The organism is Wenzhouxiangella sp. 15190, from assembly GCF_003417465.1.
Taxonomy (GTDB): domain Bacteria; phylum Pseudomonadota; class Gammaproteobacteria; order Xanthomonadales; family Wenzhouxiangellaceae; genus Wenzhouxiangella.
Genome location: NZ_QVMV01000006.1, coordinates 1 through 57,001 on the forward strand (window position 1 = coordinate 1; position 57,001 = coordinate 57,001).

The window sequence follows — 57,001 nt, forward strand, 5'->3', positions numbered from 1 at the left end:
CAGGCTCACTTCTCGTTGGAAACGCGGTCCCCGTTCAGGCTCATGTGTCATTGGACAAGGCTCGGGCTTGCAAAGAATGGGAGTCGACCATATAATTGTGAATTCGATTGCGGGGTGGAGCAGTCTGGCAGCTCGTCGGGCTCATAACCCGAAGGTCGCAGGTTCGAATCCTGCCCCCGCTACCAGGTTTTTGGAGATGAAAAAAGCCCCTGGTTTAAGGGGCTTTTTTCGTTACGGGCCGGAGAGAACATCGTGGCTGTTAGCGACAAGCTGGAAACGTTGCTGGCGCCGCTGGTCGAGGATCTCGGTTACGAGTTCGTCGGCATCGAGTACCAGTCCAACCCCAAGAATCGGCTGATCCGGCTCTATATCGACCGGCCGGAAGTCGGCATCGGGGTCGACGATTGCGAACGAGTCAGCCACGAAGTGTCGGCCCTGCTGGATGTCGAAGACCCGGTCAGCGGTCAGTACACGCTGGAAGTCTCTTCCCCGGGTATCGAGCGGCCGCTGTTCACCGGCGCGCATTTCGCCCGCTTTGTCGGCGAAGTTGCGAAGGTGATGTTGGCCGTGCCGATGGACGGGCGCCGCAAGTTCAAGGGCCTGATCATCGGTGCCGACGACGAACAAGTGATTATGGATGTGGACGGTGAGCAGTACACGCTGACCATTGCCGACATTCAGCGCGCCAACCTGGCGCCGGACGTGGATGCGCTGTTGGCGCAGAAGCGACATTGAAACGGATTCTTATTTGCGGAACTTGGCAATCATGAGTAAGGGCAAGGAAATTCTGCAGGTAGTCGAGGCCGTCTCCAACGAGAAGGGCCTGCAGCGCGAGACGATCTTCGAGGCCATCGAGGCCGCGTTGGCATCGGCTGCGCGCCGACGCCACCCCGAAGACATCGAGGTGCGCGTTGCGATCGATCGCAGCACCGGCGATTACGAGGCTTTTCGCCGGTGGGAGGTGATCTCCGACGACGAGGAGGAGGCCGAGCTGGAGTCCGAAGACCGTCAGATTCGCCTGGCCGACGCGCACAAGCACGACCCCGACCTGGAAGTTGGCGACTACATCGAAGAGCCGATGGAGCCGCCGGAGTTCGGGCGCATTGCCGCACAGGCCGCCAAGCAGGTCATCGTTCAGCGCGTGCGCCAGGCCGAGCGGGCCCAGGTGGTCGAAGCCTTCGAAGAGCGTGTCGGCGAACTGGTCAGTGGCCAGATCAAGCGCATGGAAAAAGGCGGCATTATGCTCGATCTGGGCGAGAATGCCGAGGCCTTCATTCCTTCACGCCACACGATTCCCGGGGAAACGGCGCGCATCAACGATCGCGTACGCGGCTATCTCTACGAGGTGCGTCCGGAAGTGCGCGGACCGCAGCTGTTCGTCAGCCGCACCATGAACGAATTTCTCATCGAGTTGTTCAAGCTCGAGGTGCCCGAAATCGGCCAGGATCTGATCGAGCTCAAGGGTGCGGCCCGCGATCCGGGGCGCCGAGCCAAGATCTCCGTCAACGCGCTCGATGAGCGTACCGACCCGATCGGTGCCTGCGTGGGCATGCGGGGTTCGCGCGTGCAGGCCGTCTCGAACGAGCTGGCCGGTGAACGCATCGACATCATCCTGTGGGACGAGAACCCGGCCCAGTTCGTGATCAACGCCATGGCACCGGCTGAAGTCCACTCGATCGTGGTCGATGAAGACACCAACAGCATGGATATCGCCGTCGAGGAAGAGAATCTCTCGCAGGCGATCGGCCGCGGTGGGCAGAACGTGCGGCTCGCTTCCGAGTTGACCGGCTGGAACCTCAATGTCATGACCATCGAGGAAGCCGAGCAGAAAAGCGAATCGGAAGCCACCACGCTCCTCGAGATGTTCAAGATCAAGCTTGATGTCGACGAGGAGGTTGCCACCATCCTGGTGCAGGAAGGTTTTACCAATATCGAGGAAGTCGCCTACGTACCGGAAAGCGAACTGCTCGAGGTCGAAGAGTTCGACGAGAACATTGTGGCCGAACTGCGCCAGCGTGCCCGCGATGCCCTGTTGACGCAAATGATCGCTTCCGAGGAACAACTCGAGGAGCACAAGCCGGAGCAGGATCTGCTTGATCTGGAAGGCATGACCGATACCATCGCCTACCGCCTGGCCGAGAAGGGCATTCGCACGCGCGACGATCTGGCCGAGTGCGCGGTCGACGAACTCGAGGAAATCGAGGAGCTCGATCCCGAGCTGGCCGCCGAGCTGATCATGGCCGCGCGTGCGCACTGGTTTGCCGAGGAATAAACGAGGTTCGAGGAATAGACATGTCTCAGGTCACTGTTTCACAACTTGCTGATGTATTGGGCGTCGAAGTCGATCGCCTGATTACCCAGCTCAAGGAAGCCGGAATCGAGGTCAGTGAACCCGATGCCGCGGTGACCAATGAGGACAAGATCAAGTTGCTCACCTATCTGCGTTCGAGCCATGGTAAGGCCGAATCGGAAGATACGACGCAGCCGCGCAAGGTCACACTGACGCGCAAGAGCGTGAGTGAGTTGAAGGTGCCCACCGGCGGCGCCGGTCGCACCCGTTCGCGTGGTGCCGTGCCGTCGCGCACGGTCAATGTGGAAGTGCGCAAGCGTCGCACCTACGTCAAGCGTGGCGAGATTTCCGAAAAGGAACAGAGCGACCCGGAACGCGAAGCCGCGGCCCAGGCGCTGGAAGAAGCCAAGCGCCAGCGCGAGGAAGCCGAACGGGCCGAACGCGAAGAGGCCGAACGTCGCCAGCAAGAAGCCGAGGAACAGGCACGCCTCGACGAAGAGGAGCGCAAGAAGCGCGAGGCCGAGCAAGAAGAGCAGCGCAAGGAAGCGGATCGCCAGCGCGCCGAAGCCGAAGCGCTGAAGAAGGTCGAAGAAAAGGTTGCCCGCCAGGCCGCTCAGAAGGAAGCCGAACGCAAGGCTTCCAAGACCAAGGGCGAAAAGGCCGACGCCAATACGCGCTATGGTCGTGAAGAACTGCACATCGCGCCGAAATCCAAGCGCCGCAAGCCCAAGCGCAAGGGCGGCGCCAAGGCGGCCCGCGTGGCCAGCAGCGTCGGCGGTGAGCACGGTTTCCAGCGGCCGACCGCGCCGGTCAAGCGCGAGATCGAAGTGCCCGAGACCATCACCGTCGGTGAGCTGGCCAAGCTGATGGCCGTCAAGGCCGGTGAACTGATCAAGGTGCTGATGAACATGGGCACCATGGTCACCATCAACCAGCCGCTGGACCAGGACACCGCCATCCTCGTGGTCGAGGAAATGGGTCACGAGGCCAAGCGGGCCGAAGAGAAGGACATCGAACAGCAGCTGGCAGCCGCAGAAGAGGATGCCGCCGCCGAAGGTGAAGAAGTCCCCCGTCCGCCGGTGGTTACCGTGATGGGCCACGTCGACCACGGCAAGACGTCGCTACTCGACTACATCCGTCGTGCCAAGGTGGCCTCCGGTGAACAGGGTGGTATCACCCAGCACATCGGCGCCTATCACGTGAAGACCGACAACGGTGTGGTGACCTTCCTGGATACCCCGGGCCACGCGGCATTCACTTCCATGCGTGCCCGCGGTGCCGATGCGACCGACATCGTCATCCTGGTGGTGGCCGCCGACGACGGCGTGATGCCGCAGACAAAGGAAGCCATCCAGCATGCGCGTGCCGCCGGCGTGCCGCTGATCGTGGCCGTCAACAAGATGGACAAGCCCGAAGCCGATCCCGATCGCGTCAAGTCGGAGTTGGCCGCCGAGGAAGTCGTGCCCGAGGACTGGGGCGGTGAGGAAATATTCGTGCCGGTTTCGGCCATTACGGGCGACGGCATCGACAACCTGCTCGAGTCCATCCTCCTGCAGTCCGAAGTGCTCGAGCTCAAGGCCAACCCCGAGCGCCGCTGCCGCGGCGTGGTGGTGGAATCCTCGCTCGACAAGGGCCGCGGCCCGCTTGCCACCATCCTGGTCCAGGACGGCACATTGCATCGCGGCGACATGATTCTTGCCGGCGAGGAATTCGGTCGCGTGCGTGCGATGTTCGATGAAACCGGCCAGGCCATCGAAGAAGCGGGTCCGTCCATTCCGGCCGAGGTGCTGGGTCTGTCGGGCGTACCCAACGCCGGCGACGACGTATTGGCCGTGGCCGACGAAAAGAAGGCCCGCGAGGCCGCAGAACAGCGCAAGCAGTCTGCCCGGGAAGGCCGCCTGGCCGAGAAGCAGGCCGCCAAGCTGCAGAATCTGTTCGAGCAGATGGGCGAAGACAGCGAAGAGCAGCAAACTGTCAACCTGGTCATCAAGGCCGATGTACAGGGTTCGGTCGAGGCGCTACGCGATGCTTTGACCCGCTTGTCCAACGAAGAAGTCAAGGTCAACGTCATCGCCTCGGGCGTAGGCGGGATCACCGAGTCCGACGCGAGCCTGGCGCAGGCCTCGGATGCGATCATCATCGGTTTCAACGTGCGCGCTGATGCTGCCGCGCGCAGGATCATCCAGGAAGCCGATCTCGACCTGAATTACTACAGTGTCATCTACAACGCGATCGACGACGTCAAGAAAGCCATCTCCGGCCTGCTCGGTACCGACACCAGGGAAGAGATCATCGGTCTGGCCGAGGTCAAGGATGTGTTCCGGTCCTCAAAGCTGGGCGCGATCGCCGGTTGCCTGGTGGTCGAGGGCGTGGTCAAACGCGCCAACCCGATTCGCGTGCTGCGTGACAACGTGGTGGTCTTCGAAGGCGAGCTCGAGTCGCTGCGTCGCTTCAAGGACGACGTCTCTGAAGTGCAGGCCGGCACCGAATGCGGTATCGGCGTCAAGCAGTACAACGACGTCAAGCCGGGCGACCAGATCGAGTGCTTCGAGCGAATCGAAGTGCAGCGAACCCTGGACGACTGATGGGAACGGGCCGAGCCGAACGCGTCGCCGGGCTTCTGCGGCGCGAACTGGCCGACATCCTCCACAGCCAGTTCGAATACGAGATTCCGCGCGGCCTCATCAGCGTCACCGACGTCGAGGTCGCGCGCGACATCGCGCATGCCAAGGTCTACGTCGCGGTACTCGAGATCGAGCAGGCACCCGAAATCATCCGGTTCCTGAACGAGCACGCCGGCCAGGTTCGCCACGAATTGAGCCAGCGAGTCCGCCTGCGCCATACGCCCGAACTGAAGTTCCTGCACGATACCTCCTCGGAAACCGGCGACCGCATCGAGAAGTTGCTTGCGGCTGCGAAAAAGAAGTAAATCGTGAATAGAAAATAGTAAATAGAAAATAGTAGGAAGGTCGGGGCATAGCCCCCAGCGCGCACCAGTTCTATTTTCTATTTTCTTTTCTCTATTTTCTTCCCTTACCCCAATGACCGACGGCATCCTCCTCCTCGACAAACCTCCCGGCATTACCTCAAACGCTGCACTCGGCCGGGCCAAGCGCACTATCGGGATCAAGAAGGCCGGGCATGCTGGCACACTCGATCCGATGGCTTCCGGCCTGCTGGTACTTTGTTTCGGCCAGGCCACCAAGGTCGCCGCCTTTCTGCTTGATGCCGACAAGACCTACGAAGCCGAAGTCCGGCTGGGTGTGACCACCGACAGCGAGGATGCCGAGGGCAAAGTGCTCGATCGCAAGTCCGTGCCCGTGTTCGAAGAGGCGCAGATCGAAGCCGCGCTCAAGCGTTTCCGGGGCCCGATCGAGCAGATCCCGCCCATGCATTCGGCCCTCAAGCACAAGGGGAAACGGCTCTATGAACTGGCCCGCAAGGGTGAATCCGTGGAGCGGCCGCCGCGTTCGGTCGTCATTCACTCGCTCGAGCTGACCCGCCGCGACGAAGAAACCCTGTGCCTGCGGGTGAGTTGTTCCAAGGGCACCTATATCCGTTCACTGGCCCGCGACATCGGCGAGGCACTCGGCTGCGGCGCACATCTGGCCGGACTCCGCCGGACCGCCAGCGCACCCTTCGACATTGCGGACGCGGTGGGATTGACGGCACTGGAATCCCTCGCTCCCGAGCAGGCACGAGTCCTGTTGGTGCCGCCGGATCGCGCCCTCGAGCATCTCCCGGCCCTCGAGCTGGACGATCAGCAAGCCCACCGGATCCGCCACGGCCAGCGCCTGGCGGGTTTGAAGGCGGCGCATTCCGGGCTGGTTCGCATCTACGGTCCCGAAATCTTTCTCGGCGTCGGCGAGATGGACGGCATGGGGCATCTCAAGCCGGTGCGGCTGTTCGCCACGGGCTGATGACGGCAGTGCAGTAGACTGCCGCGATGGCGGTTTCTTCCGAACGATTCGAACACGCGGACGTTGTCATCATCGGCGCCGGCGCGGCCGGCCTGATGTGCGCGATCACGGCCGCTCGGCGCGGCCGTTCGGTGCTGGTGGTGGACCACGCCAACAAGATCGGCAAGAAGATACTGATGTCCGGGGGTGGGCGCTGCAACTTCACCAACATGTATTCCTCGCCCGACAATTTCCTTTCGGCCAACCCCCATTTCTGCAAGTCGGCGCTCAGCCGCTACACGCCCTGGGACTTCATCGCCCTGGTGGAGGCTCATGGTGTGCCATATCACGAGAAGAAGCTGGGTCAGCTGTTCTGCGACCGTTCCTCGAAGGATATCGTGCGCTTGCTTCTGGACGAGTGCGAAGCCGCGGGGGTGGAGGTGAGAACACACTCGCCGGTCACGGTCGAACAACTCGGGCCGCCGCATGAACTGACCGGCCCGAACGGACCGATTCGCTGTGAATCGTTGGTGATTGCGACCGGCGGCTACTCCATTCCGCGCATGGGCGCGAGCGGTTTCGGTTTCGACTTCGCACGCCAACTGGGCCTGAATATCCAGCCGACGCGCGCGGCACTGGTACCCTTCGTCTTCGAGGGCCGCAAGCTCGAGCAGATTCAGGGCCTGGCCGGTATTTCCATCGAAACCTACAGCGAGGCCGGCGGGACGGGGTTCCGGGAAAACATCCTGTTCACCCACCGGGGTCTTAGCGGCCCGGCCATGCTGCAGACCTCGTCCTATTGGCATCCCGGCGAGCCGGTGACGATTGACTTGCTTCCGGATACCGATCTTGAAGCGCATCTTCGAGAATGGCGCGGCAAACACCCGCGGTCGAGTTTCAAGAATGCGCTGGCCGATCTCCTCCCTCGTCGCATCGCGGAGCGATGGTGTGAACTGTGGCTGAAGGACAAGCCAATGGCCGAAGTTTCCGATGCGGAGATCGAACAGGCCGTACGGAGGCTCCAGCCGTGGTCTGTGTGGCCTGCCGGAACCGAGGGCTACCGTACGGCCGAGGTCACGATCGGCGGCGTCGATACCGCTGCGCTCTCATCCAAGACGATGGCATGCCGGGAGCAGCCGGGCGTGTACTTTATCGGAGAGGTTGTGGATGTGACCGGCCATCTCGGCGGCCACAATTTCCAGTGGGCCTGGGCATCGGGGCATGCTGCCGGGGAGTCCGTCTGAACTGCCATACGCCTTGGTCGATCAACGATGAACTTATTATTGGACTTTCCGCGCACAAAGAAATCGAACTTGGGTCGCTGAGCAACATTCGGCGGGACCGCAGGAAGCCCTGACGGCGAGCTTCTGATCGAGTCAGTCTTCAGTTGCAGCCTGCTTCTTGACGCGGGCCTTGATGCCCTCGGTGACGTGCGGTTCGATGGCCGCGCGCATCGGGGTGATCAGCTTGAAGGGGGCGGCCAGGATGTGGCCGGACTGCAGCCACTGGTCGCCGCCGGTGACGTCCATGACGACGCCGCCGGCTTCCTGGACGAGCAGGGCGCCCGCGGCAATGTCCCAGGGCTTGAGGTTGAGTTCCCAGTAGCCGTCCAGGCGTCCGCAGGCGACGTAGGCCAGGTCGAGCGAGGCCGTGCCGGCGCGCCGGAAATCCTCCACCTTGTCGAACATGGCGTCGAACATGCCCTGGTAGGCCTCCATCAGCCGGCGCTGACGGAACGGAAATGCCGTAGCGACGACCGCAGTGGCCAGCTCCTTCCGGCCGGACACACGCATGCGCTGGCTGTTGAGGAAGGCACCCTGGCCGCGGCTGGCGGTAAACATCTCCTCGCGCATCGGATCGTAGACCACGCCGGCCTCGATGCGGCCCCTGACCTGCAGGGCGATGGAAATGGCGAAATGCGGGATTCCCCGAAGGTAGTTACTGGTGCCGTCGATGGGATCGACGATCCACACGTGGTCGCTGTCCCCGGTCTGCCCGCCTTCCTCGCCGAGGATGGCGTGGTCCCGGTGGTGTTTGAGGATGTGCTCGCGGATGGCCTGTTCGCAGCCGCGGTCGACGTCGCTGACGTAATCGTGCCGGGCCTTTCGCTCGACCGGGATGCCTTCCAGGCGAGAGCGGTAGCGAAGGGCGATATCACCGGCGCGGCGCGCGGCCTCGACGGCGATGTTGAGATGGGGGTTGGACATTGCGGGCGCTGACTGAAGTGCCAAACCCGTAAGGATAAAGGATTATCGGGGTAAAATCGCCCGCATGACGAATCCAGCGAGCAATATTCGGGTCGTGCTGGTCGGTACGACGCACCCGGGCAACATCGGCGCGACGGCGCGGGCGATGAAGGTAATGGGGCTGGAGCGCCTCTACCTGGTCTCGCCGGCGAAGTTTCCCTCTGGCGAGGCGACCGCCATGGCGTCCAGCGCCGACGACATCCTGGCCAATGCGGTCGTCGTCGACGATTTCATGGAGGCCATCGCCGGCTGCCCGCTGGTGCTCGGCACCACGGCGCGTCTGCGTTCCCTGCCGCAGCCGCTGTTCGACCCGCGAACAGCCGCGGAGAAGGCAGTAGTCGAGGCCGGCAAGCACGACGTGGCGATGGTTTTCGGCCGTGAGAAGAGCGGGTTGAGCAACGAGGAAGTGCGCCACTGCCACTGGCTGGTCAATATCCCGACCAGCGAACAGTACTCCTCGCTCAACCTGGCCCAGGCGGTCCAGATTCTGGCCTACGAGATGCATCTGGCCGCGCTCGGTGGCGGTCCCGGTGAGACGCTGCCACCGGACTGGGAGCCGGTGGAGCCCGAGCGCCTGGAGTTCTTCTTCAACCGGCTCGAGGAAGCGCTTCTGGCCATCCGTTTCCTGAATCCGCGCCAGCCAAAACGCCTGATGCAGCGCCTGCGCCGCCTCTACCTGCGCGCCCGGCCGGACGAGAACGAGCTCAATATCCTCAACGGCATCGTCTCCCATACCCTGGGGATCGTTCGTGAGCGAACCGATGAACAGCCAGACCAACAAGAAGACTGATCCGGTCTCCGATGCCGACCGTTACCAGCGCATCTGGGACGTGGTGGCCGGCATTCCCCGGGGCTGCGTGCTCAACTATGGGTCGGTTGCCCGCCTGGCCGGACTGCCGGGTCGGGCGCGCCTGGTCGGCATGGCGATCGGCCGTGCCCCGAAGAAGATGGCGCTGCCCTGGCACCGCGTCGTCAACGCCCAGGGCAAGATCAGTTTCCCCGAAGGTAGCTCCAAGGGTGCTGAACAACGCCGGCGACTGGAAGAAGAGGGCGTGGAATTCGAGGACGACAAGATCGACCTCGATCGCTTCAGCCCGGAACGGGCGCTGGACAGGATGCTTTGGGGACCGGGGAAGGAGTGACCTCGACAAGCCGCCATGGCGCCTGGCGGGGAGTGGCTTCGGTGAGGGTGGAGGTGATTGGGGTAAAGCACGAAATCCGAAGCACCAAATTCGAAACAAATTCGAAATTCGAATGACCGAAACGCACCATGATCCAGGTGGTTGGCCGAGGGCGATGTAATGCCAATCGAGTCGGGCTTCAATAGGCCGCCGGTTGTTGTTTGGATCATTCGAACATTGGAATTTCGAATTTGTTTGAGATTTGGTGCTTGAGCTTTGGAATTTTACAAGTTGGGTGATAGCTCATACGTCCCTGCCCCTGTAAAACGCCAACAGAAGCCTGAAAACCCCCGGCTCATGTTGCTCCAGCCAATCGGGGGCATCGAAGAAATACTCGCTGGTAACGGCGAAATACTCGGCGGGTGACTCGGCCGCGTAGGGGTCTATAGCGGGTTCTTCATCGAGGTCGAGCGTGTCGTTGAGTCGCTTGAAGGCGTCGGAGAAAGTGCTCGTCCAATCGGCCGGGTCCATCGAGCGATGCAGGGGCGGGAAGCCGTCCATGTCGCCGTTTCTCTGGTCGATCTGGTGGGCGAGTTCGTGGACGACCACGTCGAAGCCCTGGCCCTGGGCGGAGTCCATCACGTCGGCCATCGACAACACGACCGGCCCGCGCGCCCAGGCCTCGCCGGCACGCAGGTCGCGGCCGTGGCTGACCACGCCGGCTTCGTCCTCGATTTCTTCCTCGGCGATGAACTCATCGGGATAGAGGATGAAGGTGTGGAAGTCGCCGTAGGCGTCGATGCCCAGATCGAGGATCGGCCGGGCGGCGAGCATGGCGATGGCCAGGCAGTCGAGGTGTTCCGGTTCCATGCCCCCGGCGCCCAGAAACGTCTTGCCGGCCAGAATTTCCGCAGCCCGATGAAGCAGGCGCTCGACGGAGTCACCCTCGATCGCCGCCAGAGCCGGGAAGTGGTCAATCACCGCCGCAATGTCTTCGCGCGACGGCATGGCCGCATCGACCTTGCGCTGCCAGCGTCGTTGGCGCAAATTGTGGAACATGCGAGAACTCGAGTGGTCGGCAGAGGTTCAATTATCAATCATTTTCCGGGCCGCTACAGGGAACTCAATGCACCGCTCGCAGGTGTTTGGGTCATTCGAACATTGAGATTTCGAATTTGTTTCGGATTTGAGATTTCGGATTTGGTGCTTCCGACGAATGTCGGTCAATACTGTAAGCTTCACCCCCATGGCGACTGCTCCCTCCCAAGCCGAACGCGATGCCGTGCTGGACCTGGCCCGCGAGCTGATCGCGCGCGAGTCGGTCACGCCCGAGGACGCCGGCTGCCAGCCGTTGATCGCCGAACGGCTCGAGCGGGCGGGGATGACGGTCGAGTCGTTCGATGTCGAAAGCGTGCGCAACCTGCTGGCGTATCACGGCAGCGGCTCGCCGCATTTGATGCTGGTCGGTCACACCGATGTCGTGCCGCCCGGCCCCGAGGCGAACTGGACTTCACCGCCGTTCGAACCCGAAGTTCGCGACGGTATGCTCTACGGTCGGGGTGCGGCGGACATGAAGTCTTCCGTGGCCGCTTTCGTGGTGGCGCTCGAACGGTTCCTCGCAGACGTTCCGGACCATGCTGGAACCATCTCCGTCTTGCTGACATCGGATGAAGAAGGTCCGGCGCGTCACGGCGTTCGTGCCGTGGTGCCGCGGCTCGAAGAACGCGGCCTGATGCCGGATGCCTGCCTGGTGGGCGAACCATCCAGTCGCGATCGACTGGGCGATGTAATTCGAATCGGGCGGCGGGGGTCGATCCAGGGGCGGCTGCGGGTTTACGGTACGCAGGGACACACCGCCTACGCCGATCCCGCGGAGAATCCGGTTCACCGCGCCGGACCGTTGCTGGCCGAGCTGGGCCGGCTGGACTTCGATGACGGCGACGAATTTTTTCCAGCGACAAGGCTGCAGATTTCGAATGTACGTGCCGGCACCGGTGCGGACAACGTCACGCCTGGAGAACTCGAAATCTGGTTCAATCTGCGCAACAACCCGAACAGCGGGTCGGATGCACTGCAAAAGCGCTTGCGAAATCTCGTCGAGCGCTTCGACCCGGGACGCTGTGAACTGGATTGGCGCGTGTCCGGAGAGCCATTCGGGCCGGCAACCGGGCCGTTGCCCGAGGCGGTTCAAGCTGCCTGCGGTGAACTGCTGGGTATCGAGACGCAGCCGGATACCGGCGGCGGCACTTCCGACGGACGCTTCTTCGGTCCGCTCGGGATTCCGGTCGTCGAACTCGGCCCGGTCAATACCACCATCCACCAGGTCGATGAGCGCATTACCGTGGAAGACCTGGTCTTGCTGCCCGGGCTCTATCGGCGCATCATCGATTTGATGCTGGGTTCCGAAGGTGCCACATGCGCGTCATCCTGATCGTTCTGCTGGTGATTCTCGTCTTGCTGCAGGTGCAGCTTTGGCGGCAGTACAGTGAAGTGCAGACCCTGCACGAGCTGGTCGAACAGCAGCAGTCCGAGAACGAGGAACTCGAAAAGCGTAACGAGGCCCTGGCGGCCGAGGTGGAGGACCTGCGTGCGGGCCTGGATGCCATCGAGGAGCGCGCCCGCTCCGAGTTGGGCCTGATCCGCGAAGGGGAGGATTTCTTCCTGATCGTCGATCCGGAAGATGCCGAGCCCGAGAGCTAGAACTCAAAGCCGGATGCAGACTTATCGTTTTGCCAAGCTGATCTTTACGGCCGAGGACGGTCGGCTCCGCCACGAACGCGAAGAACTCGAAACCAATCTGCGGCCCCAGGCCGCACGCTTGCTCCAGCACCTGCTCGACAACGCCGGCGAGGTCGTGCCACGCGAGCGTTTGTTCGAGGTCATCTGGGGTGACGAGACCGTGGTCGATTTCGAGTCGGGGCTGGCAGCACTGCTACGCGAGCTGCGCCAGGCTATCCGCTCCGTCGCCGGGCCAGGGGACCTCATCGAGACCGTGCCGCGCCGGGGCTATCGACTCAATGCCGAGATTGACCAACACGCCGGTGGGCGGCAGAACGCGCGGCGATGGCGGCTGGCCATGCTGCTTGCCGCGTTGCTTCCAGTGCTCGTCGGTACCGGTTACGGCGTCTGGCTGGCGCGCGATAGCTCGGACGTACATCAGCCGGCCGTGTTCAGCCTCGCCATTCTGCCTTTCGATGACTATGAAAAGCCGGCCGATCTTCCAGATCATGTCGGGCTGCTGATTGCGGATACACTTCTGGCCGAGTTGTTGACCCGGCCGACCAAAGGCCTCCAGATGCTCGGGCGCACCAGCTTGCGGCCCTATCTTGACCGGAATGATGTCGTCTCGGCCGTGGCCGACGATCTTGGCGTCGATCTGCTGATCGAGGGATCCGTGTCCGGCCGGGAAGGAGGTGAATGGCGTGCAGAGCTGCGCTTGCTGGATGTACCCCCCGGACGAGTGATCTGGTCGACGACAGCCGGAAGCGGGGCGGATGAAAAGCCGGAAGTTCGCGCAGTGGCAGCCGCTATGGCCGATGAACTGGCGAAAGCCTGGCCTGAGATTCGTCGGCAACTGAGCAGCGACTAGTCAATTCATTGAATTTTCGGATCTTCTTCGGATTTCAGGAAAATTTCAGGGTAATTGCAGGGTGGATCCATGGCATGTGAGTCGGCGCAGGCTCATTGTAAGGGCACACTCAATGCTACGGCTCAACGAGGAGATCGTTATGAAGGAACGCAGATTAATTCTCATTCTGGCAGGGTGCTTGATCGCGCTCTCGGCATTGCCCGCACTGGCGGACTCGCCCTTTACGCAACCCGGTCCCGAATCGGGGATGGTTGTCGGCACGCCGGGACGGCCGGCAAATAATATCTACCCGGTCAGGGTCGTCGAGATTGACGGCCAGAACATCAGTCCGCGCGAGGTGATGTGGCTCAAGCCGGGCAAGTATACGTTTACCGTTTCCGCCCTGGTCCGTAACCCGCCCGGTCTCAGCGCCATGCGCGGGCGCGTTCGCACGCAGGAAGGCATGAACGAGATCGAGGTCGTGGTCGAGGCCGGCAAGGCCTACTACATCGGTGCCCATTACGAAGGCAGGGAACGCGACAAGCCCTATAACCTGGTGGTCTATCGCGTCGAGGAGCAGGAGTGAGCGAGGAAGACAGTCCCCAACCCGGGTTTGCCTGGGGCGGGCCGCTCGCCACCGGGCAAATCCGGGTCGAACCCGAGGATTTCGTGGTCAGCGAGGAGCTTGGACACCAGCCGGACGGCGAGGGCGAGCATCTCTGGCTGTGGGTGATCAAGCGCGAGCGCAATACCGTGGATGTGGCCGCCGACCTGGCGCGTGCCGCCGGCGTGCATATCCGTCAGGTCGGTTTTGCCGGCCTCAAGGATCGTAATGCGGTTACCCGGCAGTACTTCTCCATCCATCTTCCGGGGACGGACTCGCCGGACTGGAGCGCGTGGTCGATTCACGGCGTCACCATCGAGTCGGCCTCGCGCAGTTCTCGCAAGATCAAGCGCGGGCGCCTGCGCGGCAATCGCTTCGAACTCATCGTGCGGGACGTGGACGGCGACCGGGCGGCGCTCGAGCAGCGGCTGATCGCTGCGCGAGATCACGGTGTTCCCAACGGTTTCGGTGAACAGCGTTTCGGCGGCAACAATATTGCCCGGGCCAGGGCGCTTTTTCGTGGGGAACTGCGCCGCAAGCCGTCAAAGATCAAGCGTGGTTTCTATCTTTCAGCGGCGCGCAGCCTGGTGTTCAACCACGTGCTGATCGAGCGCCTGCGCCGCGGCGACTGGAACCGGTTGATCGACGGCGACCTGGCGATGCTCGACGGCAGCCGTTCCTTCTTTGAAGCCGACGCGGATGATCCCGAGCAGGTGCGTCGTTGCGCCGAGCTCGATATCCATCCTTCCGGCCCGCTATCCGGCCAGGGTGACAGTCCGGCAGGCGGAGAGGCGGCCGAGCTCGAGAACCGAATGTTCGACGCCCACCACGAACTGGTGGAGGGGCTGGCGAAGTTCGGTATGAAGCAGGAGCGCCGCCCGTTGAGGATGCGCGTCGGTGAGCTTGAGTGGGATTTCCTCGACGACCGAACCCTGAAGCTTGCCTTCTCGCTGGGCACTGGCAGCTACGCGACGTCGGTACTGCGGGAGCTGGTCGACTACGACTCGGGCTGATGGGCACCGTAGGTCGGGATCACATCCCCGACGGACGAGGCCTGTATACCCCCACTGGGGCGCTATGCGTGTTCGTGGGTCGAAAGTGGGAAACACATGAGCGCCGAGTGTGGGTGGACGAAATGTCGTCCGTCGGGGATGTGACCCCGACCTACGGTGTCTTCGATACAGGTCGTCGTTACCCCATCAACGAGGGCCAATAGATATACGCCGCGGCCGCAATGCTGCCGGCGGCTATCACGCCCAGCGAAATCCACAACCACGCCCGGCTCTTGCGGGGTTCGGCTTCCTTGAGAACGCTGGGGGGACGCAAGCCCGGTGCCTGCAGCACGAAGCGGTATTCGCCCAGGCGGATCTCGTCGCCGGACTTCAGTGGCCGGCGCTGTGCCGGCTCGCCGTTGACCCAGGCTTTCCCGGCCGGTTCCAGCATCAGGGTCTCGCCGTCGTAGACGATCCGGGCGTGGCGCTCCATCAGGCCGTCCAGGCTGATATCGGCGTCCTTCGCCGAGCCGATGGCGGTGTCTTCGACGAGCGGAAAGTTCTGTCCGGTAATCGACCCGGAGGCGGCTTTCAGGCGAAATTGCATCGGTGCCTCGGCATTCAAATCTGGTGGTTATTCTAGCGCTCTGGGAGAGGGTTCACGCCAAGGCGTAAGGCCTGACGGGATTTCGGAACAGCACGCGGCTGGCTACACGTGGTCGAGCGCTGTCGAGAGGTCCTCGATCAGGTCGTCGACGTCCTCGATGCCCACCGACAGGCGGATCAGGGTGTCGGTGATGCCGAGCTTGTCGCGGTTCTCCTTCGGAACCGACCCGTGGGTCATGATGGCCGGGTGGTTAACCAATGACTCGACACCGCCCAGCGACTCGGCCAGGGCGAACAGGTGCGTGTTCTCCAGGAATCGCCGGGCGCGCTCGAGGTCGCCACCAATGTCGAAGCTGACCATGCCGCCGAACCCACGCATCTGCTTTTCGGCCAGGGCCTTTTGCGGGTGGCTGTCGAGACCGGGATAGATGACCTTTTCGACCTTGGGGTGCTCGCTCAGCCACTCGGCGATACGGCCGGCGTTCTCGCAGTGCGCCTTCATGCGCAGCGCCAGGGTCTTGACCCCGCGCATCACCAAGAAGGAATCGAACGGTCCCTGCACGCCGCCGGCTGAGTTCTGGATGAAGGCGATCTCCTCGGCCAGCTTGTCGTCCTTGACGACGACGGCACCGCCGACCATGTCGGAGTGGCCATTGAGGTACTTGGTGACCGAGTGCACCACGATATCGGCGCCGAGTGCGATCGGCTGCTGCAGCATGGGGGTGGCAAAGGTGTTGTCGACGACCAGCAGCGCTCCGGTTTCGCGAGCCAGTTCGGCCATTGCGGCGATGTCGACCAACTGCAGCATCGGGTTGGTGGGCGTTTCGACCCAGATTATCTTCGTCTTTTGGGTGATCGCCGCGCGCGCGGCGTCGGTATCGGCCAGGTCGGCAAAACTGAATTCGAGCCCGGAGGAACGGCGGCGCACACGCTCGAACAACCGCCATGTGCCGCCGTAAAGGTCGTGCATGGCCAGTACGTGGTCACCCGGCTCGAGCAGATGCATGAGCGCGTCGGTCGCGGCCATGCCCGAGGCGAAGGCAAAACCATGGCTGCCGCCTTCCAGATCGGCGACGCAAGCTTCCCAGGCCTTTCGCGTGGGATTGTGCGTGCGCGAGTACTCGAAGCCCTGGTGGTCACCCGGGCTCTTCTGAACATAGGTCGAAGTGGTGTAGATCGGGGTCATGATGGCCCCGGTCGAGGGGTCCGGTGACTGGCCGGCGTGGATGACGCGTGTGGCTAGTTTGCTCATGTTCGTTGCTCGTTGGTTGACTTGTTCGTTGCTTTGTCGAGGCCTGCGTAGGTCGGGGTAACATCCCCGACGGACGACTGCGCAGGTAGTATGCTAGGTCGTCTACCGGTCCGCTCTCCGGCGCAGATAGTTGAGCAGGTCCACTCGCGTGATCAGGCCCATGAACTCCTCGCCGTCGAGCACGATGGCGACGAGGTCGCGGTTGAAGATCGGCAGCAGGTCGTCGATGCTGTCGTTGACCTGTACCGCTTCGAGCTTGGTGACCATGGCGGAAGAAACCGGTTCTGAAAAATGGTCTTCGTGCCTGTAGACGGCCATCAGCAGATCTGATTCGTCGACGATGCCGACGATGCGCTTGCCGTCGATGACCGGCAGTTGCGAGACGTCGTAGAGTTTCATCCGCTTGTAGGCGTTCGACAGCGGCTCGTCGGGACCCACGGTGATGGCATCGCGCGTTGCGGCTGGTCGCGCGATCAAATCGCGCAGGTCGCCGTGCTCGTCGGTGTCCAGGAAGCCCTGCTCACGCATCCAGGTGTCGTTGTACATCTTCGACAGGTACTTGTTGCCGGTGTCGCAGACGAAGCTGAGCACTTTCTTTGGTTCCGTCTGCTCGCGGCAATATTTCAGCGCGGCCGCCAGCAGAGTGCCGGTCGAAGAGCCGCCGAAAAGCCCCTCCTTCTCGAGTAGCAGACGTGCGGTGAGGAAGCTCTCCTTGTCGGAAATCGAGTAGGCCTTGCGCACGCGCGAGAAGTCACTGATTGAGGGCAGGAAGTCCTCGCCGATGCCTTCGACCATCCAGCCGCCGGCGTCGTCGCGCACATTGCCGGTGGCAACGTAGTCGGCCAGGATCGAGCCTTCCGGGTCGGCCAGTACGAGCTCGAGCTCGGGTGCGGCTGTGGCAAAGTGGCGCGAGAGGCCCGTGATCGTCCCGCTGGAGCCGACGCCGAGGACTAGGGCATCGAGTTCGCCGTTCATCTGTCGGATGATTTCCGGGGCGGTGTCTTCTTCGTGAGCCTTGGGGTTGTCCGGATTACCGAACTGGTTGATGAAATAACTGTTTTCCGTCTCGCCGGCCAGTTTTTCAGCCAGGTCCTGGTAATACTCGGGATGACCCTTGCCGACGTCGGAGCGGGTGATGATCACTTCCGCGCCCATGGCCTTGAGGTTGGAAATCTTCTCCCGGCTCATCTTGTCGGGAATGACCAGAATCAGGCGGTAGCCCTTCTGGGCGGCGACCAGGGCGAGACCCAGCCCGGTATTGCCGGCGGTGCCTTCGATGATCGTGGCGCCTGGCACGAGGTCGCCGCGGCGCTCGGCCTCCTCGATCATCTTCAGGGCGATACGGTCCTTGATCGATCCGGCCGGGTTCTGGTTTTCGAGCTTGAGGTAGAGCTCGCAGGGCCCGGTATCCAGGTTGTTGACGCGCACGATCGGCGTGTTGCCGATCAATTCGAGGGTATTGCTGTAGACGTTCATCCCGGGGGTCTGGTCATATGGGGTTGCCAGCCGGCCACGATAGCCCAAGTGGCGGTGCGGGGGCAAGGAAAGTCGGGAAGGGACAATGCAAACGCCCGGCGCGGCGGCCGGGCGTTGGCGGGAATCAGTTGGGCCGGATTCAGGCGGCCTGCGATTGTTCCATCATGCGGGTGAGTTGGTCCTTGGTGCGGAGCTTTTCTCGCTTGAGCTCGTTGAGGGCCAGATCTTCCATCGGCGCGGTGCCGTTTTCGGCGGCCAGTACCCGTTTTTCGAGCTGCTGATGCTGGTTGTAGAGTCGACGGAACTCATCATTGTTCTTGAGCATGACTTCCACCTGATCCTTCTGATTCTCGAACATGGGCAGACTCCTTCTGTTGGGTCCGTGAGTGCATGCGAGCGCTTCCGCCCGCACATAGAACGACGGGCCGCACTGCGGCGGCCCGTGTGAAATTCGGGGATGAGATGCTGCGCTACAGGGTGCGCTGGTTCAGAATCGTCCCTGCGGCGGCTGGATGCTGCGAGCAAAGCGCTCGAAAAATCAACCATCACAATTACTTTATAGCGCCGACGCTCGCAGAGTTCAAGGGCCAGCTCGGAATCCATCAGTCGTTCAACAGAATCACGTCCACACGGCGGTTCTTGCGTCGGCCGTCAGCGGACTCATTGCTGGCAATCGGGAAGTCTTCACCCATGCCCACGGCCTGGATGCGGTCGGCGTCGATACCCTGTTCGACGAGGGCGTCACGCACCGCCTCGGCGCGCAGGCGTGAAATGCGCATGTTGGCGCTGGAAGAGCCGGTCGAGTCGGTGTGACCCTCAATGCGGATCTGCTTGTCGGGCTCGCCCTCGACCAGCCTGACCACGTCGTCGAGGTGATCGCGCGCCTCCGGCTGGAGCGTGGTTTCGCCGCTGTCGAACAGTACGTCGCCTAGGGTGACGACCACGCCGCGGTCGGTTTCGCGCAGTTCCAGGTATTCCAGGCGTCGACGCATGGAATCGGCGGCCTCGGTAGCCAGTTCGGCTTCCCGGTGCGCGAGTTCGATTTCGCTGGCCTGAGCCTCGGCCAGGCGACGGGCGGCCTCGGCCTCCTCGCGCGCCTCGCGCTCGCGGCGGGCCGCTTCCTCGCGCAGATCCTCGGCAGTCATGGCTTCGAGACGAGTGCGTTCGACTTCCTCGCTGGCCGCCTCGCTCTGCAATATGGCGCGCTCGGCTTCGCGACGTGCCTGCTGGACTTCGAGCCGGCTGGCGCGCAGCAGAAGCCGCGTCCGTTCGGCTTCAACGGCATCGATCTCCTCGCGCGCCTGGGCGCGGAAGGCCTCGGCGCGCGCGATCTCGAGGCGCTTGGCCGCCAGCTTGATCCGGTGTGAAAATTCGGCTTCCGAGAGGCCTTCCGCGCCGGCGGCGCGCACGGCGCGTTCGGTATCCGACAGCGCGAGCGGAACGCGATCGGACAATTCGGTGTTGGCCCGGAATTCCTCCAGATCGCTCTGCAGGTTGCGCAGTGCGGAATTTTCCCTGGGCTGCTGCGTGGCGCAGGCGGTTAGGGCGGCGAGTATCAGTACCACGAGGGTTGTGCGGATGGCTCGATGCAGGAAGATCATGGCTGGATGGCCTCCTCGCCGAAGACCTCGACCAGGTCAGAGCGAACCTGTTCGAGATCTTCCTGCTTGCGCTGAAGTTCCGCGCGGACGAGCGCGGCCCGGGTACGGGCCAGTGCCAGCTGTGCTTCGATTTCGGCCTGCTCGGCCAGGCGCCGGGCGTCGTCGGGGCGATCGTTCTCGAGTGCCTGGGCAGCTCCATTCAGCCGTTCGCGCGCGTAGCGCAGTTCGATCGGCGCATATTCCTCGGCATCCGCCGCCTCGGCCTGCTCAATCGCGTCGCGTGCGTTGTTGAGCATGGAAGGATCAGGGGGCGTGGTGGCGCAGGCGGCGACCAGCGTCAGCAATGCTGCGCCGGCAAGCAGACGTTTAGTCATCATCAAGTCGGTCACTGGCTTCCTGTTTTCAGGTGGGGACGCGGATCAGGCCGCGTCCGGCTGGTTTTCCGGCATGGCCCTGCGAACGGGCTCGATGGCCTTGAGTTCTTCGCAGATGCTTCGAATGCGCTCGAGCGGTTCGATATCACAATCGAACCTCTCGGCATTATAGACCTGTGGCAACAGACAACAATCGGCGAGTGTCGGTTCATCGCCGTGGCAGAAACGGCCGGTGCGCGGATGGTCGAGCATGCGTTCGACAGCGGCCAGGCCGGCTTCGGTCCAGTGCCGGTACCAGGCCAGCTTGGCGTCCTCGTCCAGGCCGGCCGGCCCGGTCAGGTACTTGAGCACGCGCAGGTTGTTGAGCGGGTGAATCTCGCAGGCGATGGCCTGGGCAATGGCGCGCACCCTGGCGCGCCCGACGGAATCGGTCGGCAACAGGGCAGGCCGGGGATGTAGCTCTTCGAGGTACTCGAGCATGGCCATCGACTGGGTGATCACGACCTCGCCGTCGACCATCGTGGGCACCAGCTGCTGCGGATTGAGCGCCGTGTAGTCCCCCCCGTACTGCTCGCCACCACCGCGCACCAGGTGCACGGGCCGGATCTCGTGGTCGATACCCTTGAGGTTGAGCGCCATGCGCACCCGGTAACTCGCCGATGAGCGCCAATACGAATACAGAATCATCTTTCGTACCGCACGACCTTCTGTTCGATGGCGCCGAAGATGGACTCGCCTTCGCGCGTTTTCATTTCGATGCGGACGACGTCGTCGAACTGCATGAACGGCGTCTTCGGCTCGCCGCCGGCGATGATCTCGAGCATGCGCTTTTCCGCCAGGCAGGAGGCGCCGCGGCTGGTGTCCTGGTTGGCGATGGTGCCCGAACCGACCAGTGAGCCGGCCGCCAGCGGACGGGATTTGGCCGCATGGGCGACCAGTTCGGCGAAGGAAAACTGCATGTCCTCGCCGGCTTCCGGTTCGCCGAACAGCTCGCCGTTGAGATGGGTCAGGAGCGGCAGGTCGAGCTTGCTGTCCCGCCATGCGTCGCCCAACTCGTCGGGTGTGACCACCACCGGCGCCAGGGCCGAGCGCGGCTTGGACTGCAGGAAGCCGAAGCCCTTGGCCAGTTCGCCCGGGATCAGGTTCCTCAGTGAAACGTCGTTGAGGATCGTGACCAGCTGGATGTGCCCGGCGGCCTCGCCGGCATCGACGCCCATCGGCACGTCGTCGGTAATGATGCCGATCTCGGATTCGAAATCGATGCCCCACTCGGTCGAGGCCATGGTGATGGGGTCGTAGGGCCCCATGAAGCCGTCGGAGACGGCCTGGTACATCAGGGGGTCGGTGAAGAAGCTCTCCGGCACCTCGGCACCGCGCGCCTTGCGTACGCGCTCGACGTGCGGCAGGTAGGCCGATCCGTCGACGAACTGGAAGCAGCGCGGCAGCGGCGCGGCCAATGCCTGCACATCCAGGTCGAAGCTGCCCTCGGCCGTGCCGTTCATCAGGTCCTCGAACAGGCTGGCAAGCCGTGGGGCGGCGCTGTCCCAGTCGTCCAGGGCTGTCTGGAGCGTCGGTGCGATGTCCGTGGCCAGGACCGCCCGGGTGAGGTCGCGGTTGACGACGACCAACGTGCCGTCGCGTCCGCCTTCTTTGAGGGTTGCCAATTTCATGTGTTGTTGCCTCTAAGTTCGTTTGTGTGGCTGCTTTTCGGCTAGCGATCTGGTTTGGTCGAGAAAATAGTGAATAGAAAATAGTAAATAGAAGCGGGCTTTCGGGGAAACGGTGTGCCATCTATTGTTGACGGATGCTTTCGGCTTGCCGTGACGAAGGTGTCATTCCTTCGCAATGCCACAGAACGCCCGAAGCCGAACTATTTTCTATTTTCTTTTCTCTATTTTCTAATCCTTCGGTTTCCAACTATCCACATACCCCGTCCACTCGATCTTTTCGGCATCGTCGGTGACATCGAGTGCATCGCGGGTGTCGAGCATGACGGCGACTTCCTCGGTCTTGTCTTTCTTGGGCGTGAACGCATTGTTCATCGCCTTGGGATGGGGGCCGTGGGTGAAGCCACAGGGGTGGTGCGTCATCATGCCGGGGTGGATGTTGTCGCGCGAGAAGAAGTTTCCGGCGTGATAGAACAGTACCTCGTCGTAGTCATCGTTGTTGTGGAAGAACGGCACCTTGAGCGCGTCTTCGTCGGACTCGAACGGACGCGGCGTGAAGGTGCAGATGACGAAGCGGTGCGCCACGAAGGTGGTGTGCGCCGACGGCGGCAGGTGATAACGATGGCTCATGAGCGGCCGGATGTCGCGCCAGTTGATGCGCACCGGCATGAGATCACCCTTCCAGCCGACCGCATCCAGCGGGTTGAACGGATAGGTGATGGTCGAGACCTGCTGGCGCCGCTTGACGTGGACTTTCCACTCGTCCTCTCCCTGCTGGTCGCGGAAGGCATCGTCGATTTCCGGGCTGTCGAGGATGGCCGGGTCGAAGATGGCATGCGGGCCGACCAGGCCTTTCTCCGGAAGCATGTAGCTGGAGTTGGTCGCTTCGATGAGCAGCATCTCGACCGGTGCGTCGGACTCGATGCGCCACATCGTGCCGCGCGGCAGCATGATGTAGTCGCCGTCGCGAAAGCTCAAGTGGCCGAAGTCGCAGAACAGCTCGCCCGCACCGTCGTGGATGAACAGCAGCTCGTCGCCGTCGCCGTTGCGGACCAGGTGGTCCATCTTGCCGTCGGAGTGCCAGCAGCGGAACTTGCAGTGCGCGTTGCTGAGCAGCTCGGCGGCCTGCCACGGCGAATTCAAGCCATCGTCGAGCTTGGTCGTATCGAAGGCGCGGGGCTGCAGCGGCCCTTCGAAATCGGTCCAGCCGGTGGGCATATGCGTGTGGTAGAAGTGCACGGCCGGGCCGAAGAAACCTTCCTTGCCCATCTCGCGCTCATAGGTTCCCTCGGGCAGGTTGGTATGCGCCTGCCGGCTGGCCCTGCCTTCGACTTTTGAATGGCTGATCCACTTTTTCATTGCTGCCTCCGGTTGGGTCTTTGCTGTAGAGCGTGCTTTGGCTTTCGGTGGAAGTTTAGAAAATAGTAAATAGTAAATAGTGAATAGAAGCAGTACCAAGTGGCGACTGGCAGATTCCCGGGCCGGCCGCGGGGAATCTATTTTCTATTCACTATTTTCTATTTTCTTGCTCAAAGCACGCCGCGCTTTTCCTGGTCGCGCTCGATCGCCTCGAACAGGGCCGTGAAGTTGCCCTCGCCGAAGCCTTCGTTGCCCTTGCGCTGGATGATCTCGAAGAAGATCGGGCCGATGTTGGTCTTCGTGAAGATCTGCAGCAACTGCTTGTCGGCATCGTTGGGATCGGCGTCGATCAGGATCTTGTTCTTGCGCATGCGTTCCACGTCTTCGCCATGGTTCGGAATGCGCTCGTCGATCGCGTCATAGTAGGTGTCGGGTGTGTCGAGGAAGTCCACGCCTTTCTCGCGCAGCCCCTCGACGGTCTCGTAGATGTTGTCGGTGTAGAGCGCGATGTGCTGGACGCCTTCACCGTTGTATTCGTCGAGATACTCGTTGATCTGGCTCTTGGGATCTTCCGATTCGTTGATCGGGATGGCGATCTTGCCATTGGGCGCGGTCATGGCCTTTGACTTCAGGCCGGTGGCCTTGCCCTTGATGTCGAAGTACTTGACCTGGAAAAAGCCGAACAGGTCTTCATAGAAGTCCGACCACTGCTTCATGTTGCCGTTGTAGACGTTGTGCGTGAGGTGGTCGATGAAGTTCATGCCCATGCCTTCGGGATGGCGATCGACCGCCGGGTCGAATTCGAAGTGCTTGTCGAGGTCCTGCTCGCCTTCGGTCAGGTACAGCACGGAACCACCGATGCCCTCGATGCAGGGTACGTCGATCGGCAGGGTGTCGGGCTTGTTCTCGACATCCTTGGCGCCCTTGCCACGGACGGCTTCGTAAGCGGCTTTCGAATCCGACACGCGCATGGCGAAGCCGGTGCAGCAGGGGCCGTGGGCGGCGCTGAAGTCGCTGGCGAAGGAGTCGCTGGTCTCGTTGACCAGGAAGTTCATGTCGCCCTGGCGGTACAGGGTGACCGGCTGCGACTTGTGGCGCGCCACGGCAGTGAATCCGAGTTGATTGAACAGGTCGTGCAGCATCGCCGGTTCGGGCGCGGCGAATTCGATGAATTCAAACTGCTCGACGCCAAGCGGATTGGGATGGGACTGGCTCATGATTCGGTCTCCTTGCAAACTGGTGCGTTTCGAAGAAAGGCGATACTCGGGACAAATTGGCAATGAACTTGCCGGATACCCATGATATTAGTTACATTTGTAACTGTTTTCAAGCCCGACGGACACTGATTCGACCATGCTCGACCTCGAGGAATTCCTTCCCTATCGCCTGTCCGTGCTTTCCAACCGGATCAGCAACGGCATTGCCCGCACTTACCAGGAGCGCTTCGATCTGAGCGTGACGGAGTGGCGGGTGATCGCCATCGTCGGCCGCTATCCCGGGGTGACGGCCACCGAAGTGGCCGAGCGCGCCGCAATGGACAAGGTCGCCGTCAGCCGGGCGGTCAGTCGATTGCTCGAGTCCGGCCGGCTCGAGCGTCACGACAACCATCCGGATCGACGCGCCAAACGGCTGTATCTGAGCGGGGAGGGCGAGGAAATCCATGAGGCGATCGTGCCGGCGGCCCTCGCCTATGAGCGTGATCTGCTGGAAGTGCTCGAGCCCGAAGAGCGGCGCCGCTTCCTCGACAGTCTCGAACGCCTGGCCAGGGCCGCCGAGCGCCACGGCTGAGTGCCGGAAATGGCCTTCGATATTCTCTTTCGCGACGACTGGCTGTGCGCCATCGCCAAACCGCCGGGCATCCTGGTGCACCGTAGCAACATCGCCACGGACCGGGAATTCGTGATGCAGAATCTGCGCGACCAGCTGGGGAAGCGCGTCTGGCCGGTGCACCGGCTTGATCGAGCCACCTCCGGCGTACTGCTTTTCGCGCTCGATCCCGAAACGGCCAGGCGGCTTGGTCAGGCCTTCGTGGATCGGCATGTCGACAAGCGCTACCTGGCCGTGGTGCGCGGCTGGACGGACGAGGCCGGCACGATCGATCACCCCGTTGCGCGGCACGAGCGTGCGGAGGCACGCGAGGCAAGAACGCATTATCGGCGCCTGGCTACCTGTGAACTGCCGGTTCCAGTCGGTGGCTTCGAGACGGCGCGCTATTCGCTGGTGGAGGCCCGCCCCGAAACGGGACGGCGCCACCAGATTCGCAGGCATTTCAAGCATATCTCGCATCATCTGATCGGCGACACGACCTATGGCGATGGCCGGCACAATCGTCTGTTTCGAGAACACCTGCATTGTCACCGCATGCTGTTACACGCGAGCCGGCTCGAATTCGATCACCCCCGTGAAGGTCGGCTTGAAGTGACGGCCCCCCTGGCCGGCGAGTTTGCCCGCCTGGCCGAAGCGGTCTTCGGCTGGACGGAGGGGGAGGAAGCGGTTTGACGCTTGGGATAAAATTCTGTTGTGGTCGGTTGTCTGTGATCTGTGGCCCGACCATTGACCCTGATTACTGACTACCGAGTACAGACTACTGACTACTGCAACCCCTAACCCGAGCAAAGTCATGCACATCCATTCCAACTTCGACAGCGGCAACATCGAGGTACTCGATGCCGAAAGCCCGGACAATATCCGCCTGAAGATTCGCCCTGACGCTGGTGGCGAGCACATGCAATGGTTCCATTTCCAGCTTTCCGGGGCGCGTGACACGCACTGCCGGATGGCCATCGAGAATGCCGGAGAGGTGTCCTACGTCGACGGTTTCGAGAACTACGAGGCCGTGGCCAGCACCGATCGCATCAACTGGTTCCGGGTACCCACCGAATTCGACGGCAAGCAGCTTGTTATCAAGCACAAACCCGACAGCGACATCGTCTATTACGCCTACTTCGCCCCATACACGCAGCACGAGCACGAGCAGCTGATTGTCTCCGCCCTGGCCGACGAAAGGGTGAGCGCGGAGGTGCTTTGCACCACGCCTGACGGTCGTCCTCATACCATGTTGCGAATCGGCGAGCCGAGCAAGCAGCGCAAGACGATCTGGGTCATCGCACGCCAGCATCCCGGCGAAACCATGGCCGAATGGTGGGTCGAGGGCTTTCTGGAGCGGCTGCTCGATCCCGAAGAGCCGGTTTCAAGACAATTGCTCGAGCATGCGGTGATCTACCTCGTGCCTAACATGTGCCTGGACGGCGCCGTTCGCGGGCACCTGCGCTGTAACGCGAAGGGACGCAACCTCAACCGTGAATGGGCCGAACCGTCCGAGGAAGAATCCCCCGAGGTGTTCTTCACGCGGCAGATGATGCACGCTATCGGCGTGGACATGGCCTTCGACGTGCACGGTGACGAGGCGTTGCCCTACAACTTCATTGCCGGTGCCGAAGGTACGCCGTCCTGGAACGAGCGCAAGCAGGACCAGCTCGATCGCTTCAAGAACCTACTGGCCGAACTCAGTCCCGATTTCCAGACAGAGCACGGCTACGAGGTCGGCGCGCCCAACAGCTCGGACCTGAAGAAGAATACCGATTACATGGCCGAGACCTTCGATTGCCTGGCCATGACTCTGGAAATGCCGTTCAAGGACAATGCCGACCTGCCCATGCCGGAAATCGGCTGGTCGCCGGATCGCTGCAAGCACCTGGGCGCGACCTGCGTCGACGCTTTCTGGCGAATCCTGCCCAGGCTCTGAGCAGGGATACGCTATCGGGCCGTTCTGGCCTGTAGATCAGGCGGCCTGAAACCAGAAGTTGGATGCCACGGTGATTCGTTCGCTCCTGCCGTGGTAGGGCGCGACTTCGTGCATTAAGTGGGAAGGGAAAACGATCAGCTGCCCGGCCTCGAGCCGGTAGTTGATCGAACCGTGTCCGTAAGGCCGGCGCATCCGCATGTTGCCGGGATCAAGGTACATGCTCGATGCGGGGCGCGCGTCCAGGAAGCGGAGCACTCCGTTGTCGGGGTTCCTGGCCCCTTCATCGTCACCGGGTGACACGCAGTAGATGCTCGACCAGGATGCCATCGGATGATTATGGACCGATGCATAGCCGGCTTCGCGGGTGATATGAAACCAGGTGTGGTTGGAAACCCGTAGCTGTTGCATCTGTTCGTCGCTGTAGCCGTTGAGGTTCTGAACCACGCGGATGACACTGCCGACCACGAATTGTTTCAAAGTCTGAACGCAGTCGTCGGGCCAGCTAAAGAGGCTGAACTCCGACTCGAACACGTTGTGCTTGAGCGTGGGGGTCTTCGGCTTTGGTTCGATCTGCGCTCCTTCGCGTTCGAGAAACAGCGCCTTCAGCGCCCGGTTCAGGGAATCGGGATCGGGATGGCGTGTCTCGACCATAGGGGCCGCGAAAGCCGGTGTCACATTGAGTTGGGGAGGTTCCGGCATATGATGCTCAGGCTACTTGCGCAAGGGGTTGGATATTCTATAAAAAGAGCGGCCCGCAGGTGATGTGCCTGCGGGCCGTTTCAGTCAACTTCAGCCGAGTTCGTCAGAAATCGACATTGACCCGAGCATAGTAGAACTGCCCGGGAATGCGATGCTGAGTGGCATCGAAGCTGTTGGCGAAGGCCGACATCGACACCGGCGGATCACGATCGAAGACGTTGTCCAAGCCAAGGGTAAATTTGGCGTTTCCAAAGTCCATCTGGTCGAAGTAGTACGACAATTGAACATCGTTGTAGACCACCGATCCCAGTTTGTTGGTTGGATTGTCCGGGTCCGGGTTGGAGCACAGGCCCAATTCCACAAAGCTCGGCGAGAGCCCGTCGCTACAAGGTTCGGTGTAGTTGTGGATGTACTGGACATTCCAGACGGCTTCCCAGTTGCTCATGGTCCAGATCAGGTCCAGGTTGCTCCGCCACTCCGGGAAGCTGCGGTCAGGCTGGCCGGGCAACAGCGTACCGAGCAGGTCACGTGTTTCTTCGGCCGCATCGGGATCGCCAAAATCAGGAACAGACTCCTCGAACTCCGAGACGTAGGTTCCGCGCCAGACCGAGCGCAAGACCCCCCAGGGCAGATCGCTGAAGGTATAGTCAATCGACCAGTCGACGCCGGCGGTTTTCGTGCCGCCGATATTCACCTGGGTGTCGAGCAGTCGGGATACTTCGCCCGACGACGAGCGCTCGATCAGGTCGCAAAGCCGCGACGAGAATGCACAAGCATCGAGAATGCTCTGGGCACCAATCGAGGTAATCGAGTTCTCCAGCTCGATGTCGTAGTAGTCGATTGCCATGTTCAGGCCCGGCACGGCTTGCGGGCTCCAGGCAGCGCCGACGGTGAAGGAATCGGAAGTTTCCGGTTCCAGATCCGGGTTGCCGCCGGTGGTGATGCGAATTTGCGTGTTGATCTGCTCAAAGCTGCCGTCTGCGGGCACGCCCTGATCGATGCAGTTGTCGATCACTTCCTGGGGTACGCCGCTGTCGAGGAAGTTGGAGCACGGGTCATTCAACTCGGGGTCGGCGACGCCGAGACCGCCGAACAGCTCCTGGACGCCGGGCGCCCGGAAGCCTTCGGAGAAGCTTGCCCGCAACAACATGTCCTCGTAGGGTCGCCAGCGTACCCCGACCCGGGTAGTGGTGTCCGAACCGAGCCGCTCGAAGTCCGATGAGCGGATTGACGCATCGAGTTCGAGTAGTTCGGCGCCCGGGGCGCCGGCCAGCAGCGGAACATTGACCTCCGCGTACCAGGCTTCCAGGTTGAGTCGACCGGAAGTGGGCGAGCGCTGACCCCCGCTGACGCTGGACGCGCCGGAGCCGGCCTGGGCCAGAGGGTCGGGTGTGTCGGCAGCAAATTCGCGACGCTTTTCGAAGCCGGCAGCGAAGGACAGCGGCCCGGCCGGCAGTTCGACGATACTGCCGCTGATGTTGGCGAGCCAGTTGTGCATCTCCTGCTCGTTTTGCTCCAGCGCCGTGTAGGTGACGTAATCGACCATTTCCTGCGTGATCGAGCCGCCGCTGCCGGGAGCCGTACCGGTGTTCTGCTGGCCGCCGAAGATGTTGAACGGCACGCACTCGCCGGTGCACTGGTCGGCCGGGCCCAGAGCCCGGGCCAGCCGATCGTGATTGAGCAGGTTCTCGATCGAGGCATTACGCTCCGAGCGGGAATAAGTGTATGAGACGTCCCAGTCGAATGGGCGGCCTGCTACGTCGAAGCTGCCGTCGAAACCGCCAGTCCAGCGCCAGGTGTCGACCTCGCCGTTGTAATTGCGCGTACCGGCCTCGACGAATCGGCGGCCGATAAGGGTCAAATTCTCGCGTGGGTCAAGATCGATGCCGAATGGGTTGTAGGGGTTGTCCGCCGACACGCCGACATCAAGCGGCAGGATGCCGGCCGACCCTAGGAAAATGGGCACCGGTGCCTGCAGTTGAACGGAGTCGCGCCGGTTGTAGAACCCTTCGGTGAAGAAGCGGACCTGCGGCGAGAACTCGTGCGTGGCCTGGATATAGGCCGAAGTCTGCTCGATTGGAATCTGCAGGTAGTTGTCGGGTGCGAAGTTGAAGCGGTCGGCGGTGCCGTCGAAATCTCGGAAGTCACCGATGGACGGCATGCCCGTTCCCGGATCACGCGTGAGGTCGAATTCCTCGCCAGTTTCGGGGTTCGCGAATAAAAAGCGACCTTCGGGCGTTGCCGAGGAGCCGCGGCTGATCGGCCCGCCGAAGATGTCGGCACCGAACTGCGGCACGCGCGAGATCTTGCGGTCGGCCGCCATGATTTCTTCCTGCTTGGTGTAGCTGAGATTAACCAATACATTGCTTTGGTCGTCCCCGCGGCCGATAGTAAAGCTGTAGGCTTCCTCCTCGCCGTCGCCTTCACTGGTCTGGCCGTACTGGGCGCTTGCCGAGGTGCCGGAAAAATCATCGCGGGTGATGATGTTGACCACCCCGGCGATGGCGTCCGAACCATAAACCGAGGAAGCGCCGCCGGTCAGGACCTCGATCCGCTCCACGGCGGCGGCGGGAATGGTGCTCAGGTCGGCGGCGTTGGCCACCCCGGCTTGCGTGGTTGCTTTGACCCAGCGGCGCCCGTTGACCAATACAAGGGTGCGCTCGGGGCCGAGATTCCGTAGTGACACGCGCACGCCGCCGTCGCCGCCCTGGTCGGGCGAATTGAAGGCGGTGTTGATGGCCGATCCCGAAGCCGACATCTCCTGAAGGAGATCGCCGACTCGGGTATGTCCGGAACGTTCGATCTCTTCGCGGTCGATCACCGTTACCGGTGCCGGTCCTTCCAAGCCTGTTCGTTTTATGCGTGTGCCTGTGACCTCGACGCGATCGAGTGCGGTCGACTCCTCGGTTTCCTGCGCGCTCGCAGTGCCCGCGACCATGGCGGGCAGCGCGGTAGCAAAGGCCGCCGCAAACACGCTCAACCTGGGTTGAGATTCTTTCATCGGTATTCCTCCCATCGTTTTTCGAAGTTTTTTCGATCAAGCCCCCCTCGTAACGAAAATGTCACAAATGTCGATGCAATTGCAACTATGTAGAACTACGGAGTAGCTCCTGGCAGACTCTTTGGCAAACTCACTCAGGCGTGGAATGGCCCTCTGCAGTGAGCCCGGACGGTGCCGCAGCATCGTTACAGCGGGCCCGGAGCAGGGCGTGAACGGTCTGCCACGTGGCAGGACTCATGCCGGGCGAGACCATGACGTGCGAAGCGGCCGATGAGGTGGTTCAGGCGGACGTCGATGCCGGCAGCTTCACCAATACCGCGAAAGCAGCAGCGACGGGACCATCATCGCAAACAATCGAAGATTCAGATACGGCCCAAGCCATGACCGATCTGATCCACACAGACCGCTTCGAGTCTCCTTGATCAGGCCAGGCGCGAGGCCGGGTCGACCAACTCCAGGCGCCTGAGGGCCACGCCGGCCTGGGTACGGTTGCGAACGTCCAGTTTCTGCAGGATTTCGCTCATGTGTGCCTTGACGGTGCGTTCCTGGATGCCCAGTTCGTCGGCGATCTGCTTGTTGAGCCAGCCGTCGGCGACCAAGGCCAGCACGCGGAACTGCTGGGGCGTGAGGGCGGCGATGTGTTCGGCCAGCACCAGATCCTCGTCGTTGGAGTCCAGATCGGCGACGGCCCGCTCGAGGTGCGGCGGCACCCATTCGCGACAGCCGAATACGGCGTTGAGCGCAGTCGTCATGTCGTCCAGCCCGGAGCTTTTGGGGATGAAGCCGGCGGCGCCATGGTCGAGTACGCGCCGGATCACGCGGGGGTCCTCGTTGGCCGACACCACCACGACGGCGACGGCCGGATGATGGCAGCGAATCGAGGCCAGGCCGGCCAGGCCATGGCTGCCGGGCATGTGCAGGTCGAGCAGCACCAGGTCGATGTCTTCGTGTTCCTCGAGCAGGGAAGCAGTTTCGGGCAGGTCCCGGGCCTCGAGAATCTCGACATCGTCCAGGCAGGCGCCGAGCGCCTGCACCAGGGCGCCCCGGAAAAGCGGGTGGTCGTCGGCAATGAGCACGCGCGTAGCCATGATGCCGATGTTAGGGGTTTCCAACCGCTATTGCACCGTCCAGCCACCGTCGACGACGATGCACTGGCCGGTGATATTGCGAGCCGTCGGTCCCACCAGGAAGGCGCAGATGCCGGCCAGTTCCTCGAATGAAATGAACACCCCCTTGGGCATGGGCTTGAGCATAATTTCGTCGACCACTCTGTCCTCGGAGATGCCGTGGGTTTTTGCCTGGTCGGCGATCTGCTTTTCCACCAGCGGCGTCTTGACGTAGGTCGGGCAGACGGTGTTGATGGTGATGTCGGTATCGGCCGTTTCCAGCGCCAGCACCTTGGAGAAGCCGGTCAAGCCGTGCTTGGCCGCGACGTAGGCACTCTTGAACGGGCTGGCAACCAGGGAATGAATGGAGCCGATGTTGACGATGCGGCCGAAACCCTGCTCGCGCATGCCCGGCAGCAGGGCGCGGGTCAGGCGGGCGGTGCCCGTGAGCATGACCTGAACGAGCTGATCCCACTTGTCCATGGGAAAATCTTCCAGGCGCGCGACATGCTGCAGCCCGGCGTTGTTGACGAGTACGTCGACGGGGCCGTCCAGTTCCGCAACCAGGCGTTCGACTTCCTCGTCGCGCGTGACGTCCACGGCGTAGCCACTTGCATGGCCGCCAGCTCCGTTGATCTTTTCGGCGGTGACCTCGGCGGCGCGGGCGTCGAGATCGGTGGCGAGTATGCTGTGACCGGCCTGTGACAGGTGGTATGCGATGCCGGCACCGATGCCGCTGCCGGCTCCGGTGATCAGGATGCGCAGGGTGCGATCGCTCATGGTCGGTACGAACTCCCGGACAGTTTGTCGTCTACAGGTTGAAGCCTAGCAAAGCCATTCGCGGTCGGCTGCTGTACCAAAGTCCATTGCGCTCGCCCGAGCGCGCCCTGCTAGAGTGTCGTTTCCAAGTCGAACCCTCCTCAAGGCGAGAGAAGAAGATGCGACTGAAACTGACCGCCGCCGTTCTGGCCGGCCTGCTGCTGGCAGCCTGTGATTCCGCCCAAGAACCCGCCACCGACGGACGAGAGGTCGCCCCGGAACTCGATGTCCGGATCACCGAACACCGCGATGGGGACGATCTGCTCACGGCCGGCCTGGGACTGGAAGGAATGGCCGGTATGCCGCCCCAGCCGGCTGACCCGGCGGCGCCGACACCCGATGAGCTTCGCCGCATGGCCATCCACAAGTCCTGGACCGGCATCCAGTCATTCACGCCGGCCGGCGGTCTGGGCGGGCTGCTGGAAGAATTGCCGACCGTGCCCGGTCGTGAATTCCAGGCCTTCGTCACACTGGCCGATGCCGCGCATCCGGTCCGTGTGTTGCTGCAGTTGCCCGATGATTTCGACGCCGACTCGCCCTGCCTGGTCGTGGCCCCGGCGTCGGGCTCGCGCGGCGTTTATGGGGCCATCGCCCTGGCCGGCCCCTGGGCACTGCCCGCCGGCTGCGCCGTCGCCTACACGGACAAGGGCGCCGGGACGGACTTCTACGACTACTCGACCGAGACCGGCGTGGCACTGGACGGAACGCGTGTCGCCGGTCGCCAGGACAACGCTCTGGGCTTTCAGGTCGAGACGCGATCGGATGACGCCGATGAAGCGACCGTCGCGCTCAAGCACGCCCATTCCGGCGACCATCCGGAAGCCGACTGGGGGCGGCACGTCCTGCGCGCGGCCGAGTTTGGCCTCCGGGTACTCTCCGACGAGTTGGACGGCGAATTCTCCGCTGAAAACACGCGCGTGATTGCCGCTGGCCTGTCGAATGGTGGCGGCGCGGTGCTGCGTGCGGCCGAACAGGACGGTGACGGCCTGCTTGACGCAGTGGTTGCCGTCTCGCCGAACGTGACCGCGCCCGATGCGCCGCCGTTGTATGACTACGCCACGGCCGCGGCGCTCTACCAGCCCTGCTTGCTGGCGAATCTCGACGCGGTCGATGATATGCCGCTGGGCAACCCGACGCAGGCGGCCATGGGCGAAGTGCGCTGTGCGTCCCTGGTTCGCGCCGATTTGCTGGACGAGGCCGGTTCGGAGACGGCGCGAGCGCGTCTTGAGGCGTTGGGATTCGAGGCGGCCGCGCTTCGCCAGTCGGCCGTCAATGTGGCTCTGGATCTCTGGCGCACGGTCGCCGCCAGTTACGCTTCGGCCTATCTGCAACGCGGGCCTTTCGACATGCCCTGCGGCTTCGCATACAGCGCGCCCGGAGCCACCGCGGCCCAGCGCAACGGCTGGTGGGCACTGCATTCGGGCATCGGTGCGGGCGCTGGTATCGTGTTGACGGATTCAGGTGAGGAAAGCCAGGACAAGCAGCTGCCGGCACTGAGATGCCTGCGCCATCTGTGGACCGGCAAGGGCAGTGAAGCGCGCCGACTCCACGAAGCCGTCGAGGCCACGCGGGCTTCGGCCCGCCTGCCGGGTGACGCACCGGTGATTGTGATCCACGGCGCCGACGACGGTCTGATTCCGCCAGCTTTCAGCAGCCGCCCATGGGTCGAGCAGGCTCGTGAGAACGGCGGCAATCTGACCTATTGGGAAGTCGAAAAGGCTCAGCACTTCGATGTGCTACTGGGCGCGCCCGGCGTGGCCGGGCGCTACGTGCCGCTGCTGCCCTATGGCTGGCGGGCCTTGGATAGCGTCAACGAGATACTCGATGGAAGCGGCCAACCTGGTGATGACCGGATTATCGACCCCGATCCCGCACCGGTCGGTGAACCGCTGCGGTGGGAGGATCTGGGGCTTTGAGTTGACTTGGAATAAGGCTGTACAGGCTCGTGCTTCGGGCAAGGATTATGTGTGCGAAATTCCAAATTCGAAGCACCAAATATCAAACAAATTCGAATGACAGAAATTCAAATGTTAGAAACGGAATGGCGCGGGCATTTGACAAAGGCGCTCACGAATTAGTTATTCCGTGGTTTCTAGCGGAGAACGCCGCGTTGGAGCATGGCGCGGTTGTAGAAGATCAGGAAAATTCCGATGGCGACGATCACGCCCGAGAAGATGAGCCCGGCGGCACCCATGATCTCGGCGCCGTTGGAGAGCACGAAGTTCTGGAATGACGTCATCAGCATGGCGATAAACGAGATGATGAACAGCTCGTAAGCCCTGCGCAGTCGCAGTAGCATGGCGACCGACCCCAACAGGGCGCTGACAATAGCAATGCCCCAGGTGGCGACCGCCCAGGCGGGTATTCCGTAAAAGTACGCCAGTTGCTCTTCAGTGAAAGCCGACATGTAGGATTCCAGCCGCATCTGGGTGGCGATGAAGTCGAACGCGCCAACGGCATTCCAGAGTACGGCAATCACGGCAATGATCCAGAAGTGCACCGGCGGAAGGGAGACGGGTGCATCGATCATGGTGGGTCCCTCTTTTCACGTTTTCGACATTTTGCGCCTGCCTGTTGGGCACGGCAAGTCAGTGGCTGCCGAGAGCGACGCGCTTGGCCGGCGTGTCGAGTCGGTCTGGCCAGCGATCGATGAGTCGACCGTCCTGTTCGACGTGTCCGGCGGTCTACCGTCATCGGGTATGCTTCCAGACATGTTGGAGACGGTCCGCAAGCACATTCCCGCGCCGGTGAAACGCTGGCTGGGGATCTTTGCGTCCGCCGGCCAGAATTGGGTCCAGAGCCAGGCCTTCATCTATGCCGCGGCCCTGGCGTTCTTCACGGTCTTTTCGATCGCGCCGGTCATGATCGTGATCGTTGCCCTGGCGGGCCTGGTGCTGGGGGAGGAAACCGCCAGAGCCGAGCTGATGAGCCAAATCGAGGCCGTGCTCGGCTCTCAGGCCACGGGTGCGGTCGAGACCGCCATCCAGAACTCCCAGATCGAGGGCGGCGGCTTGTGGCCGACCGTGGCGGGTATCGCGGCCACCGCAGTGGGCGCGACGACCGTCTTTGCCCAGATGCAGAAGTCACTCAACCAGATCTGGGACGTGGCGCCGCGGCCGTCGCGCAACAGCATCTGGCTGTTTATCAAGACGCGCGTGCTGTCGCTGACCATCGTGCTGGCGATCGGCTTCGTCCTGCTCGTGTCACTGCTGCTCAGCGTCGTGGTTCGTGCCGTGATGATGTATGCCGAACAGTGGCTGCCCGTTCCCGGCTGGGCCATGCTCGGCCTCGAAGTCCTGTTGTCCTTGTTGGTGGTCACGATGTTGTTCGCGGCGATCTTCCGAATCCTCCCGGATGTGGCGCTGCGCTGGTCCGAGGTGCTGGCCGGGGCGTTCATCGCGGCCTCGCTGTTCACGCTGGGGCGGTCACTGATTGCCTGGTACCTGGCCAACACCGCGGCGGCCTCGGCCTATGGGGCGGCCGGTTCGCTCGTGCTCCTGTTGCTCTGGGTCAACTACTCCTCGTTGATTCTGCTCTTCGGCGCCTCCATTTGCCGGGCGCGCCTGGAAGCCGACGACCGGCCGATCCGACCACGCAATACGGCCGTACGGGTGCATCGCGAGTTGATCGAGGACCCGAGCCCGGAAAAAGGGTCCTGACCGGCATGGCCAGAAACATCGAGATCAAGGCCCGCGTGGCCGATCCGGGTCAAATGGCCAGGCGCATTTCAAGCGTGGCCGAGGAGGGCCCCTGGACCATCAAACAGGACGACACTTTCTTTGCTTGCAAGAGCGGTCGCCTGAAGCTGCGCGATTTCGGTAACGGAAACGGCGAACTGATCTTCTACCGGCGACCGGATCAGGCCGGGCCGGGCCACTCGGAATATCGCATAACACCCACCGAAGATCCTGAGGGCCTGCGCGCGGTGCTGGCGGAGGCACTGGGTGTTACCGGGCGGGTGCGCAAGCAGCGCGAGCTCTATCTGGCCGGCCGATCACGGATTCACCTTGACCGCGTCGAGGGACTGGGTGACTTTATGGAGCTTGAAGTTGTGCTTTCCGACAAGGAGTCGTCTGCGACCGGCGAGGCGGAGGCGCGGTTCCTGATGGAGCGGCTGCAAATTGCCAAAGAGGACCTGGTCGAGGTGGCTTATGTCGACATGCTCGAGGAAGTGCCGGCTTCGTCCGACAACACGGACTGAGTAGGATCATGCATTAAGCGCGTCGCGCCAGAGTTGCGTGAGATTCCGGCTGGTCCAGCGGCTCACGTCGGGCGCTTTGCTCTGCTCGTCGCATAGAATGGCGTGCAGCCGAGAGACGAGCCCTTCGATGTCATCGGCCGGGTAGCGAAAGCGGTCAGGGTACTGTTCCGGATAGCACAGCGCGTCCGGCACGACGGGAATCGCGCCGGCACTGACGGCTTCGAGCATGGACAGCCCCTGGAATTCGTGCGCAGCGGTGCTGACCACGATGCCGGCGTGGCCGAGCAGGGCGCGATAGTCCGTTCGCGGCAGCAGGCCGTCGGCCACGATGTGCTCACCCAGTTCCTTCCGGATCCGCGCGAGTGCGGCGGGTGTTCTGCGTGGGCGTTTGCCCAGCAGGGCGAGCCGGAAATCGACGCCTTCGTTGGCTAGGCGGCAGACGGCTTCGGCAAACAATTCAGGCCGCTTGTCGTACTCCCAGCGGTGATTCCACACGATTAGCCGTCGGTCGCGATTGCCGGCCGCCGGCACGGGCTCGACCGGAACCGGCAGCACGCGGCACTTCGGCGCCAGCCGGTCGGCGAGGTCGCGTGGTGCGCGATCGGGCATCTTGTCGGCGAATTGCCCAACACCCTCGAGAAAGGTCCGTCGGTTGTAGTCGGAGTTGAACAGCAGTTCGTCGGCCGCCAGGGCACCGTAGATCTGCACGATGGCGTGCTCGATGGTCCTGACCTGGTTGCGGCTGACCGGGTAGGCGAGCTGGTTTTCGTGGAAGTAGTAAATCGTTGGCGCGTCGGTCAGCTGCGGATGAAGGCCGCGCAGGGTGGCCAGGTCGACCATCGAGGTGGCCAGTACACGATCGGGCGGTTCGGCCGGCATGTCGTCGAGCCAGCTCAGGGGGTTGCCACGGATGCGCCAGGCGAAGTGCCGGTCCGGCAATTCCCGCACGGTCCAGTCGATACCTTCGATATGGGTGACCAACCAGTCCACCCAGGCGGCGTGGCTGTCGGAGCGGTAGGCGGACAGGAGCAGTATGCGGGTCACTTGCCAGTTCGGTAGTTGGGCCTGCTCAGTCCTCGAACTCGACCCGGTTGTCGGCCCGGGCGACCAGGTGGGCGTACTTCGCCTCGATGACGTCGCGCTTGATCTTGAGCGTGGGCGTGAGCAGGCCGTTGTCGACCTCCCAGGTTTCGCTGACCACGATCAGGTTGGCAAGGCGTTCGTGCGGTTCCAGATCCTCGTTCAGCCGGTCGAGATCGGATTCGAGCTGCCGGGATACATGCTCCTGATCGTCGGGTGCATGTTCGGCCAGTTGCACCAGCGCCACGGGCTGCGTCATGCCGCTTCCGAGCACGCAGGCCATCTCGATCCAGGAATTGCGCGCGATCAGGCTTTCGACCGGCACCGGCGCGACGTACTTGCCCTTGGCCGTTTTGAACAACTCCTTGACGCGGCCGGTGATGGTCACGTAGCCGTCCTCGATGAAGGCACGGTCTCCGGTGTGGAAGAAGCCGTCTTCGGTCATGCTCTCGGCGGTGAGCTCGTCGGCCCTGTAGTAGCCGTCCATCAGGCAGGGGCAGCGAATCAGCAGTTCCTGCTCGTCGCTGACCTTCAGCTCGGCTTCGGGCAGGGCGCGGCTGATGGTGCCGAAGCGCGGCTCGACATCGAGTCCGATCTGCGTGCCGTAGGCGAAGGTCTCGGTCATGCCCCAGCCTTCGCGGATGGTCACGCCGATGCGATCCCACCACTCGAGCAGCGAGACGGCCATCGGTGCGCTGCCGCTGGCGAACCAGCGCACCTGGTCGAAGCCGAGCTGTTTCTTGATCTTGCGCTTGACCAGCGTCGAGACCAGCGGAATACGCAGCAGCCGGTCGAGCTTTTCGGGAGGCAGCTTCTCGAGCACGCCGAGCTGGAAGCGCTTCCACAGCCGGGGCACGGATCCGAACAGCGTGGGCCTGGCGTGGCGCAGATCGTCGGCAAAGGTGTCGATGGATTCGGCGAAGTAGAGCGAAGTCTGGGCGTAGAAACTGGCGGCCTCGACGTAGGCACGCTCGGTGCAGTGCGATAGCGGCAGGTAGGAGAAAACGCGGTCGCCCGGCTCCACGCCCAGCGCGTTCGGAATTGTGTGACCGACGAATGCGAAGTTCGAGAAGCTGTGCATGGCGCCCTTGGGCGTGCCGGTGCTGCCGGAGGTGTAGAGCAGGGTGGCCAGATCCCGTTCGCTTCGTCTGCGGGTCTGGAAGTCTCCGGCCGGACGCTCGATCAGTTCGTCCCACGAATGCTCGCCCTCGGTGTCGGGATAGGGCATGGCGATGGTCGTCACGCCTTCCGGCACGCCGGCAAGGCGCTCGGCGGCCTGGTCGATCTTGCCGACGAAGCAGGCGCGACTGCCACTGTGCTCGAGGATCTGGCGAATGGTGTCGGCCTTGGCCGTGGGGTAGACGGGCACGCTGACCAGCCCGGCGAGAATGATGGCCATGTCGGCCAGCACCCAGTGCGCGCAGTTGCGCGAGATCAGGCCAACCCGGTCACCCGGCGCCAGCCCCAGCCGTTCCAGCGCGGCGGCCATGCGGCGCGCCTCGTCGAAGGCTTCGGCCCAGGTCCAGGTGTGCCACTCCCGTTCGATCGGCTGGGACAGGTAGCGCTGGTCGGGCGTCGTTCTGGCCCGGTGCGCCAGTTGATCCTGAATGCCGCGCATGCTGGGTTCTCCCCTCTTGAACGGATGTTGCCGGGAGTATAGCAATCACCGCCGCAACCGCCAGAGCCGGCCGCCACGAGGCGTAAAATGACGTGTCATGAGCGACCTGTTTGCGACCGAAGAAACCGATCACGCACCCGGCGGCCCGCTGGCCGACCGTCTGCGCCCGAAGCATTTCGATGACGTGGTCGGGCAGGATCATCTGCTGGGCGATCAGGGGCCGCTGCGGCGCATGATCGACTCCGGCCGGGTTGCCTCCCTGGTCTTCTGGGGGCCGCCGGGTACGGGCAAGACCACCCTGGCTCGCCTGCTCGCCCAGGTCGGGGACCTGGCCTTCGTCCAGATCTCAGCCATTTTCTCCGGCGTCGGTGACCTCAAGAAGATCTTCGAGGCCGCGAAAATGCGCCGGCGCAACGGCCAGGGCACCTTGCTGTTCGTCGACGAGATCCATCGCTTCAACCGCGCCCAGCAGGACAGCTTCCTGCCGCATGTCGAGGACGGCACCATCATTCTGGTGGGCGCGACCACCGAGAACCCTTCCTTCGAGCTCAACGGCGCGTTGCTCTCACGCATGCAGGTTCTGGTGCTGCAGCGTCTGGATCACCAGGCACTCGACCGCTTGCTCGAGCGTGCCGAGGCGCACGTCGAAAGGAAATTGCCGGTCGATGACGAGGCGCGCGAAATGCTGCTGGCCATGGCCGACGGCGATGGACGCTACCTGTTGAACATGGCCGAAGCAATCTATGAGTTGGCGGCCGACGGCGAAACGATCGATAGCGAGCGACTGATGGGCCTGGTGCAGCGGCGTGCGCCAGCCTACGACAAGGACCGGGAAGAGCACTACAACCTGATTTCGGCCCTGCACAAGTCGCTGCGCGGTTCCGATGCCGACGCCGCCCTGTACTGGCTGGCGCGCATGCTCGTCGGCGGCGAGGATCCGCTCTACGTCGCCCGGCGGCTGATTCGCTTTGCCTCCGAGGACGTCGGCCTGGCCGACCCGCAGGCGCTCACGCAGGCTCTGGCGGCGCGCGAGGCCTACGAGGTGCTCGGCTCGCCCGAGGGCGAGCTGGCCATTGTCCAGGCCACGCTTTATCTGGCCACGGCGCCGAAGTCCAATGCCATCTACACGGCGGCCGGAATGGCCTGGCGGGCGGCGAAGGAATCCGGGTCGCTGATGCCGCCGGCGCATATTCTCAATGCGCCGACCGCCCTGATGAAGGATCTGGGCTACGGCAAGGATTACGTCTACGACCACCACACCGACAAGGGATTTTCCGGGCAGAACTATTTTCCCGACGAGATGGAGCGGCAGCGCTTCTATCGCCCGGTCGAGCGCGGATTCGAGCGCGAGGTCCTCAGGCGACTGGACTGGTGGGAGCGGCAGCGGGGCCGCTCCTGAGCGCCATTTCTGCCGACGAATGGATCACATTCGTGAAGGAGCGGTTTCGAGCGACCTGCAATCTGGGTTATATTGCAATTGAATACCGCAGTTGTGACCGTCGTCACTGATCTGCAGGAGGGCCGAAGGATGCGCCGTGAAGACGACGACAATGTTTACCAATTCGTCACCGACGATACGATCAAGCGTGCCGAGGAGATGTGTTCTTCGCTGTCGAGCAATATCGGGCTCGAGCGGCGCGGCCAGACGACTTACTACCAGGGCGCCATCTCCGACATGAGTTCCATGTCCGGTCGCTTCAGCAAGGTGACCGTGGCCGATTCCGGCAGTAGCACCGATCAGCTGACGCTGATTTCCGATCAGCCCCTGGCCTCATCCAGAAACGCACTGCTCGTCTTCCGGGCCGGCCCGGGCGAGGACATGAAATACCTGGGCAAGCATGACGACACTCGTACCGGTCAGCGTCAGGAAGACGAGGGCGAGACGAAGTACATTGCTCGCTATACGATCCTGCGCGACGTCCGCAAGCGTTAAGAAGCCTCTGAAAACTACTGCGCGTGCGCCTGACGGCGTCCGGCGGCCACCGTCAGCCACCCGCTCGCTACGTTTTCAGAGGCTTCTTAAGAGGCTTTTTGATGGGGTATCGAGGGCATTCTGCGGAAGGTCAGAAGGACGATTCCCAGCAGCCACATGGCGCAGACGAAGTCGATCGTGGTCGCGCCGTAGTAAACGCCAGACACCCCGATCAGGGTCGGTAACGTCAGCATGACCGGCACGTAGAACAGCAGTTGCCGCGAGACGGAGACCAGGGTGGCCTTGCCGGGCTGTTCGATTGCCGGCAGAAGCGCCAGGGCGGTGAACACGATCGGGAGTACCGGCAGCACCAGCATCAGCACGCGGAAACGGTGCAGGTCGATCGCTGCCAGGGCGGCATCCGGCAGCATCAGCGCCAGCGTGGCCTCCGGGAAGAGATTCATGACGATCCAGATCGGTACGATCATGGCCGCACCGGCGGCGACGAAGGTCCAGTAGCTGTCGCGGATGCGTTGCCACTGCCCCGCGCCGTAGTTGATGCCGGCCACCGGCTGGAAGGCGCGCATCAGACCGAACAGCGGTGTGATCATGAAAAGCAGCACGCGCCAGGCCGCGCCGAAGAAGGCGATGTCGGCCTCATCGCCGATGCGGCTGAGCATGTTGAACACCACCACGGCCTGGACCAGGCCGGTCGAGCTTTGCACCATGGCCGGCGTGCCCAATCGGACGATGCGTCCGGCCAGGGCCCGCGGCAGGCCCAGGAAGCGGGCGTCCACCGGGTAACTGGCGCGGCCCCGCGCAAAGCGTTGCCAGACCAGCAGGCCGCCGACCGCACCGCCGATATTCGTCGCCCAGGCCGCGCCGGCCACGCCCCAGTCGAAGACCGTGATGAAGACCGGCGTGAGGAGAATGTTGATCAAAAGTCCCGTGGCCATGTAGGCGGCCGCCAGCTTCATCTTGCCCTCGCCCCGGATGAGCATGTTGAGTGTCATGCCGCCAATGGCACCGAAGCCGCCCAGGGCCGATGCCCGCAGATAGGCGGCGGCGATCGGAACCAGGTCGTCGCGCGCCCCCATCGCATAGACCAGCTTCTCGGCCAGGCTGCCGCCCAGCAGGGCATAACCCATGGAGAGAAGAAATGCGACGGTGATGGCCGTTCCGGGCAGTTGCTTGACCGTCTCGCGGTCGCCGCGTCCGATGGCGATCGACAGCGCCACACCGCCGCCGATGCCGGCCAGGGAGCCCAGTCCCAGGGTCAGCTGGGTCAGCGGATAGGCGAGCACCGCGCCGGCGAGCGCCTGCTCGCCGATGAGGTGCCCGATGTAGACGGCGTCCATCACGGCGTTGAGGCCGAAGGCCATCATTACGGCAATCGCCGGCCAGGCCATGTGCCACAGCACCCTGAGCCGTGAGCCGTAAAGGATCAAGTGGGCATGCGGGTCGGCGTGCTCCTTCGGCAGGGCGGTTTCGGGCGTGGAGGCCAAGGGGCGTCTATCCGCCCGCGCGCAGGATGCGGATGGGCGAGGTTTTGAGCACCGAACGGTTGCCCAGCCAGCCGCTGCCGACGACCAGCACGAACGATACGACAAAGCCGCTCGCCAGCAGCAGAGCCGAGGGCCGGTAGGCGAATTCGAACAGCTCGCGCGCCAGCAGCCAGCCGGTCAGCGCCGCGCCGCCGGTGGCCAGCACGGCGGCGATCAGCGCCATGGCGCCGTACTCGATCAGCAGCCCGCGTCGTACCAGGGCATCGTCGGCACCCAGTGCGCGGATCAGGGCCGCTTCCTGCCGGCGCTCGTCGCGGGTGGCTTCCAGAGCCGCCAACAGCACCACCAGCCCCGCGATCAGGGTAAAGAAGAACACCACCTGGGCCGCGCTCGAGACCCGGTCGATGATCTCTCCGATGCGATCCAGCAGGGCGCCGATATCGATGATCGATACGTTGGGCCAGCCCTGCTGGATATCGCGCAGGGGGCCGGCGTCTTCGGGCAGGCGGAAGCTGGCGATGAACTGGTGCGGCAGCGACTCGCCCGCCGAGGGCGTGAGCAGGATGAAGAAATTGACGTTGAACGATTCCCACTCGACCTCGCGCATGCTCGTTACCGTCGCATCCAGGCGCTGGCCGCCGGCCTCGAAAAGCATGGTGTCGCCCATGCCGACGCCCGTTCGCTCGGCCCAGCGCTGGGCCAGGGAAATCTCGCCGTCGGCGTCCGGCGCGAAGAACGTGCCTTCGATGACGCGATTGGCCGGCGGTAGTGTATCGATCCAGGAGACGTTGGTTTGCCCGGCCCAACGGTGATCCGGTGGCGGTTCGCCGTTGACCTCGATGAGGTTGACGGTGGCCATTGGGCGAATCTGGAGGTTGAGCGCGCCGGCCTCGACCAGGGCTTCGTGCACGGCCTCGCGCTGGTCGGGCTGGATGTTGACCACGAAGTGATCGGCGGTGTCTTCCGGCAGGCTGCCGCGCCACTGCTCGAGCAGTTCGGCCCGCACGATCATCAACAGCAGCAGCGCCATCAGACCCAGGCCCAGGGCGGTGATCTGGATGATGCCCTGGCCGCGGCGGCGGTGCAGCCCGGCCAGCCCGAAACGCCAGTCGGCCCGCGTGCGCTTTGACAGTTGCCGGCTCAGCCCCATCGCGCCCCAGGCGGCCAGGGCCAGGACGGCGGCCAGCGTGGCCGAACCGCCGAGCACGATCATTGCCAGGCGCAGGTTGCCGAGCTGCAGTACCGGAATCGCCAGCGCGCCCAGAATCGGTACCAGCCACAAGCCGCCGGCCAGCCCGGGCCGGGTGTCGAGTGATCGGTTGAGAATGCGCATCGGCGCGACCGATCTGAGCGCCACCAGCGGCGGCAGGGCGAAGCCGGCCGCCAGCAGCAGGGTGAAACTGCCACTGCCGACAAGCGGCATCAGGCGGGCCGGCGGCAGTTCGCCGGCGGGGCCGTCGGCCAGGATCGAGGCGATGACGGTCTGCGCGCCGAAGGCCAGGACCCCGCCGGTGGCGATTGCCGCCAGCGCCAGCCACAGCAGCATCAGGCTCAGTGCGCCGAGAATCTGGCGACCTTCGGCGCCGAAGGCCTTAAGGAGCGCGACCAGGTCGCGCTGAGAGCGCGAATACCTGAGTGCGGCCAGCAGCACGGCGGCGGCGGCCAGGATCACGGCGGTCAGCGCGGCCACGCCCAGGAAGCGTTGGGCCTGCTCGAGCGCCTGGCCGGTGTCGGCCTCGGCCTCGGCGACGGTTTCGATGTCCTGGCGGTCTTCGACTCTTGGTTCGACCCAGCGGCGGAATTCGGCCACGCCCGATTCGCTGCCGGCGACCAGAAGGCGCCAGCGCACGCGCGAGCCCGGGCCGAGCAGTTCGCTGTCGAGCAGGTCGTCCATGTGGATGATCAACCGCGGGGCGAGCATGAAGCGGCTGCCGCCACGGTCCGGCTCCCAGGTCAGCACGCGCTCGATGTTTACGGCGCGGCGACCGATGTCGACTTCCACGCCGGTATCGGTCTCGAACAGGCGCAGCCCCCGGGCTGCCATCCAGCCCGTGCCCGGCCGGGGTGCAGTCGCCAGGGTTTCTTCCTGATCGCTACCGAGTCGGTCGGCCAGCTTGAGCTGCCCGCGCAGCGGGTAGGTCTCGGTGACGGCCTTGAGGTCGACCAGGTGGCTTTCCTCGCCGACGAACAGCACCGTGCTCAAAAGCGCGATCTCGGCCGTATCCAGGCCCAGTTCGCCGGCCTTTTCCCGGTATTCTTCGGGCAGGCGCTCGCGCCCGGTTATCACCAGGTCGGCGGCCAGCACCTCGCCGGCCTGTCGCTCCAGCGCCCGCCCGACGCGGTCGGTAAACAGGCTCACCGCAGCCAGCGCGGCCGTCGCCACCACCAGTCCGGCGAACAACATCACCAGAGCGCCGGAGCGGGATTGGCGGGTCAGCAGTTTTAGCGAGAGAGCTGCTGAATTCATCGGGAGCAGGCTTCGCTATTGGGCGCAAATCCGAAATTCGAAGCACCAAATTCGAAACAGGCATGAAATTCGAAATTCGAATGACAGAAACGGATAGGTGCCGAGGTGTCAAGCGCCCGCCGTTTCAAGCATTCGTGCTTCGTATTTGTTTCGGATTTGGTGCTTCGGATTTCGAGTTTGCGAGCGTCAAGCATGCTCAGTAGCTCCCTCGCCGCCCGTAAGCACGCCGTCTTCAATCTTGTCCACCCGTCCACACCGCCGAGCGAGCTTCATGTCATGTGTGACCAGAACGAGCGCCGTGCCGTGATGTTCATTGAGTTCGAACAGCAGGTCGGCCACCGCCTCGCCGGTGCGCTGGTCGAGGTTGCCAGTCGGTTCGTCGGCGAACAGGATTTCGGGCTCGCCGGCGAAGGCCCGGGCAATCGCCACGCGCTGCTGCTCGCCGCCGGAGAGCTGGCGCGGGTAGTGTTCCAGGCGGTGGCTCAGGCCGACCTGGTCGAGCGCTTCGAGGGCGCGCTTGCGTGGGTGTTCGAAGGCGGCGATCTCCAGCGCCAGCATCACGTTCTCCAGCGCGGTCAGGCTGGGCAGCAAGTGAAAGCTCTGGAAGACGAAGCCGACGTGGCGTTTGCGCAACCGCGCGCGGGCGTTTTCGTCAAGCGACTTGAGTTCGGCGCCGGTCAGCCGGATATCGCCACTGGTTGGGCGGTCGAGGCCGGCCAGCAGACCGAGCAGGGTGGTCTTGCCCGAGCCGGAGGCCCCGACGATCGCCAGCGTTTCGCCGGCGTTCAGGTCCAGGCTGATATCTTTGAGAATCTCGAGTCGCCCGCCGGGGGCGTCGACCGAAAATCCCACCTGTCGGGCCGACAGGATGCTTTGTGTGGATTGATCCATGTTCAAACTGTTCCCGAAAGGACTGTTCATTGCGTTGCTGAGCGCATCATTGTGCCTGCCGGTGAGTGCGGCGACGGTGATGGTCGTCGGCGACAGTCTCTCCGACGCCTATTCCATCCCCCGTGAATCGGGCTGGGTGCATCTGCTTTCCGAACGCCTCGACGGCGAGCACGAAGTAATCAACGCCAGCATCTCGGGCGAAACCACCGCCGGGGCGGTCACCCGGATCGACGGGCTGCTGGAAACACACCGGCCGGATGTCGTGCTGATCATTCTTGGCGGCAATGACGGCCTGCGTGGGCTATCGCCGACGCAGACCGAAGACAATCTGGCGGCCGTGATCGAAAAAGGCAAGTCGGCCGATGCCACCGTGGCCTTGATGCAGATCCGCCTGCCGCCCAATTTGGGCCCGGTCTATATCGAGCGCTTCGAGGCGATCTATCCGCGCCTGGCCGAGCGCTATGACATCGAGTTCCTGCCGTTCTTTATCGACGATATTTTCGACAAGCCCGGAATGCTCCAGGATGACGGCATTCACCCCACCGCCGAGGCCCAGCCGCTGATGCTCGAGGCCGTCTGGCCGAAGCTGCAGGCGCTGCTCGCAGGTTAACGACTGACAGCGTTAGCGGCCTGGGAGTTTCTCAGAGGCTCCCTTGCCTGTATGCTTTGAAACTTGGCCCGAGACTCCCAGCGAATCCCATGTCCGAACGCGAAATCATGGAATACGACGTCGTGATCGTCGGTGCCGGCCCGGCCGGGCTGGCCTGTGCGATCCGGCTCAAGCAACTCAAGGACGAGCTCAACGTCTGCGTGATCGAGAAGGCTGCCGAGATCGGCGGGCACATCCTCTCCGGCGCGGTTATCGAGCCCGAGCCGCTGGATGCACTCATCGACGGCTGGCGCGACGATCCGCCGCCGATCTGCGTGGAAGCCGGCAAGGATCAGCTCATGCATCTGAGCAAGACCGGCAAGCGCAAGCTGCCCACCCCGCCGCAGCAGAAGAACCACGGCAACTTCATCGTCTCGCTCGGCGCACTGAGCGGCTGGCTGGCGCCGAAAGCGGAAGCGCTGGGCGTGGACCTGTTCCCCGGTTTCGCCGCCGCCGACCTGTCCTATAACGACAAGGACGAAGTGCAGGGCGTGATCATCGGCGACATGGGCGTCGACGCCGAGGGCAACGAGAAGGACACCTACGTCCAGGGCATCGAGATTCACGCGCCGGTGACCGTGCTGGGCGAAGGCTGTCGCGGTCACTTGACCAAGCGGGCGATCCGCAAGTACAAGCTCGACGCCGACAGTGACCCGCAGACCTACGGCATCGGCATGAAGGAGCTGTGGCGCCTGCCCGAAGGGCGAGTCGAGCCGGGCCGGATCCAGCACACCGTGGGCTGGCCGCTGCCCAAGGAGATTTACGGCGGCAGCTTCATCTATCACCTCGACAAGGACCGCGTGGCCGTCGGCTTCGTCTGCGGTCTGGACTACCAGGACCCGAAGTTTTCGCCGTTCGAAGCCTTCCAGCAGTTCAAGCACCACCCGATGATGCACGAAATGCTCGAGGGCGGCGAGATCCTGTCGGCCGGCGCCCGTGCGCTGGTCGAGGGCGGTTACCAGTCTCTGCCGAGGGTCGAGATGCCCGGTGCGGTGCTGATCGGCGACTCGGCCGGCCTGCTCAACGTGCCCAAGATCAAGGGCGTCCACCAGGCGATGAAATCGGGCATGCTCGCTGCCGAGCACCTGGCCGGGAATCTCGGCAGCGAAGGCTTCGACAAGCGGCTGCGCGAGTCCGACGTCATGGCCGAACTGAAGAAGGTGCGAAACATCCGCCCGGGGTTCAGCAAGGGTCTGTGGCGCGGCATGGTAACGGCGGCCATCGAGACGGTCACCGCCGGCAAACTGCCGCGCACGCTCGAAAACCACGCCGACTATGAGCAGTACCGCAAGCTCGACGAACCGGGTCTGAAGTTCGATCATGTCGACCGCGACCTGCCGCCGCGCGATCGCCTGGCCTCGGTCTACTTCGCCCAGACCGCGCACGACGAAGACCAGCCAGTGCACCTGAAGATCATCGATCCGGACGTGTGTTTCACCCGATGCGAGGAAGAGTACGGCAACCCCTGCACCCGCTTCTGCCCGGCCAACGTCTACGAAGTGGTCGAGGACGAAGGCGGCAAGCGCCTCCAGATCAATGCCGCCAACTGCGTCCACTGCAAGACCTGCGACATCGCCGACCCCTACCAGGTTATCGACTGGGTCACGCCGGAAGGCGGGTCAGGGCCGAACTATACGAACCTTTGATCGGGCGTTGAATATGGACCTACCCTTTGTGCCTCAGCGTCCGGTTTCCGGTTTCCGGTTTACGGTTTACGGGAAGGCTTGGGATCAGTCTGTCTGTCTTGATGGCATAAGGGCGTCTACCAGACCGGCGCTTCATTCCTCCGTGCTCGAAGCCGTGAACGCCGGAATCCGTATACCGGAAACCGGAAACCGTAAACCGTAACCATGTCCACCAACTCCTTCGGCCACGTTCTGACGCTCACGACCTTTGGCGAAAGCCACGGGCCGGCGATCGGGTGTGTGATCGACGGGTTTCCACCGGGGATGGAGATCACGGCGGAGGAGATTCGCGACGAGTTGATGCGGCGGGCGACCGGGCAGAGCCGCTGGACCTCGCAGCGCAAGGAGGCCGAGGACGTCCAGATTCTCTCCGGCACCTTCGAGGGCAGGACGACGGGCGCGCCAATCGCGCTTTTGATCTACAACACGGATGCGCGCTCGAAGGACTACTCGAAGATCGCCGAGCAGTTCCGGCCCGGGCATGCCGACTACACCTATCACCACAAGTATGGTATTCGCGACTACCGCGGCGGCGGGCGCTCTTCGGCGCGCGAGACGGCCATGCGGGTCGCCGCCGGTGCGTTGGCGAGGAAATACCTGAAGGACCAAGTCGGGGTCGAGATCACCGGCTGGCTGGGCCGGATCGGTGACGAAGTCTGCGACGAGAAATTCGACGCTTCAGTGATCGACTCCAATCCCTTCTTCTGTCCGGACGCTTCCAGGATCGAGGCGCTCGAGAATTACATGAAAAAGCTCTGGAAGTCGGGCGACTCGGTGGGTGCACTGGTCAAGGCGCGCGCCACCGGCGTGCCCGTCGGGCTGGGTGCGCCGGTCTACGCCAAGCTCGATGGCGACCTGGCCGCGGCGATGATGAGCATCAACGCCGCCAAGGGCGTGGAGATCGGCGCTGGCTTCGATTCGGTGGCACAGAAGGGCACCGAGCACCGCGACGAGATTACGCCGGAAGGCTTCGAGTCCAATCACGCCGGTGGCGTGCTGGGCGGCATTTCGACCGGGCAGACGGTCGAGTGCGCGGTGGCCTTCAAGCCGACCTCGTCGTTGCGCCTGCCCGGGAAGACCGTGGATATCCGGGGTGAACCGGTTGAAATCGTGACCACCGGCCGCCATGACCCATGTGTCGGGATTCGCGCCGTGCCCATCGTCGAGGCCATGCTGGCCCTGGTGATCATGGACCACTATTTACTCAACCGCGCCCAGTGCGGCGACGTAGGCGAGCAGACGCCGCGCATCCCAGGGTAAGTGGGAAGTGCAAAAAGTGTGAAGTGTTCAGTGTGAAGTGTGAAGAAGGCGCGGCTATGGGCGGTCGTTCTTTACACTTCACACTTTACACTTAACACTCGCCAACTAATTCCCATTCGAATCAGAAGCAAACATCATCATGAGCGAAGCGAAGCAAGGTTATCGAGTAGCCGTCGTCGGTGCGACCGGGGCGGTGGGGCAGGTCATGCTGGAACTGCTGGCCGAGCGCGAGTTTCCCATCAGCGAGCTGGCGGTGCTGGCCTCGAGCCGGTCGGCCGGGAGCATGGTCGACTTCAAAGGCCGGTCCGTGACCGTCCAGGATCTGTCCGAGTTCGACTTCAGCGGCTGGGACTTTGCGCTGTTTTCCGCCGGCGGCAGCGTGTCGGCCGAGCACGCCCCGCGTGCGGCCAGGGCCGGATGCACGGTGATCGACAACACCTCGCATTTCCGCCTCGACCCGGACGTGCCGCTGGTGGTGCCGGAAGTGAATGCCGGCGTGCTCGACGACTTCGGCACCGACGGCGGCATCATCGCCAACCCCAACTGCTCGACCATCCAGATGCTGCTGGCTGTCGCGCCCATCCATCGCGCGGCCGGCGTGGCGCGCATCAATGTGGCGACCTACCAGTCGGTCTCCGGCGCCGGTCACTCGGCGATGGAGGAGCTGGCCCAGCAGAGCAAGGACCGCTTCAACTTCAAGGATCCGGAAGTCGAGGCACTGAACGCGCCGATCGCGTTCAATGTGATCCCGATGATCGACAAGCTGCAGGACAACGGCTACACCAAGGAAGAGATGAAGATGCACAACGAGACCCGTCGCATCCTCGATTCCGACGAGATTGCCGTCAACGCCACCGCGGTTCGCGTGCCGGTGTTCTTCGGTCACGGCGAGGCGGTGCACCTGGAAACGGTCAGGCCGCTGGAAGTCGACGAGGCCCGCAGGCTGCTCAGCGAGGCGCCGGGCGTGAAGGTGGTCGGCGACGACGAGATCCTCACGCCGCTGACCCACGCCAGCGGGCACGACGAGACCTTCGTCAGCCGCATCCGGCGCGATCTCAGCCATCCGCAGGGACTGGATTTCTGGGTCGTGGCCGACAACGTGCGCAAGGGCGCGGCGCTGAACGCCATCCAGATCGCGGAATACCTGATTAATCGCCGATGAGCTACTGCGCGTGACGGTGGCCACCGTCACACAGCCGCTCGCTAAGCTCCTCGACGATTAATTCCAGTCAGCGATCCCTTGAAAGCGCCGCCCCCTGGCGGCGCTTTCGCATTATGTGAACACATTGGTATACTCGCTTGAATTGAAATAATTTTGATCAAGCACTAGAGGGACTCGGCGCTCATGGCCAACAATGCTGTTCGATGGATCGCACCCGTTCTGCTGGGTGCACTCATGTTGCTGTTTCCTGCCGATGGCTTGCGGGCGCTCGGGCTCGGGGAGGCCCGCGTCGATTCCTGGCTGGGCCAGCCGCTCGATATCTCCATTCGCCTGCTCGACGTCGAGTCCGAAGCGGTCGAATCGGTCAGCGTGGCGCCGGCGTCGCTCGAGGACTACGAACGCCTGGGCGTGCCGAGCGATTCGCTGGGACTGGGGCTCGAGGTAACGGTCGATCGCAGTACCGATCCGGCCACCGTCCGGGTCCGCTCGAAGCAGCCGGTCGACGATCCCGTCGTCCAGATTCTCATCGATGCGCGCTGGTCCAGCGGTCGCGTACTGCGTGAATACACCCTTTTCCTGGATCCGCCGGTCAGGGATTCCGCTGCACCGGTGCGCGATGTCAGTCAGCCGGCCGCCGAGTCCGCCTCCGAACCCGCGTCCGAAACGGAGCCGGCGCCCGCTGAGCGCCAGGAACGTGAGGCAGCCCAGCGGGCCGACGAGCCGGCGACGCAGCCGTCGTCCAGGCCCTCGCAGCCGGCGGACGATTCAGCCGCGACAGCGCCGCGCGCCGGCGACACCGTACGAGTTTCCCGGGGCGATACCTTGTGGCGTATCGCCCAGGATTGGCGCAGCGACCGCTCGCTGAGCATGGACCAGGTCATGCTGGCCATCTTCAATCGCAACCGGGGCGCTTTCCTCGGCGAGAACATCAACCGGCTGCGCAGCGATGCGCTGCTGGACATGCCGGGCACGGACGAGGTGCGGGCAGTGGACCGCGCCGAGGCCGAACAGCGTGTGCGCGAGCACATGCGGTCGTGGCAGCCGCAAGTGGCCGAGGATGTCCCCGTCGTATCGGATGCGGCCACGCCGGAAACACCGGAGCCACCTGCAGAGGCTGATCAGGAAGCTGTTGCCCAGGAAGAACAGGGAGCTGCCCAGGAAGAAGAAGCTGGCCCGGAAGACGGGGCGGCCGAGACAGCCGAGAGCGAAGAGGACTACCGGCTCGATGTCGTCCCGCCTGAAGACGACCAGTATTCGGAAACGTCGGCGGTATCCGAAAGCGAGGTTCAGCGTGTGAGCCAGCAGCTGGCCGAGGTTGAAGAGGAGATCGCCGCCAGCGGTGTCGAGAACGAGCGCTTCGAAGAGCATGTCGCCGAAGTGCGGGACGCCCTCGACCAGCGCGATATGGCCGGTGTGGCCGTGGCCGAGGAATCTCTGGCTGAACTCGAGGACCGACTGCGCGAAGCCCGTGAGACTCGGGCGGAACAGGACGAGCTTGCCCAGGCCGACGATGGTGGGGAATCCACGGACGGTGATGCGGGCGACGAGGTCACCGAGTACATGAGCGAACTTGAAGAAGAGTTCGGGGTGGAGGACGGCGAAGAAGCCGCTTCCGAAAGCGAGGAAATGGCAGCGGTGGATGAGGCCGGCACCGGGGAAGCAGGCGAATCCGATGGTGGCGATACCCGGACCGAAGACGAAAGCGAGGCGATGGCTGCCGCCGACGATTCGGCGGGTGATGAATCCGGCCAGGCGGAAGAAGCAGAGGATTCCATGCCGGTTACGCGCAGTTCCGATGGCACGTCCGGCTGGCTGTGGCCCGCCGTTGGCCTGCTGGTGCTGGTGATCGTCGTCGTGGCCGCCTTGTTGTGGCTGCGCCGTCGCCGCGAGGGGTCTGAAACGGGCGAGGTCGCTTCGACCGCCGGCGATGCCGTCGCATCGGCCCGCGCTTCGGTGGCCCGGAAGCCGGGTGACCTGGCCGCGCACCTGGCACTGCTGAAACTGCTGGCCGACCGGGGACGCGAGCAGGAATTCACCGACGCCTTCGACCAGATGTATCAGCATGTCGAAGACGAGTCCGCACCGGAATGGCAGGAGGCGCTGTCGCTGGCGTCGGCGCATGTTCCCGACCATCCGTTACTTACGCCGCATGAAGCGCCGGAAGAGGATGACTTCGACCGGCGGGCTGACGAAATGCTCGGCATGCTCGACATGGACGAATCCGATGCCGAATCCGAAGACGCTGCAGACACCCAACAGCGCGAGTTCGGCGATACCGGCGACGAGGCGTTCGATCTCGGCCTGGAGGAAGAAACGCGTGAACCGGCGCCTTCCGGGACCGAAGGCGACGCCGGTGAAGCCGACCAGGAAGAGACATTCGATGAAGACATGGACCTTGCCGTGCTATCCGACCGTCTCGACGATCAGAACAGTGATGCCGGGTCAGTCACCTCGGTCCCTCAGGACACGGGAGAGACCGATTTCGGCACGTTCGAGGAATCTGACGAGGAGGCCGCCTCGACCGAAGAAGCCGCAGACGAGCATTCCGAAGCCCCGGTCGATCTCGAGGATGAAAAGGCAACGGGCCCCGACCTGGACTTCACCCCGGCGCGTGAACAGGAAGCCGAGGAAGTTCTGGGCGAAGCCGGTGCGCGTGAAGACGAGGATCTCGATCTCGAGTTGAGCTCGGATGTCGAGGACTTCGATTCCACGGCCCCCGACGAAGGGCTCGATTTCGACCTCGGCGAATCCGATGAGACCGGGGCTGAGACATCCGAACCGGAGGAAGTGCCCGGCGCGGGTGAGTCGGCGGATTCGGCCGAGGAAGAATCAACGGAACAGGCAGGCGGCTCACTCAGCGACGAAGATGCCGACGTCAAGCTCGATCTCGCCCGCGCCTACATCTCGGTCGACCTGGCCGATTCGGCGCGGCCGGTTCTCGAGGAAGTGATCAGCGACGGCAGCGAATCCAAGCGCGAGGAAGCCAGAAAGCTGCTCGACGATCTCGATTAGGCCGGATGCCCGAATGCGACTGGCCGCCGGCATCGAGTACGACGGCAGCGGTTTCTACGGCTGGCAGCGACAGCGCCAGTCGCCGACCGTCCAGGCCTGCCTCGAATCAGCCCTGAGCCGGGTGGCCGACCATCCGGTGACCATCCATTGCGCCGGTCGCACCGACACCGGGGTGCATGCCCACTGCCAGGTGGCCCACTTCGACGCGCAGGCCGAGCGCCAGGAGCGCGCCTGGGTACTCGGCGCCAACACGCATTTGCATCCCGGTATTTCGGTACTGTGGGTGCGCCCGGTCGACGAGGCTTTCCACGCACGCTTTTCGGCCACGCGCCGGCGCTATCGTTACCGCATGCTCAATCGCTGGGTGCGTCCCGCTATCGATCGGGGGCGGGTCGCCTGGATTCGCCAGCCGCTTGACGCTGAACGCATGCACGAAGCCGCTCAGGCCCTGCTCGGCGAGCATGATTTCTCCAGTTTCCGGGCGGTGGGCTGCCAGGCCAGGTCGCCGGTACGCGAGATCCATCATGTGTCGGTGACTCGTCAAGGCAGTGAAGTCGTCATTGACATCGAGGCCAATGCCTTCGTCTACCATATGGTCAGAAATATCGCGGGAACCCTGATTCCGGTCGGCAAGGGCGAGCAGCCCGTATCCTGGCCGGGCGCGGTGTTGACCGCGGCCGATCGCACCGTGGCCGGGCCGACGGCACCGGCAGACGGGCTTTACTTCGTGGCGCCGACCTACCCGGATCACCCGCAGCTGCCGGTCGGGCGGGAAGTCGACTTTCCAGCGCGGGATGATCAATAGGCCATCGGGCATCAAGACCATGATTCGCATCAAGATTTGCGGCATCACCCGTATCGAGGACGCGCTGTCGGCGGCAACGGCCGGCGCCGATGCCATCGGCCTGGTCTTTGCCGAGAAGAGTCCGCGACTGGTCGACATCGAGCAGGCGGTTACCGTGTGCCGGGCGCTTCCGCCTTTCGTCAGCCGGGTCGGTCTGTTCATGGATGCGACGGCTGAAACGGTGGCAGAGACGCTCGAGCAGGTGCCGCTGGACTGGCTGCAGTTCCACGGACGCGAGGATCAGGACTTCTGCCGGCAGTTCGGCCGGCCGTGGATGAAAGCCCTGGCCATGGGCGGTGAGCGACCCGAGGACCCAACGGACTATGAACGGGCCGACGCCCTGTTGCTCGACGCGCACGCACCGGGAAAGGCCGGCGGCGGCGGCGAGGTTTTCGACTGGGCCCGGGTGCCGCGGCTTGATCGCCCCTGGGTGCTGGCCGGCGGCCTGAATCCCGTAAATGTAGCCGAGGCCTGCAGGCTTCTGCAGCCCGATGCGGTGGATGTTTCAAGCGGTGTGGAAGTCCGCCCCGGGGTGAAGAGTGATAAGCTGATTCATGACTTTATCAAGGCGGTGAAAGATGGCTGAAACAGCCGAAAAGACAGCGATTCCGACCCAGTTGCCCGACGCCGGCGGTCATTTCGGCGTATTCGGCGGACGCTTCGTCTCCGAGACCCTGATGGCCGCGCTCGAGGAACTGGAAGCCGCCTGGCGCAAGTACCTGGCCGACGACGCGTTCGTCGCGAGACTCGACTCCGACCTGGCGCACTTCGTCGGCCGTCCCTCGCCGCTTTATCTGGCCGAGAACCTGACCCGCAAGGTGGGCGGGGCGCAGATCGTGCTCAAGCGCGAAGATCTCAATCACACCGGCGCACACAAGATCAACAACACCGTCGGCCAGGCCCTGCTGGCCCAGGCCATGGGCAAGCAGCGCGTGATCGCCGAAACCGGCGCCGGCCAGCATGGCGTGGCCACGGCGACCGTGGCAGCCCGGCTGGGCATGAAGTGCGTGGTCTACATGGGATCCGAAGACGTCAGGCGCCAGTCGGTCAACGTTTTCCGCATGAAGCTGCTCGGTGCCGAAGTCATCAGCGTCGAGGCCGGCTCGAAAACCCTCAAGGACGCCCTCAACGAGGCCATGCGCGACTGGGTCACCAACGTCGACGACACTTTCTACGTGCTGGGTACGGTCGCCGGCCCGCATCCCTATCCGGCCATGGTGCGCGACTTCAATGCCGTCGTCGGGCGCGAGGCGCGCCAACAGGTACAGGAAGAATACGGTCGGCTGCCGAACGCCCTGGTCGCCTGCGTCGGCGGCGGCTCCAACGCCATCGGCCTGTTCCATCCCTTCATCGGGGATGACGAGGTGGCCATGTACGGAGTCGAGGCCGCCGGTCACGGACTGTCCGGCCATGAGCATGCCGCCAGCCTGTGCGCCGGACGCATCGGTGTTCTGCACGGCTCGCGCACCTACCTGCTCGACGACGACGCCGGGCAGATCATCGACACGCATTCGGTCTCCGCCGGACTCGATTATCCGGGCGTCGGTCCCGAGCACGCCTGGCTGAAGGATTCCGGGCGGGCGGCGTATGTCGGCATCGACGACGAGGAGGCGCTGGCCGCCTTTCATGAGCTGACCCGCTCGGAGGGCATCATGCCGGCACTGGAGTCCGCCCATGCCGTCGCCTACGGCATGAAGCTCGCGGCCGGACGCAGCAAGGACGAAATCGTCCTGGTCAATCTCTCCGGCCGGGGTGACAAGGACATCAACACCGTGGCAGAACTGGAAGGAATGACGCTTTGAACCGTATCGACGCGCGATTCGGAGACCTCAGGCGGCGTGGCCGCTGCGCCCTGATTCCCTACGTGACAGCCGGCTACCCCGGCCCGGATGCGACCGTCCCGGTGATGCACGCCGCCGTCGAGGCAGGCGCCGACCTGCTCGAGGTCGGCATGCCGTTTTCCGATGTCATGGCCGACGGCCCGGTCATCCAGGAGGCCTGCGCTAGGGCGCTCGAGCAGGGCACCGGACTGCAGGAAGTGCTGGCGATGGTCGCCGAATTTCGCCGCAGCGACGCCGCCACACCGGTCGTCCTGATGGGCTATGCCAACCCGATCGAGCGTCGCGGCGTGGCGCGCTTCTGCGAGGAAGCCGCTGCCGCCGGTGTCGACGGCCTGCTGATCGTCGACGTGCCGGCCGACGAAGCCGCGGAAATGCGTGCCGAGCTGGCCCGTCACGATCTGCACCAGATTTTCCTGGTCGCACCGACCACCACCGATGCGCGCTTGAAG

52 protein-coding genes, 1 tRNA gene and 1 pseudogene (1 of these 54 cut by a window edge) are annotated in these 57,001 nt (G+C 63.5%); 32 read left to right on the plus strand and 22 right to left on the minus strand.

Annotated elements, in window-relative coordinates; genetic code table 11:
- Positions 1-108: 108 nt before the first annotated feature.
- The 7 genes from DZK26_RS00865 (at position 109) to DZK26_RS00895 (ending at position 7,433) form a co-directional block, all read left to right on the plus strand.
- Positions 109-185 (plus strand) — tRNA-Met (locus tag DZK26_RS00865).
- A gap of 67 nt (positions 186-252) precedes the next feature.
- Positions 253-735, plus strand: a complete 483-nt coding sequence (gene rimP, locus DZK26_RS00870) for a ribosome maturation factor RimP (RefSeq protein WP_220337116.1) — start codon at positions 253-255, stop codon at positions 733-735.
- Between the two features lie 31 nt (positions 736-766).
- Positions 767-2,272 (plus strand): transcription termination factor NusA, encoded by a 1,506-nt coding sequence (gene nusA / locus DZK26_RS00875; protein ID WP_116898009.1) that lies wholly within the window; start codon positions 767-769, stop codon positions 2,270-2,272.
- A 20-nt stretch (positions 2,273-2,292) separates the two neighbouring features.
- Positions 2,293-4,875: a translation initiation factor IF-2 gene (gene infB, locus DZK26_RS00880; protein WP_116898010.1), complete on the plus strand. Its 2,583-nt coding sequence runs from the start codon at positions 2,293-2,295 to the stop codon at positions 4,873-4,875.
- On the plus strand, positions 4,875-5,219 hold the full coding sequence (gene rbfA / locus DZK26_RS00885; RefSeq protein ID WP_181918366.1) for a 30S ribosome-binding factor RbfA: 345 nt from the start codon (positions 4,875-4,877) through the stop codon (positions 5,217-5,219). Before infB ends, rbfA begins: the two co-directional genes overlap by 1 nt.
- Before the next feature lie 112 nt (positions 5,220-5,331).
- Positions 5,332-6,210, plus strand: coding sequence for a tRNA pseudouridine(55) synthase TruB (gene truB / locus DZK26_RS00890; RefSeq protein ID WP_116898012.1), 879 nt, complete (start codon positions 5,332-5,334; stop codon positions 6,208-6,210).
- A gap of 26 nt (positions 6,211-6,236) precedes the next feature.
- Positions 6,237-7,433 (plus strand): NAD(P)/FAD-dependent oxidoreductase, encoded by a 1,197-nt coding sequence (locus tag DZK26_RS00895; protein WP_116898013.1) that lies wholly within the window; start codon positions 6,237-6,239, stop codon positions 7,431-7,433.
- Between the two features lie 132 nt (positions 7,434-7,565).
- Here the strand turns inward: DZK26_RS00895 and DZK26_RS00900 are convergent, their stop codons facing one another.
- The gene (locus DZK26_RS00900; RefSeq protein ID WP_116898014.1) at positions 7,566-8,396 is read right to left on the minus strand and encodes an inositol monophosphatase family protein; all 831 of its coding nucleotides are present in this window, start codon (positions 8,394-8,396) and stop codon (positions 7,566-7,568) included.
- A gap of 64 nt (positions 8,397-8,460) precedes the next feature.
- Here DZK26_RS00900 and DZK26_RS00905 point away from each other — a divergent pair, with 64 nt between their 5' ends.
- Entirely contained in the window at positions 8,461-9,225 is a 765-nt protein-coding gene (locus tag DZK26_RS00905; RefSeq protein ID WP_116898015.1) for an RNA methyltransferase, read from the plus strand.
- On the plus strand, positions 9,185-9,577 hold the full coding sequence (locus tag DZK26_RS00910) for an MGMT family protein (RefSeq protein ID WP_258870855.1): 393 nt from the start codon (positions 9,185-9,187) through the stop codon (positions 9,575-9,577). The genes DZK26_RS00905 and DZK26_RS00910 overlap by 41 nt, the downstream gene beginning before the upstream one ends.
- Positions 9,578-9,859: 282 nt before the next feature.
- Here DZK26_RS00910 and DZK26_RS00915 read toward each other — a convergent pair whose 3' ends face one another.
- Positions 9,860-10,615, minus strand: a complete 756-nt coding sequence (locus DZK26_RS00915) for a zinc-dependent peptidase (protein WP_116898017.1) — start codon at positions 10,613-10,615, stop codon at positions 9,860-9,862.
- Positions 10,616-10,802: 187 nt separating this feature from the next.
- Between DZK26_RS00915 and dapE the strand changes: the two genes are divergently transcribed.
- The 5 genes from dapE to truD all read left to right on the plus strand — a co-directional run bounded on the left by dapE (position 10,803) and on the right by truD (position 14,741).
- Positions 10,803-11,987, plus strand: coding sequence for a succinyl-diaminopimelate desuccinylase (gene dapE / locus DZK26_RS00920; RefSeq protein ID WP_116898018.1), 1,185 nt, complete (start codon positions 10,803-10,805; stop codon positions 11,985-11,987).
- Positions 11,972-12,256 (plus strand): septum formation initiator family protein, encoded by a 285-nt coding sequence (locus tag DZK26_RS00925; RefSeq protein WP_116898019.1) that lies wholly within the window; start codon positions 11,972-11,974, stop codon positions 12,254-12,256. Before dapE ends, DZK26_RS00925 begins: the two co-directional genes overlap by 16 nt.
- A 13-nt stretch (positions 12,257-12,269) precedes the next feature.
- Complete coding sequence (locus DZK26_RS00930) at positions 12,270-13,145, plus strand: winged helix-turn-helix domain-containing protein (RefSeq protein WP_181918367.1); 876 nt, start codon at positions 12,270-12,272, stop codon at positions 13,143-13,145.
- Positions 13,146-13,284: 139 nt separating this feature from the next.
- Positions 13,285-13,710 (plus strand): hypothetical protein, encoded by a 426-nt coding sequence (locus DZK26_RS00935; RefSeq protein ID WP_147306646.1) that lies wholly within the window; start codon positions 13,285-13,287, stop codon positions 13,708-13,710.
- Positions 13,707-14,741: a tRNA pseudouridine(13) synthase TruD gene (gene truD / locus DZK26_RS00940; RefSeq protein ID WP_116898022.1), complete on the plus strand. Its 1,035-nt coding sequence runs from the start codon at positions 13,707-13,709 to the stop codon at positions 14,739-14,741. Before DZK26_RS00935 ends, truD begins: the two co-directional genes overlap by 4 nt.
- A gap of 178 nt (positions 14,742-14,919) precedes the next feature.
- On the opposite strand, the gene DZK26_RS00945 is transcribed toward truD, so the two are convergent.
- From DZK26_RS00945 to hppD, 10 genes and pseudogenes are all read right to left on the minus strand, one after another.
- Complete coding sequence (locus tag DZK26_RS00945; protein WP_116898023.1) at positions 14,920-15,327, minus strand: FHA domain-containing protein; 408 nt, start codon at positions 15,325-15,327, stop codon at positions 14,920-14,922.
- Positions 15,328-15,429: 102 nt separating this feature from the next.
- A pseudogene (locus DZK26_RS00950) lies at positions 15,430-16,581 on the minus strand (cystathionine gamma-synthase); the annotation flags it as partial.
- 99 nt (positions 16,582-16,680) lie between these two features.
- Positions 16,681-18,054 (minus strand): pyridoxal-phosphate dependent enzyme, encoded by a 1,374-nt coding sequence (locus DZK26_RS00955; RefSeq protein ID WP_116898025.1) that lies wholly within the window; start codon positions 18,052-18,054, stop codon positions 16,681-16,683.
- Between the two features lie 139 nt (positions 18,055-18,193).
- On the minus strand, positions 18,194-18,412 hold the full coding sequence (locus DZK26_RS00960) for a YdcH family protein (protein WP_116898026.1): 219 nt from the start codon (positions 18,410-18,412) through the stop codon (positions 18,194-18,196).
- Positions 18,413-18,656: 244 nt separating this feature from the next.
- Positions 18,657-19,655, minus strand: coding sequence for an OmpA family protein (locus DZK26_RS00965; RefSeq protein ID WP_116898027.1), 999 nt, complete (start codon positions 19,653-19,655; stop codon positions 18,657-18,659).
- On the minus strand, positions 19,652-20,029 hold the full coding sequence (locus DZK26_RS00970; protein WP_181935603.1) for a DUF4398 domain-containing protein: 378 nt from the start codon (positions 20,027-20,029) through the stop codon (positions 19,652-19,654). The genes DZK26_RS00965 and DZK26_RS00970 overlap by 4 nt, the downstream gene beginning before the upstream one ends.
- Positions 20,030-20,074: 45 nt before the next feature.
- Entirely contained in the window at positions 20,075-20,716 is a 642-nt protein-coding gene (gene maiA, locus DZK26_RS00975) for a maleylacetoacetate isomerase (RefSeq protein ID WP_116898029.1), read from the minus strand.
- Positions 20,713-21,699: a fumarylacetoacetate hydrolase family protein gene (locus DZK26_RS00980; RefSeq protein WP_116898030.1), complete on the minus strand. Its 987-nt coding sequence runs from the start codon at positions 21,697-21,699 to the stop codon at positions 20,713-20,715. The genes maiA and DZK26_RS00980 overlap by 4 nt, the downstream gene beginning before the upstream one ends.
- Before the next feature lie 228 nt (positions 21,700-21,927).
- Positions 21,928-23,055 (minus strand): homogentisate 1,2-dioxygenase, encoded by a 1,128-nt coding sequence (locus DZK26_RS00985; protein WP_116898031.1) that lies wholly within the window; start codon positions 23,053-23,055, stop codon positions 21,928-21,930.
- A 170-nt stretch (positions 23,056-23,225) separates the two neighbouring features.
- The gene (gene hppD / locus DZK26_RS00990; RefSeq protein ID WP_116898032.1) at positions 23,226-24,272 is read right to left on the minus strand and encodes a 4-hydroxyphenylpyruvate dioxygenase; all 1,047 of its coding nucleotides are present in this window, start codon (positions 24,270-24,272) and stop codon (positions 23,226-23,228) included.
- A gap of 136 nt (positions 24,273-24,408) precedes the next feature.
- Here hppD and DZK26_RS00995 point away from each other — a divergent pair, with 136 nt between their 5' ends.
- From DZK26_RS00995 to DZK26_RS01005, 3 genes are all read left to right on the plus strand, one after another.
- Positions 24,409-24,843 (plus strand): MarR family winged helix-turn-helix transcriptional regulator, encoded by a 435-nt coding sequence (locus DZK26_RS00995; protein ID WP_116898033.1) that lies wholly within the window; start codon positions 24,409-24,411, stop codon positions 24,841-24,843.
- A gap of 9 nt (positions 24,844-24,852) precedes the next feature.
- The gene (locus DZK26_RS01000) at positions 24,853-25,554 is read left to right on the plus strand and encodes a pseudouridine synthase (RefSeq protein WP_116898069.1); all 702 of its coding nucleotides are present in this window, start codon (positions 24,853-24,855) and stop codon (positions 25,552-25,554) included.
- A 121-nt stretch (positions 25,555-25,675) separates the two neighbouring features.
- Positions 25,676-26,800 (plus strand): M14-type cytosolic carboxypeptidase, encoded by a 1,125-nt coding sequence (locus DZK26_RS01005; protein ID WP_116898034.1) that lies wholly within the window; start codon positions 25,676-25,678, stop codon positions 26,798-26,800.
- Positions 26,801-26,836: 36 nt separating this feature from the next.
- Here DZK26_RS01005 and DZK26_RS01010 read toward each other — a convergent pair whose 3' ends face one another.
- Together DZK26_RS01010 and DZK26_RS01015 are read right to left on the minus strand one after the other, a co-directional pair.
- Positions 26,837-27,499 (minus strand): putative 2OG-Fe(II) oxygenase, encoded by a 663-nt coding sequence (locus DZK26_RS01010; RefSeq protein ID WP_116898035.1) that lies wholly within the window; start codon positions 27,497-27,499, stop codon positions 26,837-26,839.
- Positions 27,500-27,602: 103 nt separating this feature from the next.
- On the minus strand, positions 27,603-30,500 hold the full coding sequence (locus DZK26_RS01015; RefSeq protein ID WP_181918368.1) for a TonB-dependent receptor domain-containing protein: 2,898 nt from the start codon (positions 30,498-30,500) through the stop codon (positions 27,603-27,605).
- A 236-nt stretch (positions 30,501-30,736) separates the two neighbouring features.
- Here DZK26_RS01015 and DZK26_RS01020 point away from each other — a divergent pair, with 236 nt between their 5' ends.
- Entirely contained in the window at positions 30,737-30,922 is a 186-nt protein-coding gene (locus tag DZK26_RS01020; RefSeq protein WP_116898037.1) for a hypothetical protein, read from the plus strand.
- On the opposite strand, the gene DZK26_RS01025 is transcribed toward DZK26_RS01020, so the two are convergent.
- Both DZK26_RS01025 and DZK26_RS01030 read right to left on the minus strand, forming a co-directional pair.
- On the minus strand, positions 30,923-31,588 hold the full coding sequence (locus tag DZK26_RS01025) for a response regulator transcription factor (RefSeq protein ID WP_116898070.1): 666 nt from the start codon (positions 31,586-31,588) through the stop codon (positions 30,923-30,925).
- 27 nt (positions 31,589-31,615) lie between these two features.
- On the minus strand, positions 31,616-32,386 hold the full coding sequence (locus DZK26_RS01030) for a 3-hydroxybutyrate dehydrogenase (protein WP_116898038.1): 771 nt from the start codon (positions 32,384-32,386) through the stop codon (positions 31,616-31,618).
- Between the two features lie 158 nt (positions 32,387-32,544).
- Between DZK26_RS01030 and DZK26_RS01035 the strand changes: the two genes are divergently transcribed.
- Complete coding sequence (locus DZK26_RS01035) at positions 32,545-34,341, plus strand: 3-hydroxybutyrate oligomer hydrolase family protein (RefSeq protein WP_116898039.1); 1,797 nt, start codon at positions 32,545-32,547, stop codon at positions 34,339-34,341.
- Positions 34,342-34,517: 176 nt separating this feature from the next.
- Here DZK26_RS01035 and DZK26_RS01040 read toward each other — a convergent pair whose 3' ends face one another.
- The gene (locus DZK26_RS01040; RefSeq protein ID WP_116898040.1) at positions 34,518-34,955 is read right to left on the minus strand and encodes a hypothetical protein; all 438 of its coding nucleotides are present in this window, start codon (positions 34,953-34,955) and stop codon (positions 34,518-34,520) included.
- Positions 34,956-35,016: 61 nt separating this feature from the next.
- On the opposite strand from DZK26_RS01040, the gene DZK26_RS01045 reads away from it, so the two are divergent.
- Positions 35,017-36,084, plus strand: coding sequence for a YihY/virulence factor BrkB family protein (locus DZK26_RS01045; RefSeq protein ID WP_258870856.1), 1,068 nt, complete (start codon positions 35,017-35,019; stop codon positions 36,082-36,084).
- Between the two features lie 5 nt (positions 36,085-36,089).
- A complete protein-coding gene (locus DZK26_RS01050) occupies positions 36,090-36,626 on the plus strand; it encodes a class IV adenylate cyclase (protein ID WP_116898041.1) in 537 nt (178 codons plus the stop codon).
- A gap of 6 nt (positions 36,627-36,632) precedes the next feature.
- Here the strand turns inward: DZK26_RS01050 and DZK26_RS01055 are convergent, their stop codons facing one another.
- Both DZK26_RS01055 and DZK26_RS01060 read right to left on the minus strand, forming a co-directional pair.
- Positions 36,633-37,661, minus strand: a complete 1,029-nt coding sequence (locus DZK26_RS01055) for a DUF3524 domain-containing protein (RefSeq protein WP_116898072.1) — start codon at positions 37,659-37,661, stop codon at positions 36,633-36,635.
- Between the two features lie 34 nt (positions 37,662-37,695).
- Complete coding sequence (locus tag DZK26_RS01060; protein ID WP_116898042.1) at positions 37,696-39,324, minus strand: AMP-binding protein; 1,629 nt, start codon at positions 39,322-39,324, stop codon at positions 37,696-37,698.
- A gap of 97 nt (positions 39,325-39,421) precedes the next feature.
- Here DZK26_RS01060 and DZK26_RS01065 point away from each other — a divergent pair, with 97 nt between their 5' ends.
- Positions 39,422-40,723, plus strand: a complete 1,302-nt coding sequence (locus DZK26_RS01065) for a replication-associated recombination protein A (protein ID WP_116898043.1) — start codon at positions 39,422-39,424, stop codon at positions 40,721-40,723.
- A gap of 129 nt (positions 40,724-40,852) precedes the next feature.
- On the plus strand, positions 40,853-41,257 hold the full coding sequence (locus DZK26_RS01070; RefSeq protein ID WP_147306648.1) for a hypothetical protein: 405 nt from the start codon (positions 40,853-40,855) through the stop codon (positions 41,255-41,257).
- An 86-nt stretch (positions 41,258-41,343) separates the two neighbouring features.
- Here DZK26_RS01070 and DZK26_RS01075 read toward each other — a convergent pair whose 3' ends face one another.
- The 3 genes from DZK26_RS01075 to DZK26_RS01085 all read right to left on the minus strand — a co-directional run bounded on the left by DZK26_RS01075 (position 41,344) and on the right by DZK26_RS01085 (position 46,099).
- Positions 41,344-42,741, minus strand: a complete 1,398-nt coding sequence (locus DZK26_RS01075) for an MATE family efflux transporter (protein WP_116898045.1) — start codon at positions 42,739-42,741, stop codon at positions 41,344-41,346.
- A gap of 7 nt (positions 42,742-42,748) precedes the next feature.
- Entirely contained in the window at positions 42,749-45,208 is a 2,460-nt protein-coding gene (locus tag DZK26_RS01080) for an ABC transporter permease (protein ID WP_116898046.1), read from the minus strand.
- Positions 45,209-45,394: 186 nt separating this feature from the next.
- Positions 45,395-46,099: an ABC transporter ATP-binding protein gene (locus tag DZK26_RS01085; RefSeq protein WP_116898047.1), complete on the minus strand. Its 705-nt coding sequence runs from the start codon at positions 46,097-46,099 to the stop codon at positions 45,395-45,397.
- Here DZK26_RS01085 and DZK26_RS01090 point away from each other — a divergent pair.
- The 9 genes from DZK26_RS01090 to trpA all read left to right on the plus strand — a co-directional run.
- Positions 46,098-46,709 carry an arylesterase gene (locus tag DZK26_RS01090; RefSeq protein WP_116898048.1) on the plus strand — a complete coding sequence of 204 codons (612 nt, stop codon included), beginning with the start codon at positions 46,098-46,100 and terminating at the stop codon, positions 46,707-46,709. The genes DZK26_RS01085 and DZK26_RS01090 overlap by 2 nt on opposite strands.
- Before the next feature lie 89 nt (positions 46,710-46,798).
- Positions 46,799-48,394 (plus strand): electron transfer flavoprotein-ubiquinone oxidoreductase, encoded by a 1,596-nt coding sequence (locus DZK26_RS01095; RefSeq protein ID WP_116898049.1) that lies wholly within the window; start codon positions 46,799-46,801, stop codon positions 48,392-48,394.
- A 204-nt stretch (positions 48,395-48,598) separates the two neighbouring features.
- Positions 48,599-49,693 carry a chorismate synthase gene (aroC, locus tag DZK26_RS01100; protein WP_116898050.1) on the plus strand — a complete coding sequence of 365 codons (1,095 nt, stop codon included), beginning with the start codon at positions 48,599-48,601 and terminating at the stop codon, positions 49,691-49,693.
- Between the two features lie 139 nt (positions 49,694-49,832).
- Complete coding sequence (locus DZK26_RS01105; RefSeq protein WP_116898051.1) at positions 49,833-50,855, plus strand: aspartate-semialdehyde dehydrogenase; 1,023 nt, start codon at positions 49,833-49,835, stop codon at positions 50,853-50,855.
- Positions 50,856-51,038: 183 nt separating this feature from the next.
- The gene (locus DZK26_RS01110) at positions 51,039-53,867 is read left to right on the plus strand and encodes a FimV/HubP family polar landmark protein (protein ID WP_116898052.1); all 2,829 of its coding nucleotides are present in this window, start codon (positions 51,039-51,041) and stop codon (positions 53,865-53,867) included.
- A gap of 13 nt (positions 53,868-53,880) precedes the next feature.
- Positions 53,881-54,672 carry a tRNA pseudouridine(38-40) synthase TruA gene (gene truA, locus DZK26_RS01115; protein WP_116898053.1) on the plus strand — a complete coding sequence of 264 codons (792 nt, stop codon included), beginning with the start codon at positions 53,881-53,883 and terminating at the stop codon, positions 54,670-54,672.
- Positions 54,673-54,691: 19 nt separating this feature from the next.
- On the plus strand, positions 54,692-55,297 hold the full coding sequence (locus DZK26_RS01120) for a phosphoribosylanthranilate isomerase (protein WP_116898073.1): 606 nt from the start codon (positions 54,692-54,694) through the stop codon (positions 55,295-55,297).
- On the plus strand, positions 55,290-56,513 hold the full coding sequence (gene trpB / locus DZK26_RS01125; protein ID WP_116898054.1) for a tryptophan synthase subunit beta: 1,224 nt from the start codon (positions 55,290-55,292) through the stop codon (positions 56,511-56,513). The genes DZK26_RS01120 and trpB overlap by 8 nt, the downstream gene beginning before the upstream one ends.
- Positions 56,510-57,001, plus strand: the 5' portion of a protein-coding gene (trpA, locus tag DZK26_RS01130; protein ID WP_116898055.1) for a tryptophan synthase subunit alpha. 342 nt of this gene lie beyond the right edge of the window; the window shows 492 of its 834 coding nt (coding positions 1-492); its start codon is at positions 56,510-56,512; its stop codon lies beyond the right edge, outside the window. Before trpB ends, trpA begins: the two co-directional genes overlap by 4 nt.

Coding starts and splice junctions, on each gene's coding strand:
- nusA (WP_116898009.1), top strand. CDS start 767: ATGAGTAAGGGCAAGGAAATTCTGCAGGTAGTCGAGGCCGTCTCCAAC.
- infB (WP_116898010.1), top strand. CDS start 2,293: ATGTCTCAGGTCACTGTTTCACAACTTGCTGATGTATTGGGCGTCGAA.
- rbfA (WP_181918366.1), top strand. CDS start 4,875: ATGGGAACGGGCCGAGCCGAACGCGTCGCCGGGCTTCTGCGGCGCGAA.
- truB (WP_116898012.1), top strand. CDS start 5,332: ATGACCGACGGCATCCTCCTCCTCGACAAACCTCCCGGCATTACCTCA.
- DZK26_RS00895 (WP_116898013.1), top strand. CDS start 6,237: ATGGCGGTTTCTTCCGAACGATTCGAACACGCGGACGTTGTCATCATC.
- DZK26_RS00900 (WP_116898014.1), bottom strand. CDS start 8,396: ATGTCCAACCCCCATCTCAACATCGCCGTCGAGGCCGCGCGCCGCGCC.
- DZK26_RS00905 (WP_116898015.1), top strand. CDS start 8,461: ATGACGAATCCAGCGAGCAATATTCGGGTCGTGCTGGTCGGTACGACG.
- DZK26_RS00915 (WP_116898017.1), bottom strand. CDS start 10,615: ATGTTCCACAATTTGCGCCAACGACGCTGGCAGCGCAAGGTCGATGCG.
- dapE (WP_116898018.1), top strand. CDS start 10,803: ATGGCGACTGCTCCCTCCCAAGCCGAACGCGATGCCGTGCTGGACCTG.
- DZK26_RS00925 (WP_116898019.1), top strand. CDS start 11,972: ATGCGCGTCATCCTGATCGTTCTGCTGGTGATTCTCGTCTTGCTGCAG.
- DZK26_RS00930 (WP_181918367.1), top strand. CDS start 12,270: ATGCAGACTTATCGTTTTGCCAAGCTGATCTTTACGGCCGAGGACGGT.
- DZK26_RS00935 (WP_147306646.1), top strand. CDS start 13,285: ATGAAGGAACGCAGATTAATTCTCATTCTGGCAGGGTGCTTGATCGCG.
- DZK26_RS00945 (WP_116898023.1), bottom strand. CDS start 15,327: ATGCAATTTCGCCTGAAAGCCGCCTCCGGGTCGATTACCGGACAGAAC.
- DZK26_RS00955 (WP_116898025.1), bottom strand. CDS start 18,054: ATGAACGTCTACAGCAATACCCTCGAATTGATCGGCAACACGCCGATC.
- DZK26_RS00960 (WP_116898026.1), bottom strand. CDS start 18,412: ATGTTCGAGAATCAGAAGGATCAGGTGGAAGTCATGCTCAAGAACAAT.
- DZK26_RS00965 (WP_116898027.1), bottom strand. CDS start 19,655: ATGATCTTCCTGCATCGAGCCATCCGCACAACCCTCGTGGTACTGATA.
- DZK26_RS00970 (WP_181935603.1), bottom strand. CDS start 20,029: ATGACTAAACGTCTGCTTGCCGGCGCAGCATTGCTGACGCTGGTCGCC.
- maiA (WP_116898029.1), bottom strand. CDS start 20,716: ATGATTCTGTATTCGTATTGGCGCTCATCGGCGAGTTACCGGGTGCGC.
- DZK26_RS00980 (WP_116898030.1), bottom strand. CDS start 21,699: ATGAAATTGGCAACCCTCAAAGAAGGCGGACGCGACGGCACGTTGGTC.
- DZK26_RS00985 (WP_116898031.1), bottom strand. CDS start 23,055: ATGAAAAAGTGGATCAGCCATTCAAAAGTCGAAGGCAGGGCCAGCCGG.
- hppD (WP_116898032.1), bottom strand. CDS start 24,272: ATGAGCCAGTCCCATCCCAATCCGCTTGGCGTCGAGCAGTTTGAATTC.
- DZK26_RS00995 (WP_116898033.1), top strand. CDS start 24,409: ATGCTCGACCTCGAGGAATTCCTTCCCTATCGCCTGTCCGTGCTTTCC.
- DZK26_RS01000 (WP_116898069.1), top strand. CDS start 24,853: ATGGCCTTCGATATTCTCTTTCGCGACGACTGGCTGTGCGCCATCGCC.
- DZK26_RS01005 (WP_116898034.1), top strand. CDS start 25,676: ATGCACATCCATTCCAACTTCGACAGCGGCAACATCGAGGTACTCGAT.
- DZK26_RS01010 (WP_116898035.1), bottom strand. CDS start 27,499: ATGCCGGAACCTCCCCAACTCAATGTGACACCGGCTTTCGCGGCCCCT.
- DZK26_RS01015 (WP_181918368.1), bottom strand. CDS start 30,500: ATGAAAGAATCTCAACCCAGGTTGAGCGTGTTTGCGGCGGCCTTTGCT.
- DZK26_RS01020 (WP_116898037.1), top strand. CDS start 30,737: ATGCCGGGCGAGACCATGACGTGCGAAGCGGCCGATGAGGTGGTTCAG.
- DZK26_RS01025 (WP_116898070.1), bottom strand. CDS start 31,588: ATGGCTACGCGCGTGCTCATTGCCGACGACCACCCGCTTTTCCGGGGC.
- DZK26_RS01030 (WP_116898038.1), bottom strand. CDS start 32,386: ATGAGCGATCGCACCCTGCGCATCCTGATCACCGGAGCCGGCAGCGGC.
- DZK26_RS01035 (WP_116898039.1), top strand. CDS start 32,545: ATGCGACTGAAACTGACCGCCGCCGTTCTGGCCGGCCTGCTGCTGGCA.
- DZK26_RS01040 (WP_116898040.1), bottom strand. CDS start 34,955: ATGATCGATGCACCCGTCTCCCTTCCGCCGGTGCACTTCTGGATCATT.
- DZK26_RS01050 (WP_116898041.1), top strand. CDS start 36,090: ATGGCCAGAAACATCGAGATCAAGGCCCGCGTGGCCGATCCGGGTCAA.
- DZK26_RS01060 (WP_116898042.1), bottom strand. CDS start 39,324: ATGCGCGGCATTCAGGATCAACTGGCGCACCGGGCCAGAACGACGCCC.
- DZK26_RS01065 (WP_116898043.1), top strand. CDS start 39,422: ATGAGCGACCTGTTTGCGACCGAAGAAACCGATCACGCACCCGGCGGC.
- DZK26_RS01070 (WP_147306648.1), top strand. CDS start 40,853: ATGCGCCGTGAAGACGACGACAATGTTTACCAATTCGTCACCGACGAT.
- DZK26_RS01080 (WP_116898046.1), bottom strand. CDS start 45,208: ATGAATTCAGCAGCTCTCTCGCTAAAACTGCTGACCCGCCAATCCCGC.
- DZK26_RS01090 (WP_116898048.1), top strand. CDS start 46,098: ATGTTCAAACTGTTCCCGAAAGGACTGTTCATTGCGTTGCTGAGCGCA.
- DZK26_RS01085 (WP_116898047.1), bottom strand. CDS start 46,099: ATGGATCAATCCACACAAAGCATCCTGTCGGCCCGACAGGTGGGATTT.
- DZK26_RS01095 (WP_116898049.1), top strand. CDS start 46,799: ATGTCCGAACGCGAAATCATGGAATACGACGTCGTGATCGTCGGTGCC.
- aroC (WP_116898050.1), top strand. CDS start 48,599: ATGTCCACCAACTCCTTCGGCCACGTTCTGACGCTCACGACCTTTGGC.
- DZK26_RS01105 (WP_116898051.1), top strand. CDS start 49,833: ATGAGCGAAGCGAAGCAAGGTTATCGAGTAGCCGTCGTCGGTGCGACC.
- DZK26_RS01110 (WP_116898052.1), top strand. CDS start 51,039: ATGGCCAACAATGCTGTTCGATGGATCGCACCCGTTCTGCTGGGTGCA.
- truA (WP_116898053.1), top strand. CDS start 53,881: ATGCGACTGGCCGCCGGCATCGAGTACGACGGCAGCGGTTTCTACGGC.
- DZK26_RS01120 (WP_116898073.1), top strand. CDS start 54,692: ATGATTCGCATCAAGATTTGCGGCATCACCCGTATCGAGGACGCGCTG.
- trpB (WP_116898054.1), top strand. CDS start 55,290: ATGGCTGAAACAGCCGAAAAGACAGCGATTCCGACCCAGTTGCCCGAC.